Annotated in this window: 52 protein-coding genes and 1 pseudogene (2 of these 53 only partly in view); 19 read left to right on the forward strand and 34 right to left on the reverse strand. The window is 62.3% G+C overall.

Features of this window, described 5'->3' with window-relative positions; all coding sequences use genetic code 11:
• The 6 genes from ABMD26_RS06815 to mreB all read right to left on the reverse strand — a co-directional run.
• On the reverse strand, window positions 1-798 hold the 5' end (the start) of the coding sequence (locus ABMD26_RS06815; RefSeq protein ID WP_354308712.1) for a YhdP family protein. 3,018 nt of this gene lie to the left of the window's left edge; the window shows 798 of its 3,816 coding nt (coding positions 1-798); it begins with the start codon at window positions 796-798; its stop codon lies off the left edge, out of view.
• 64 nt (window positions 799-862) lie between these two features.
• Window positions 863-2,320 (reverse strand): ribonuclease G, encoded by a 1,458-nt coding sequence (gene rng, locus ABMD26_RS06820; RefSeq protein ID WP_134722520.1) that lies wholly within the window; start codon window positions 2,318-2,320, stop codon window positions 863-865.
• Window positions 2,321-2,381: 61 nt separating this feature from the next.
• Window positions 2,382-2,969 carry a Maf family protein gene (locus ABMD26_RS06825; RefSeq protein ID WP_192065130.1) on the reverse strand — a complete coding sequence of 196 codons (588 nt, stop codon included), beginning with the start codon at window positions 2,967-2,969 and terminating at the stop codon, window positions 2,382-2,384.
• 36 nt (window positions 2,970-3,005) lie between these two features.
• Window positions 3,006-3,494, reverse strand: a complete 489-nt coding sequence (gene mreD, locus ABMD26_RS06830) for a rod shape-determining protein MreD (protein WP_049860564.1) — start codon at window positions 3,492-3,494, stop codon at window positions 3,006-3,008.
• Complete coding sequence (gene mreC, locus ABMD26_RS06835; RefSeq protein ID WP_502948333.1) at window positions 3,494-4,507, reverse strand: rod shape-determining protein MreC; 1,014 nt, start codon at window positions 4,505-4,507, stop codon at window positions 3,494-3,496. The genes mreD and mreC overlap by 1 nt, the downstream gene beginning before the upstream one ends.
• A 166-nt stretch (window positions 4,508-4,673) precedes the next feature.
• Window positions 4,674-5,711, reverse strand: coding sequence for a rod shape-determining protein MreB (mreB, locus tag ABMD26_RS06840; protein ID WP_008371426.1), 1,038 nt, complete (start codon window positions 5,709-5,711; stop codon window positions 4,674-4,676).
• Between the two features lie 205 nt (window positions 5,712-5,916).
• Here mreB and gatC point away from each other — a divergent pair, with 205 nt between their 5' ends.
• From gatC to ABMD26_RS06865, 5 genes and pseudogenes are all read left to right on the forward strand, one after another.
• Window positions 5,917-6,204: an Asp-tRNA(Asn)/Glu-tRNA(Gln) amidotransferase subunit GatC gene (gene gatC / locus ABMD26_RS06845; protein ID WP_122741448.1), complete on the forward strand. Its 288-nt coding sequence runs from the start codon at window positions 5,917-5,919 to the stop codon at window positions 6,202-6,204.
• 17 nt (window positions 6,205-6,221) lie between these two features.
• Window positions 6,222-7,673 carry an Asp-tRNA(Asn)/Glu-tRNA(Gln) amidotransferase subunit GatA gene (gene gatA / locus ABMD26_RS06850; protein WP_354308718.1) on the forward strand — a complete coding sequence of 484 codons (1,452 nt, stop codon included), beginning with the start codon at window positions 6,222-6,224 and terminating at the stop codon, window positions 7,671-7,673.
• Between the two features lie 11 nt (window positions 7,674-7,684).
• A complete protein-coding gene (gene gatB / locus ABMD26_RS06855; protein WP_192001296.1) occupies window positions 7,685-9,130 on the forward strand; it encodes an Asp-tRNA(Asn)/Glu-tRNA(Gln) amidotransferase subunit GatB in 1,446 nt (481 codons plus the stop codon).
• Between the two features lie 98 nt (window positions 9,131-9,228).
• A complete protein-coding gene (locus tag ABMD26_RS06860; protein WP_502948334.1) occupies window positions 9,229-9,627 on the forward strand; it encodes a septal ring lytic transglycosylase RlpA family protein in 399 nt (132 codons plus the stop codon).
• A gap of 57 nt (window positions 9,628-9,684) precedes the next feature.
• A pseudogene (locus tag ABMD26_RS06865) lies at window positions 9,685-10,708 on the forward strand (calcium/sodium antiporter); the annotation flags it as partial.
• Between the two features lie 13 nt (window positions 10,709-10,721).
• Here ABMD26_RS06865 and ABMD26_RS06870 read toward each other — a convergent pair.
• The 7 genes from ABMD26_RS06870 to ABMD26_RS06900 all read right to left on the reverse strand — a co-directional run bounded on the left by ABMD26_RS06870 (window position 10,722) and on the right by ABMD26_RS06900 (window position 19,796).
• Window positions 10,722-12,074 carry an amino acid permease gene (locus ABMD26_RS06870; protein WP_049860559.1) on the reverse strand — a complete coding sequence of 451 codons (1,353 nt, stop codon included), beginning with the start codon at window positions 12,072-12,074 and terminating at the stop codon, window positions 10,722-10,724.
• Window positions 12,075-12,119: 45 nt separating this feature from the next.
• Window positions 12,120-13,061 carry an AEC family transporter gene (locus tag ABMD26_RS06875; RefSeq protein WP_049860558.1) on the reverse strand — a complete coding sequence of 314 codons (942 nt, stop codon included), beginning with the start codon at window positions 13,059-13,061 and terminating at the stop codon, window positions 12,120-12,122.
• A gap of 197 nt (window positions 13,062-13,258) precedes the next feature.
• Window positions 13,259-14,170, reverse strand: a complete 912-nt coding sequence (kdgD, locus tag ABMD26_RS06880) for a 5-dehydro-4-deoxyglucarate dehydratase (RefSeq protein ID WP_056845005.1) — start codon at window positions 14,168-14,170, stop codon at window positions 13,259-13,261.
• Window positions 14,171-15,023: 853 nt separating this feature from the next.
• The gene (locus ABMD26_RS06885) at window positions 15,024-15,773 is read right to left on the reverse strand and encodes a FadR/GntR family transcriptional regulator (RefSeq protein ID WP_122741443.1); all 750 of its coding nucleotides are present in this window, start codon (window positions 15,771-15,773) and stop codon (window positions 15,024-15,026) included.
• A gap of 323 nt (window positions 15,774-16,096) precedes the next feature.
• Window positions 16,097-17,500 (reverse strand): hypothetical protein, encoded by a 1,404-nt coding sequence (locus ABMD26_RS06890; protein WP_354308721.1) that lies wholly within the window; start codon window positions 17,498-17,500, stop codon window positions 16,097-16,099.
• 479 nt (window positions 17,501-17,979) lie between these two features.
• Window positions 17,980-18,540: a response regulator transcription factor gene (locus ABMD26_RS06895; RefSeq protein ID WP_122741442.1), complete on the reverse strand. Its 561-nt coding sequence runs from the start codon at window positions 18,538-18,540 to the stop codon at window positions 17,980-17,982.
• Window positions 18,537-19,796 carry an ATP-binding protein gene (locus ABMD26_RS06900; protein WP_134721748.1) on the reverse strand — a complete coding sequence of 420 codons (1,260 nt, stop codon included), beginning with the start codon at window positions 19,794-19,796 and terminating at the stop codon, window positions 18,537-18,539. Before ABMD26_RS06900 ends, ABMD26_RS06895 begins: the two co-directional genes overlap by 4 nt.
• A gap of 200 nt (window positions 19,797-19,996) precedes the next feature.
• Between ABMD26_RS06900 and ABMD26_RS06905 the strand changes: the two genes are divergently transcribed.
• The 13 genes from ABMD26_RS06905 to leuA all read left to right on the forward strand — a co-directional run bounded on the left by ABMD26_RS06905 (window position 19,997) and on the right by leuA (window position 37,598).
• Window positions 19,997-20,707 (forward strand): SIMPL domain-containing protein, encoded by a 711-nt coding sequence (locus ABMD26_RS06905; protein ID WP_049861920.1) that lies wholly within the window; start codon window positions 19,997-19,999, stop codon window positions 20,705-20,707.
• A 102-nt stretch (window positions 20,708-20,809) separates the two neighbouring features.
• Window positions 20,810-22,411, forward strand: coding sequence for an ABC transporter substrate-binding protein (locus ABMD26_RS06910; RefSeq protein ID WP_134721747.1), 1,602 nt, complete (start codon window positions 20,810-20,812; stop codon window positions 22,409-22,411).
• Window positions 22,412-22,667: 256 nt separating this feature from the next.
• Window positions 22,668-24,269 carry an ABC transporter substrate-binding protein gene (locus ABMD26_RS06915; protein ID WP_049861918.1) on the forward strand — a complete coding sequence of 534 codons (1,602 nt, stop codon included), beginning with the start codon at window positions 22,668-22,670 and terminating at the stop codon, window positions 24,267-24,269.
• Between the two features lie 212 nt (window positions 24,270-24,481).
• Window positions 24,482-26,080: an ABC transporter substrate-binding protein gene (locus ABMD26_RS06920; protein WP_134721746.1), complete on the forward strand. Its 1,599-nt coding sequence runs from the start codon at window positions 24,482-24,484 to the stop codon at window positions 26,078-26,080.
• Window positions 26,081-26,242: 162 nt separating this feature from the next.
• The gene (locus tag ABMD26_RS06925) at window positions 26,243-27,622 is read left to right on the forward strand and encodes an OprD family porin (protein WP_056845000.1); all 1,380 of its coding nucleotides are present in this window, start codon (window positions 26,243-26,245) and stop codon (window positions 27,620-27,622) included.
• A 72-nt stretch (window positions 27,623-27,694) separates the two neighbouring features.
• Window positions 27,695-29,290 carry an ABC transporter substrate-binding protein gene (locus ABMD26_RS06930; protein ID WP_134721745.1) on the forward strand — a complete coding sequence of 532 codons (1,596 nt, stop codon included), beginning with the start codon at window positions 27,695-27,697 and terminating at the stop codon, window positions 29,288-29,290.
• Window positions 29,291-29,366: 76 nt separating this feature from the next.
• Entirely contained in the window at window positions 29,367-30,377 is a 1,011-nt protein-coding gene (locus tag ABMD26_RS06935) for an ABC transporter permease subunit (RefSeq protein ID WP_049861915.1), read from the forward strand.
• A gap of 10 nt (window positions 30,378-30,387) precedes the next feature.
• Window positions 30,388-31,299, forward strand: coding sequence for an ABC transporter permease subunit (locus tag ABMD26_RS06940; RefSeq protein WP_049861914.1), 912 nt, complete (start codon window positions 30,388-30,390; stop codon window positions 31,297-31,299).
• A 10-nt stretch (window positions 31,300-31,309) separates the two neighbouring features.
• Entirely contained in the window at window positions 31,310-32,278 is a 969-nt protein-coding gene (locus ABMD26_RS06945) for an ABC transporter ATP-binding protein (RefSeq protein WP_056844999.1), read from the forward strand.
• Complete coding sequence (locus ABMD26_RS06950; RefSeq protein ID WP_049861913.1) at window positions 32,278-33,246, forward strand: peptide ABC transporter ATP-binding protein; 969 nt, start codon at window positions 32,278-32,280, stop codon at window positions 33,244-33,246. Before ABMD26_RS06945 ends, ABMD26_RS06950 begins: the two co-directional genes overlap by 1 nt.
• Before the next feature lie 93 nt (window positions 33,247-33,339).
• Window positions 33,340-34,719 (forward strand): exodeoxyribonuclease VII large subunit, encoded by a 1,380-nt coding sequence (gene xseA, locus ABMD26_RS06955; protein ID WP_134721744.1) that lies wholly within the window; start codon window positions 33,340-33,342, stop codon window positions 34,717-34,719.
• 3 nt (window positions 34,720-34,722) lie between these two features.
• The gene (locus ABMD26_RS06960; RefSeq protein WP_134721743.1) at window positions 34,723-35,544 is read left to right on the forward strand and encodes a peptidoglycan DD-metalloendopeptidase family protein; all 822 of its coding nucleotides are present in this window, start codon (window positions 34,723-34,725) and stop codon (window positions 35,542-35,544) included.
• Between the two features lie 383 nt (window positions 35,545-35,927).
• A complete protein-coding gene (gene leuA / locus ABMD26_RS06965; RefSeq protein ID WP_134721742.1) occupies window positions 35,928-37,598 on the forward strand; it encodes a 2-isopropylmalate synthase in 1,671 nt (556 codons plus the stop codon).
• A 118-nt stretch (window positions 37,599-37,716) separates the two neighbouring features.
• Here the strand turns inward: leuA and ABMD26_RS06970 are convergent, their stop codons facing one another.
• From ABMD26_RS06970 to trmJ, 21 genes are all read right to left on the reverse strand, one after another.
• Window positions 37,717-38,526, reverse strand: coding sequence for an amidohydrolase (locus ABMD26_RS06970; RefSeq protein WP_134721741.1), 810 nt, complete (start codon window positions 38,524-38,526; stop codon window positions 37,717-37,719).
• Entirely contained in the window at window positions 38,514-39,662 is a 1,149-nt protein-coding gene (locus tag ABMD26_RS06975) for a pyridoxal phosphate-dependent aminotransferase (RefSeq protein ID WP_134721740.1), read from the reverse strand. The genes ABMD26_RS06970 and ABMD26_RS06975 overlap by 13 nt, the downstream gene beginning before the upstream one ends.
• 561 nt (window positions 39,663-40,223) lie before the next feature.
• Window positions 40,224-41,687 carry a ribosome biogenesis GTPase Der gene (gene der / locus ABMD26_RS06980; RefSeq protein WP_049861908.1) on the reverse strand — a complete coding sequence of 488 codons (1,464 nt, stop codon included), beginning with the start codon at window positions 41,685-41,687 and terminating at the stop codon, window positions 40,224-40,226.
• Window positions 41,688-41,807: 120 nt separating this feature from the next.
• Window positions 41,808-42,962, reverse strand: coding sequence for an outer membrane protein assembly factor BamB (gene bamB / locus ABMD26_RS06985; RefSeq protein ID WP_049861907.1), 1,155 nt, complete (start codon window positions 42,960-42,962; stop codon window positions 41,808-41,810).
• Window positions 42,955-43,596 (reverse strand): YfgM family protein, encoded by a 642-nt coding sequence (locus tag ABMD26_RS06990; protein ID WP_134721739.1) that lies wholly within the window; start codon window positions 43,594-43,596, stop codon window positions 42,955-42,957. The genes bamB and ABMD26_RS06990 overlap by 8 nt, the downstream gene beginning before the upstream one ends.
• Before the next feature lie 42 nt (window positions 43,597-43,638).
• On the reverse strand, window positions 43,639-44,928 hold the full coding sequence (hisS, locus tag ABMD26_RS06995; RefSeq protein ID WP_049861905.1) for a histidine--tRNA ligase: 1,290 nt from the start codon (window positions 44,926-44,928) through the stop codon (window positions 43,639-43,641).
• Between the two features lie 22 nt (window positions 44,929-44,950).
• Window positions 44,951-46,060, reverse strand: coding sequence for a flavodoxin-dependent (E)-4-hydroxy-3-methylbut-2-enyl-diphosphate synthase (gene ispG / locus ABMD26_RS07000; RefSeq protein ID WP_049861904.1), 1,110 nt, complete (start codon window positions 46,058-46,060; stop codon window positions 44,951-44,953).
• Between the two features lies 1 nt (window position 46,061).
• Window positions 46,062-47,039, reverse strand: a complete 978-nt coding sequence (locus tag ABMD26_RS07005; RefSeq protein ID WP_134721738.1) for a RodZ domain-containing protein — start codon at window positions 47,037-47,039, stop codon at window positions 46,062-46,064.
• A complete protein-coding gene (pilW, locus tag ABMD26_RS07010) occupies window positions 47,036-47,791 on the reverse strand; it encodes a type IV pilus biogenesis/stability protein PilW (RefSeq protein ID WP_049861902.1) in 756 nt (251 codons plus the stop codon). The genes ABMD26_RS07005 and pilW overlap by 4 nt, the downstream gene beginning before the upstream one ends.
• 14 nt (window positions 47,792-47,805) lie before the next feature.
• On the reverse strand, window positions 47,806-48,954 hold the full coding sequence (gene rlmN / locus ABMD26_RS07015) for a dual-specificity RNA methyltransferase RlmN (RefSeq protein WP_056844991.1): 1,149 nt from the start codon (window positions 48,952-48,954) through the stop codon (window positions 47,806-47,808).
• A gap of 28 nt (window positions 48,955-48,982) precedes the next feature.
• On the reverse strand, window positions 48,983-49,408 hold the full coding sequence (gene ndk, locus ABMD26_RS07020; RefSeq protein WP_043186559.1) for a nucleoside-diphosphate kinase: 426 nt from the start codon (window positions 49,406-49,408) through the stop codon (window positions 48,983-48,985).
• An 88-nt stretch (window positions 49,409-49,496) separates the two neighbouring features.
• Entirely contained in the window at window positions 49,497-49,697 is a 201-nt protein-coding gene (gene iscX, locus ABMD26_RS07025) for a Fe-S cluster assembly protein IscX (RefSeq protein ID WP_049861900.1), read from the reverse strand.
• A 13-nt stretch (window positions 49,698-49,710) separates the two neighbouring features.
• Window positions 49,711-50,052 (reverse strand): ISC system 2Fe-2S type ferredoxin, encoded by a 342-nt coding sequence (fdx, locus tag ABMD26_RS07030; protein ID WP_043186555.1) that lies wholly within the window; start codon window positions 50,050-50,052, stop codon window positions 49,711-49,713.
• A 3-nt stretch (window positions 50,053-50,055) separates the two neighbouring features.
• Window positions 50,056-51,918 carry a Fe-S protein assembly chaperone HscA gene (hscA, locus tag ABMD26_RS07035; protein ID WP_354308735.1) on the reverse strand — a complete coding sequence of 621 codons (1,863 nt, stop codon included), beginning with the start codon at window positions 51,916-51,918 and terminating at the stop codon, window positions 50,056-50,058.
• Between the two features lie 46 nt (window positions 51,919-51,964).
• Window positions 51,965-52,486 carry a co-chaperone HscB gene (hscB, locus tag ABMD26_RS07040; protein ID WP_056844989.1) on the reverse strand — a complete coding sequence of 174 codons (522 nt, stop codon included), beginning with the start codon at window positions 52,484-52,486 and terminating at the stop codon, window positions 51,965-51,967.
• 9 nt (window positions 52,487-52,495) lie between these two features.
• On the reverse strand, window positions 52,496-52,819 hold the full coding sequence (gene iscA, locus ABMD26_RS07045) for an iron-sulfur cluster assembly protein IscA (RefSeq protein ID WP_049861896.1): 324 nt from the start codon (window positions 52,817-52,819) through the stop codon (window positions 52,496-52,498).
• A 90-nt stretch (window positions 52,820-52,909) separates the two neighbouring features.
• Window positions 52,910-53,296: a Fe-S cluster assembly scaffold IscU gene (gene iscU / locus ABMD26_RS07050; RefSeq protein WP_043186545.1), complete on the reverse strand. Its 387-nt coding sequence runs from the start codon at window positions 53,294-53,296 to the stop codon at window positions 52,910-52,912.
• Between the two features lie 53 nt (window positions 53,297-53,349).
• Window positions 53,350-54,564, reverse strand: coding sequence for an IscS subfamily cysteine desulfurase (locus tag ABMD26_RS07055; RefSeq protein WP_134721736.1), 1,215 nt, complete (start codon window positions 54,562-54,564; stop codon window positions 53,350-53,352).
• 34 nt (window positions 54,565-54,598) lie between these two features.
• Entirely contained in the window at window positions 54,599-55,096 is a 498-nt protein-coding gene (gene iscR / locus ABMD26_RS07060; RefSeq protein ID WP_056844988.1) for a Fe-S cluster assembly transcriptional regulator IscR, read from the reverse strand.
• A 159-nt stretch (window positions 55,097-55,255) separates the two neighbouring features.
• A complete protein-coding gene (gene cysE, locus ABMD26_RS07065; protein WP_090356422.1) occupies window positions 55,256-56,035 on the reverse strand; it encodes a serine O-acetyltransferase in 780 nt (259 codons plus the stop codon).
• Window positions 56,036-56,788, reverse strand: a complete 753-nt coding sequence (trmJ, locus tag ABMD26_RS07070; protein WP_056844986.1) for a tRNA (cytosine(32)/uridine(32)-2'-O)-methyltransferase TrmJ — start codon at window positions 56,786-56,788, stop codon at window positions 56,036-56,038.
• 134 nt (window positions 56,789-56,922) lie between these two features.
• Here trmJ and suhB point away from each other — a divergent pair, with 134 nt between their 5' ends.
• Window positions 56,923-57,671 carry the 5' portion of a type III secretion system regulator SuhB gene (gene suhB, locus ABMD26_RS07075; RefSeq protein WP_049861891.1) on the forward strand. It continues 67 nt past the right edge of the window, so 749 of the gene's 816 nt are visible here — the first part of the coding sequence; its start codon is at window positions 56,923-56,925; its stop codon lies beyond the right edge, outside the window.

Consider the following 57,671-nt stretch of genomic DNA (forward strand, 5'->3'; position numbering starts at 1 on the left):
ATTGGCGTCTGCCCAGTCCACCCAAACCTCGCCCCCCGCCTTGAGCTGGTCAAGCTTCCAACCCTGGGTGTAGCGGCTTGGCAGCCACTTTGCCCAGTCGCTCTGCGGCAGATTCGCGTAGGCCTGGGCGCGGCCGTCGCGCCAGTGTTCAGCGCGCACCTGGGCCTTGATGTTCAGCGCCAGCGGCTGGCCGTCGGGCAGGTGCAGGCGCAGGTCCAGACGCTGCCGCTCGTCACCGGTGCGCAGACTCAGGCCGACATAGGTGAGGGTCAGTGGATCGTGCTCGTAGGGTTGCAGGGTCAACTGACTGTCGAGCACCGACAACTGCTCGACCTGTTGCATCTGCTGCAACGTGCGCTGCACGTCGAAGGCCTGATCCGGTTGCTGGGGCACGCCCTTGATCGACCACTTGCCCGTGGCGTCCTCGACGGCGCTGAGCTGTACGCCGCCCAGCTCGAGATGGGCAATGCGCACCGCACGCGCCAACAGGCTGCCCCACAGGTCCGGTACCACCTTGACCTGATCGAGGCGCAACGCGTTGCTGCCCTCGCCCACCTGCACATCATGAATCAGCAGCACTGGCGCCAGACGGTTCCAGCGGCCCTCCAGGCTGCCGATGCGCACCGGCATGCCCAGCGCCTCGCTGGCACGCGCCTCGATCTGCGCGTCGTACTCGGCCACCAAGGGAATCAACTGCCGACCCAGGCTGACATAGAGCGCCAGCAACACCAGCAGCACCGCGCACAGTGCCAGGGCCCAACGGATTACGCCCCCGAGCGCAGCACTCACACGGACCATGCAGGCATGCTCCGGCGATGTACCGTGTCAGCCCTAAAGGTCGAGAATCGTTCCACTGGCCGTTTCAGAGCAGCACCACATCATATTGTTCCTGGGAATACATGGACTCGACCTGGAAGCGAATGGTTCGTCCGATGAACGCTTCCAGTTCGGCCACGTTGCCGGATTCTTCGTCGAGCAGACGGTCGACCACTTTCTGATTGGCCAGCACACGATAGCCTTCGGCCTGATAGGCACGGGCCTCGCGCAGGATCTCGCGAAAAATCTCGTAACACACTGTCTCGGGCGTCTTCAGCTTGCCACGGCCCTGGCAGCAAATGCAGGGTTCGCACAGCACCTGCTCGAGGCTTTCCCGGGTGCGCTTGCGGGTCATCTGCACCAGACCCAGCTCGGTGATACCGATGATGTTGGTCTTGGCGTGGTCGCGTTCCAGCTGCTTCTCCAGGGTGCGCAGAACCTGGCGCTGATGCTCCTCATCTTCCATATCGATGAAGTCGATGATGATGATCCCGCCGATGTTGCGCAGGCGCAGTTGCCGGGCAATGGCGGTGGCCGCTTCCAGATTGGTCTTGAAGATGGTTTCTTCGAGGTTGCGGTGACCGACGAAAGCGCCGGTGTTGACGTCGATGGTGGTCATCGCCTCGGCCGGGTCCACCACCAGATAGCCGCCGGACTTGAGCGGCACCTTGCGGTCCAGGGCGCGCTGGATCTCGTCCTCCACACCGTACAGATCGAAGATCGGCCGCTCGCCGGGATAATGCTCCAGACGGTCGGCGATTTCGGGCATCAGCTCGGCAACGAACTGGGTGGTCTTCTGGAAGGTTTCCCGGGAGTCGATGCGGATCTTCTCGATCTTCGGATTGACCAGGTCGCGCAGGGTGCGCAGGGCCAGGCCCAGGTCTTCGTAGATTTCCGTCGGGGCGCCGACGGTCTGGATCTGCGCGTTGATCTGGTCCCACAGACGGCGCAGATAGCGGATGTCCATGAGGATTTCCTCGGCACCGGCGCCGTCGGCAGCGGTGCGCAGGATGAACCCGCCGACTTCCTGGATCCCTTCTTTCTCGACGCAGTCGGCCACCACCTTCTTCAGGCGTTCACGCTCGTTCTCGTCTTCGATCTTCAGGGAAATGCCGACGTGCCGGGTGCGCGGCATGTACACCAGGTAGCGCGAAGGGATCGACAGCTGGGTGGTCAGGCGTGCGCCCTTGGAACCGATCGGGTCCTTGGTGACCTGCACCACCAGGCTTTGTCCTTCATGGACCAGGGCGCTGATGGTTTCCAGGCTCGAGCCTTCGCGCAGGGAGATTTCCGAGGCATGGATGAACGCGGCGCGGTCCAGGCCGATGTCGATGAAGGCGGCCTGCATGCCGGGCAGCACGCGCACGACCTTGCCCTTGTAGATATTGCCGACGATGCCGCGACGCTGGGTGCGCTCGACATGCACCTCTTGCAGGACACCGTTTTCCACCACGGCCACGCGCGATTCCATCGGCGTGATGTTGATCAGAATCTCTTCGCTCATGGCTGGGTCTCGTTCCTGGTGTCTTTATTGTAGTGGCGATGACGCGCCCGCAAGGCCCTTCTCAGGACGCTTGCCAGCAGGCGATGCCGTTGCGTTGCAGCAGCGCCGCGGTTTCGAACAAACCCAGACCGACGACGGCAGAATAACTGCCTTCGAGCTTTTCTACGAATATTGCACCCAGACCCTGAATGCCATAACCGCCCGCCTTGTCCGCCGGCTCGCCGCTGGCCCAATAGGCACGGGCCTCGGCCTCGTCAATGGGGCGGAAGGTGACCCGCGCCGACGCTGTGCAGGTGTCCATGCGGGCACCGTCGAACAGCGCCACGGTGGTGATCACCTCGTGAGTGCTGCCGGACAACAACGCCAGTATCGCCAAGGCATCGGCCTCGTCGCGCGGCTTGCCGAGAATGTGGCCTTGAGCGATGACCGCCGTGTCTGCGCCCAGCACATGACCGCTGCCTGGCTGCGGCAGCGACTCCCAGCCGGCGCGAGCCTTTTCTTCGGCCATGCGTTGTACGTAGGCAAAGCTGCCTTCACCGGCCTGCGGCGTTTCGTCGATGGGTGCCTTGACCACGGTGAACGGGACGCCGATCTGCGTCAGCAGTTCACGCCGTCGCGGCGAGCTGGAAGCCAGGTACAGGGTAGACATGCGAGGCGTCTCCGCGTCGGGCCGCGCACGGGCCCGTCAGTTGATGCCCAGGCGCTTGCGCAAGCCGCGCAGCAGGTAGCTGACCCACGGCCAGAGCAAAGCGCTCATCAGCGCAGGCAGCAGCAGGGCCAGGGTAGGTTGACGGTTGCCGGTCAAGGCGCTCAGCCACAGCTGGACCAACTGCGCCAGGCCGAAGACCACGAGGATGACCAGGCTCTGCTGCCACATCGGGAAGATGCGCATGCGCTGGGCCAGGGACAGGATGAGAAAGGTGATGAGGCTGAGGATGAGCGCATTCTGCCCAAGCAGCGTGCCGAACAGCACGTCCTGCGCCAGCCCCAGGACCCAGGCGGTGGTCATGCCCACCTTGTGCGGTACCGAGAGCGTCCAGTAGGCCAGCAGCAGGGCCAGCCACAGCGGCCGCAATACTTCCATGAACTGCGGCATCGGCGACACGCAGAGCAACAGGCCGACGACGAAGGTCACCCAGATGACCCAGCCATTGCGCGAGCGAGTACCCACCATTATTGCCTCTCCCGTGTTGTAGCCGGCGCGGACCGCGAAGGCGTCGCCGGGGTGGTGTGCGCGGGGGTGGCGGCCGGTGCTGTGCTGTGCGCGGGTGTGGCGGGTGCAGCGGCAGCCGGCGCCGTGGTTGGCGTGGTCGAAGTGCTGGCTTCGGGTGCCGCGCCTTGGCGATCGGCGGCTTCCTGAGCCTGCGCGGCCTCGGTGGCGCGCTGCTCCGGCGACCGGCTGTCGCTGAACACCAGCAACAGGTAGCGGCTACGGTTCAGGGCGGCGGTCGGCACGGCGCGAACGATGGCGAACGGCTGGCCGGAGTCGTGGATGACTTCCTTGACCGTGGCCACCGGGTAGCCGGCCGGGAAACGCTGACCCAGGCCCGAGCTGACCAGCAGGTCGCCTTCCTTGATGTCGGCGGTATCGGCCACATGGCGCAGTTCCAGGCGTTCGGGATTCCCCGTGCCGCTGGCGATAGCGCGCAGGCCGTTGCGGTTGACCTGCACCGGGATGCTGTGGGTGGTGTCGGTGAGCAGCAGCACACGCGAGGTGTAGGGCATCAGTTCGACCACCTGCCCCATCAGGCCGCGTGCATCGAGCACCGGCTGGCCGAGCACCACGCCGTCGCGTTCGCCCTTGTTGATCAGGATGCGATGGGTGAACGGGTTCGGGTCCATGCCAATCAGCTCGGCGACCTCGACCTTTTCGTTCACCAGCGCCGAGGAGTTGAGCAACTCGCGCAGGCGCACGTTCTGTTCGGTCAGCGCCGCCAGCTTTTGCAGGCGACCCTGCAACAACAGGGCTTCGGTCTTGAGCTTCTCGTTTTCGGCCAACAACTCGGTGCGGCTGCCAAACTGGCTGGCAACGCCTTCATAGAGCCGCTGGGGCAGATCGGTGACCCAATAGGCACGCATCAGCACCAGCGACATTTCGCTGCGCACGGGCTTGAGCAGGGTGAAGCGCGCGTCGACCACCATCAGCGCGACCGACAGCACGACCAGCACCAACAGGCGCACGCCCAGTGAGGGGCCCTTGGTGAAAAGCGGTTTAATAAGCCGCTCCTCCCAGGCAAATGTTCATGTGGTCATTCATGTGACGGCAAACCGGCCCGGATCGAAAGTACAGGACGCATACAGGTAGCATCGAAGACGCTACCTGTAAACGACCCCAGGAATCTTTCCCGCGAAGTTACTCGCTGGAGAGCAGATCCATGGTGTGCTTGTCCATCATTTCCAGGGCACGACCGCCACCACGAGCCACGCACGTGAGCGGGTCTTCGGCGACGATCACCGGCAGGCCGGTTTCCTGGGCCAGCAGCTTGTCGAGGTCGCGCAGCAGCGCGCCACCACCGGTCAGCACCAGGCCGCGCTCGGCGATGTCAGAAGCCAGCTCGGGAGGCGACTGCTCCAGTGCGCTCTTGACCGCCTGCACGATCGTGGCCAGAGACTCCTGCAGAGCCTCGAGCACTTCGTTGGAATTCAGGGTGAAGGCACGTGGCACGCCCTCGGCCAGGTTGCGGCCGCGCACGTCGACTTCACGCACTTCGCCGCCCGGGTAGGCGGTGCCGATTTCCTGCTTGATACGCTCGGCGGTGGATTCGCCGATCAGGCTGCCGTAGTTGCGACGCACGTAGGTGACGATGGCTTCGTCGAAGCGGTCGCCGCCCACGCGGACGGACTCGGCGTAGACCACGCCATTGAGCGAGATAAGGGCGATTTCGGTGGTACCACCGCCGATGTCGACGACCATCGAACCGCGTGCTTCCTCGACCGGCAAACCGGCACCGATGGCGGCCGCCATGGGCTCTTCGATCAGGAACACTTCGCGGGCACCGGCGCCGAGCGCCGATTCACGAATGGCACGACGCTCCACCTGGGTGGACTTGCAAGGCACACAGATCAGCACGCGCGGGCTGGGCTGCAGGAAGCTGTTTTCGTGCACCTTGTTGATGAAATATTGCAGCATCTTTTCGCAGACGCTGAAGTCGGCGATGACGCCGTCCTTCATGGGGCGAATGGCGGCGATGTTGCCGGGGGTACGACCGAGCATGCGCTTGGCTTCGGTACCGACCGCAACGACACTTTTCTGATTACCGTGGGTCCGAATGGCCACAACCGATGGCTCATTCAGAACGATACCGCGCTCACGCACGTAAATAAGGGTGTTGGCAGTGCCCAGGTCGATGGAAAGATCGCTGGAAAACATGCCACGCAGTTTCTTGAACATGGGAAAAGGACCCTAGGCAACGCGTGGGTAAAAAAGTGCGGCAAACTCTAACAACGGCGGGGATTTTGGGCAAGGCGCCAATATGTTAAATTGGCTGTTTTTCCGGGCACGCCTGCACTCGATCGCGGCCATATGACCGCAGAAGTGCGATTGTGTTCCCCAAAACCACGGCTCTGCCGTATTTCATTTTCCACCGGAGACCCCCATGGCGCTTGAACGCTGCGACGTGGAAAAGATCGCTCACCTGGCTCGTCTGGGCCTGAATGACGCCGATCTGCCACGCACCATCGAAGCACTGAACAGCATTCTGGGCCTGGTCGACCAGATGCAAGCGGTCGACACCCGCGGCATCGAACCCCTGGCCCACCCACTGGAAGCCAGCCAGCGGCTGCGCGCCGATCAGGTGACCGAACGCAACCAGCGCGACGCCTACCAGGCCGTCGCGCCGGCGGTCGAGAACGGCCTGTACCTGGTTCCGAAAGTCATCGAGTAAAGGGAAAAGAGCCTGCCATGCATCAACTGACACTGGCCGAGATCGCCCGCGGACTCGCCGACAAGAAATTTTCCGCAGAAGAGTTGACCCGCACCCTGCTGGCGCGCATCGCCCAGCTGGACCCGCAGCTCAACAGCTTCATCACCGTCACCCCCGAGCACGCCATCGCCCAGGCGCAGGCCGCCGATGCGCGCCGCGCCAACGGTGAAAGCGGTGCCCTGCTGGGCGTGCCGCTGGCCCACAAGGATCTGTTCTGCACCCAGGGCATCCGCACCAGCTGCGGGTCCAGGATGCTGGACAACTTCGAGGCGCCCTACGACGCCACCGTGGTGGCCAAGCTCAATGCGGCCGGCGCGGTCACTCTGGGCAAGCTGAACATGGACGAATTCGCCATGGGCTCGGCCAACGAGAACAGCCACTACGGCGCGGTGAAGAACCCCTGGAACCTGGCGCACGTGCCCGGTGGCTCGTCGGGCGGTTCGGCTGCGGCCGTGGCCGCGCGTCTGCTGCCAGTGGCCACCGGCACCGACACCGGCGGCTCGATTCGCCAACCCGCCGCCTTCACCAACCTCACCGGCATCAAACCGACCTACGGTCGGGTGTCGCGCTGGGGCATGATCGCCTACGCCTCCAGCCTCGATCAGGCCGGCGTGCTGGCACGCAACGCCGAAGACTGCGCCCTGCTCCTGCAAGGCATGGCGGGCTTCGATCCGCAGGACTCCACCAGCATCGATGAGCCGGTCCCGGACTACAGCGCCACCCTGGGCGACTCTCTGCAGGGTCTGCGCATCGGTGTGCCCAAGGAATACTTCGGTGTCGGCCTCGACCCGCGAATCGCCGAACGGGTGCAGGAAAGCATCCAGGCGCTGGAAAAACTCGGCGCGGTGATCAAGCACATCAGCCTGCCGAACATGCAGCAGGCGATCGCCGCCTACTACGTGATCGCGCCGGCCGAAGCGTCCTCGAACCTGTCGCGCTTCGATGGCGTGCGCTTCGGCTACCGCTGCGAGAACCCCAAGGATCTGACCGATCTGTACAAGCGTTCGCGCGCCGAAGGCTTCGGGGCGGAAGTGCAGCGTCGCATCATGGTCGGTGCCTATGCCCTGTCGGCCGGCTACTACGACGCCTATTACCTGCAGGCGCAGAAGATTCGCCGCCTGATCAAGAACGATTTCATGGCCGCCTTCGAAGACGTCGACATGATCCTCAGCCCGACCACGCCAAACCCGGCCTGGAAACTGGGGGCCAAGAACGCCGATCCGGTGGCCGCCTACCTGGAAGACATCTACACGATCACCGCCAACCTGGCCGGCCTGCCCGGCCTGTCGATGCCGGCCGGTTTCGTCGATGGTCTGCCGGTCGGCGTGCAACTGCTGGCCCCTTACTTCCAGGAAGGCCGCCTGCTCAACGTGGCGCACCAGTACCAGCAAGTCACCGACTGGCACACTCGCGCGCCTGAAGGCTTCTAAGGAGAAACATCATGCAATGGGAAGTCGTGATCGGGCTGGAGATTCATACCCAGCTCGCCACCCAGTCGAAGATTTTCTCCGGCAGTTCCACCACCTTCGGCTCCGAGCCGAACACCCAGGCCAGCCTGGTCGACCTGGGCATGCCCGGCGTGCTGCCGGTACTCAACCAGGAAGCCGTGCGCATGGCCGTGATGTTCGGTCTGGCCATCGATGCCGAGATCGGCCAGCACAACGTGTTCGCGCGCAAGAACTACTTCTACCCCGACCTGCCCAAGGGCTACCAGATCAGCCAGATGGAGCTGCCGATCGTCGGCAAGGGCCACCTGGACATCACCTTGGAAGACGGCACGGTCAAGCGCATCGGCGTGACCCGCGCGCACCTGGAAGAGGACGCCGGCAAGAGCCTGCACGAGGACTTCAGCGGCAGCACCGGTATCGACCTCAACCGAGCTGGCACGCCGCTGCTGGAAATCGTGTCCGAGCCCGACATGCGCAGCGCCAAGGAAGCCGTGGCCTACGTCAAGGCGATCCATGCACTGGTCCGCTACCTGGGCATCTGTGACGGCAACATGGCCGAAGGCTCGCTGCGCTGCGACTGCAACGTCTCGATCCGGCCCAAAGGCCAGGTCGAGTTCGGCACCCGCTGCGAGATCAAGAACGTCAACTCGTTCCGCTTCATCGAACGCGCCATCAACAGCGAGATCGCGCGCCAGATCGAGCTGATCGAGGACGGTGGCAAGGTCGTCCAGCAAACCCGCCTGTACGATCCGAACAAGGATGAGACACGGGCCATGCGCAGCAAGGAGGAAGCCAACGACTACCGTTACTTCCCCGATCCCGACCTGCTGCCAGTGGTGATCGAGGATTCGTTCCTGGAAACCACCCGGGCAACCCTGCCCGAGTTGCCGCCGGCCAAGCGCGAGCGCTTCCAGCGTGAGTTCGGTCTGTCTGCATACGACGCCAGCGTGCTGGCTTCGAGCCGCGAGCAGGCGGACTTCTTCGAGCAGGTCGTGGGCAGCTGCGGTGATGCCAAGCTGGCCGCCAACTGGGTCATGGTCGAGCTGGGCAGCCTGCTGAACAAGCAGGGCGTGGAAATCGAGGAATCGCCGGTCAGCGCGGCGCAACTGGGTGGCATGCTGCAGCGCATCAAGGACAACACCATCTCCGGCAAGATCGCCAAGATGGTCTTCGAAGCCATGGCCAATGGTGAAGGCGATGCCGACCAGATCATCGAGGCGCGCGGCCTGAAGCAGGTCACCGACAGTGGTGCCATCGAGAAGGTCCTGGACGAAGTGTTGGCCGCCAACGCCGAGCAGGTCGAACAGTACCGTGCGGCAGACGAGGCCAAACGCGGCAAGATGTTCGGTTTCTTCGTCGGTCAGGCCATGAAAGCGTCCAAGGGCAAGGCCAACCCGCAGCAGGTCAACGAGCTGCTCAAGAGCAAGCTGGCCGGTTGATGCAACAGCGCACCCCCTGTAGCCGCGGCGCAAGCCGCGTCCGGCCCCGAAGCGGTGAATCCTGTGGACCGTGGATACCGCCGACGCGGCTTGCGCCGCTGCTACGGGGGGTTTGTTCATTTGGGCGTCATGCCGTTTGTGCCGGCGCGATTGCGTTGTTGGCCGGTTGCGCCAGCCAGAACGGCATCATCGACCCCCGCGGTTACGACCGTGACGGGGTCGCCTCCTATTACGGCGCGCGCCACCATGGCGCTCGTACGGCCAGTGGCGAACGCTTCGATCAGTACGGCCTGACTGCGGCCCACCGCCAGCTACCATTCGGCACCCGGGTGGTGGTGACCAACCTGGCCAACCAGCGCAACGTCATCGTGCGGATCAACGACCGTGGTCCTCAGTCACGCGGGCGCTTGATCGATGTGTCCAAAGGCGCAGCTGAAAAACTGGGCATGCTGCGCAGCGGCACCGCTCGCGTGCGCGTGCAAACCTTGCAAGACTGACTCGGAGCCGCCGTCATTTTCAATCTCGCCACCTTGCCCGGACCCACCTTGCTGCAATTGTTCGCAGGGCTGTTGCTGCTGATTGCCGGGCGCCGAATGGCTGGTGCGCGGTGCCGTGCGCCTGGCGGCTGCGCTGAAGGTCAGGCCACTGGTGGTGGGCCTGGGCGTTGTGGCGCTGGGCAGCAGTGCGCCGCAGTTGGCGGTCAGCCTGCAGGCGACGTTCGTCGGTACGCCCGACATCGCCGTGGGCAGCCTGGTGGGCAGCAACATCTTCAGCTTGCTGGTGACCTTGGGGTTATCCGCGCTGATCATTCCGTTGCGGGTGTCCCGACAACTGCTGCGGCTCGATATCCCGTTACTGATCGGCGCCAGTGCGCTGGTATTCGGACTGGCCTTGAACGAGCAACTGGGGCGCCTGGAAGGCGGCATCCTGCTCTTGGGCCTGGTCGGCTACCTGGGCGTGCTGTGGCGCCAGTCGCGGCATCCAGGGCGGGTAGCGACGCCACAGGGCACCGCCCCCTGGCTCAAGTGCCTGGGCATGATGCTCGGCGGTCTGCTGCTGTTGGTCGCCGGAAGCCACTGGTTACTGGAAGCGGCGCTGGAACTGGCCACCGATTTCGGCCTGTCGGATCGGGTGATCGGATTGACCATCGTGGCTGTTGGCACCTCTCTTCCGGAGTTGGCCACCTCGCTCGTGGCCGCGTTGCGCGGTCACCGTGAGATTGCGGTGGGTAACGTGATCGGCAGCAACCTGTTCAACCTGCTCGGTGTGCTTGGCCTGACCGCCGTTCTGGCGCCAGCGCCCTTGAGCGTTTCGCCCAATGCGCTGGATTTCGACCTGCCGGTCATGCTGGGCGTCACGCTGCTGTGCCTGCCCCTGTTCTACTCGGGATACCGCGTCACACGGGTCGAGGGGCTGGTGCTGCTGGGGCTCTACGCTGCCTATGGCCTGCATGTGGTGACCTTCACCACGGGCATGCCGCTGGCGGCGAGACTGGAAGAGCTGATGCTGTTCTACGTGCTGCCGGTGCTGGCGGCAGTGGTGCTCTGGGGCACCCTGCGCGCCTGGCGTCGACAGCACTGAACGACGCAACCTACCCCTGGCGCTTCTTGAACATCCAGGCCACGGCCAGTACCCCGAGCCATACTGGAATCAACAGCACCGAAATGCGGATGCCTGGGGTCATGTACATGATCACCAGAATCGCTGCCAGGAACGCCAGGCATACCCAGTTGGTGATCGGGTAACCCCAGCTCGGAAAGAACGTTGCATGACCATTGGCGCGCATGGCCTTGCGGAATTTCAGGTGGGTGATACTGATGATGCCCCAGTTGATGACCAGCGCAGACACAGCCAGAGCCATCAGCAAGCCAAACGCCTCGCCCGGCATCAGGTAGTTGATGAGCACGCTCAAGCCGGTTGCCAGCGCGGAAATCCCCAGTGCTTTCATGGGCACGCCACGACGGTTGACCTTGAGCAAGGTCTTGGGGGCGTCACCCTGCACCGCCAAGCCGAACAGCATGCGGCTGTTGCAGTAGACGCAGCTGTTGTAGACCGACAGCGCTGCGGTCAGCACCACCACATTGAGTACGGTGGCCACTACGTTGCTGTCCAGCGCGTGGAAGATCATCACGAACGGACTGCCGCCCTCGACCACTTTCTGCCACGGGTACAGCGACAACAGGATGGTCAGGGCGCCCACGTAGAACAGCAGGATGCGGTAGATCACCTGGTTGGTGGCCTTGGGTATGCTGCGCTTGGGATCATCGGCTTCGGCGGCGGTGATGCCGACCAACTCCAGGCCGCCAAAGGAGAACATGATCACCGCCATGGCCAGGGTCAGGCCCCCGATGCCGTTGGGGAAGAAGCCACCGTATTGCCAGAGGTTGGCAACGCTGGCATCAGGCCCGCCATTGCCGGTGGCCAGCATCCAGGCGCCGAAGCCGATCATGCTGACGATGGCCGCCACCTTGATCAACGAGAACCAGAACTCCATCTCGCCATAGATCTTCACCTGGAACATGTTGATCGCGTTGATCAGCACGAAGAACACCGCGGCCGAGGCCCAGGTGGGTACGTCCGGCCACCAGTACTTGATGTAGATGCCCACGGCGGTCAGCTCGGCCATGCCCACCAGCACGTACAGCACCCAGTAGTTCCAGCCGGACATGAACCCGGCCAGGCCACTCCAGTAGCGGTTGGCGAAATGGCTGAAGGTCCCGGTGACCGGTTCCTCGACGACCATCTCACCGAGTTGACGCATGATGAAGAAGGCGATCAGGCCGCCGATGGCGTAGCCCAGGATGACCGAAGGGCCGGCCATGCCGATAGTCTGGGCAATGCCCAGAAACAGGCCGGTGCCGATGGCGCCGCCCAGGGCAATGAGCTGGATATGCCTGTTTTTCAGACCCCGATGCAGACCTTCGGGGGTGGATTGATCATCCATTGCGGTTCCTTAGCGGGTAAATGCTTGCCGGTGGGCAAGCAGCGTCTAGATCCAGCCGCCCCACTGCAACAGGAAAATTCCGATATTGGTGGTGATGGCTGCCGCCAGGGTGGTGATCACGATGATGGCGGCGGCGAGCGAATAGTTGCCGCCGCTGGCCCGCACCATGACATAACCGACCGAGGCCGAAGGAGCGCCAATATACAGGAACAGAATGCCCAGTTCCGCCCCGCGAAAGCCCAACAGCCAGGCGCCGAATGTACCGACGATCGGCAGCAGGATCATTTTCACCGCGCTGGCGCTCAAGGCCACCGAACCACTGCTGCGCAAGGCAGCCAGTGACAGGGTGCCGCCGATGCAGATCAGTGCCAGCGGCAGGCTCATCTGCGCAACGTAATCGGCAGAGGTCAGGATCCAGTTGGGGATGGGCACCTGCAGCCAGGCGAAGGGCACGGCCGTGACCACGCTGATGATCAGCGGGTTGACCAGGATGCTCTTGCAGATGCTCAAGGGGTCGGACTTGATGTTGGGGCTGTAGATCGCCAGCACCACGACGGACAAGGAGTTGTAGAGCACGATCACCAGGCCCGCGAGGATCGAGCCCAAGGAGATACCGTAGTCGCCATACATGCTGCCAGCCAGGGCCAGGCCGATGACGCCGTTGTTGCCGCGGAACGCGCCTTGGGTGAAGACGCCGCGATCGACCTCGGGACAACGCTTGGTGGCGATCCACCAGGCGATGGCGAAGCTGCCCACCGTGGCCACCACGAAATACACCAGCAAGCCGGGCTTGAGCGCCGAGCGCAGGTCGGCGTGGTAGATGCCCAGGAACAGCAAGGACGGCATGCAGACGTTGAACACCAAGGCCGAGGCGGTCTTGATGAAGTTGTCGTTGATCCACTCGATCCGCTTCAGCCCATAGCCCAAAAACAGCATGGCGAACACCGGAGCGGTCACGTTCAGGGTCTGCAGAAATAGGGCGAGCATGCCGGGGGAACCTGTTGCCTGGAGTCAGACGACAATGATAGCGAGGATAGGGGGATGAGGCGGGGAAATTCTGGTAAAGCGTGTGTATGCAGCAGCCCCTTGGCGGGCCCGCCCCGCTCCCACAAAGATCCCCAGCACCTGCAAGATCCCCGTAGGAGCGGTCAGCGGCCGCGAAAGCCGCACCGCGGTTCCGAAGCTTACTGCGGACCCATCTTGTCCATCAGCGCAGCGAGCATTTCATACTCTTCACCGGTCAGGTCGGTCAGCGGGGTGCGCACCGGACCTGCGTCGTAGCCTGCGATCTTGGCGCCAGCCTTGACGATACTGACGGCATAGCCCGACTTGCGGTTGCGGATGTCCAGGTAAGGCAGGAAGAAGTCGTCGATCAACTTGCCTACGGTGACGTGATCGTCAGCGGCGATCGCGTGGTAGAAGTCCATCGCAGTCTTGGGGATGAAGTTGAACACGGCAGACGAATACACCGGCACGCCCAGCGCCTTGTAGGCAGCAGCGTAGACTTCGGCGGTCGGCAGGCCACCCAGATAGCTGAAGCGATCGCCCAGGCGGCGACGGATCGACACCATCAGCTCGATATCGCCCAGGCCGTCCTTGTAGCCGATCAGGTTCGGGCAGGTTTCGGCCAGACGCTCGAGCAACGGTGCGTTCAGACGGCAGACGTTGCGGTTGTAGACGATGACGCCGATGTTGACCGATTTGCAGACGGCTTCGACGTGGGCGGCCACGCCGTCCTGGCTGGCTTCGGTCAGGTAGTGCGGCAGCAGCAACAGACCCTTGGCGCCCAAGCGCTCGGCTTCCTGTGCGTATTCGATGGCCTGGCGGGTGGAACCGCCAACGCCGGCGAGGATAGGCACGCTGGTGGCGCAGGTATCGACCGCGGTCTTGATCACCTGCGAGTATTCGCTGGCAGCGAGGGAGAAGAACTCACCGGTACCGCCGGCGGCGAACAGCGCGCTGGCGCCGTACGGGGCAAGCCATTCCAGACGCTTGATATAGCCTTCGCGGTGGAAGTCGCCTTGGGCAGTGAAGTCGGTTACCGGGAAAGACAGCAAGCCGTGATTGAGGATGGACTTTAGTTCTTGTGGATTCATTGTTTGAACACCCTGGGTCGCATGGAAAATTGAACAACCAAGCAGCCATGGCTGGCTGATGTCGTACGTCATCGTACAACCACTCCAAGTGTTCCTCAATAGCAGGAACGAAGTATTTTCAGATTGTTCACCATGCACCGCCCACAGGATCCCTGTAGCAGCGGCGCGAGCCGCGTCAGGTTTCACCGCGGAGTATCAGACAGATCATCATGTCCGCCGACGCGGCTTGCGCCGCTGCTACAAAGGGGGCGCGGTGTCCCTGTAGCAGCGGCGCGAGCCGCGTCAGGTTTCACCGCGGAGTATCAGACAGATCACCTTGGCCGCCGACGCGGCTTGCGCCGCTGCTACAGAGGGTCGCGGTGTCCCTGTAGCAGCGGCGCGAGCCGCGTCAGGTTTTACCGCGGAGTATCAGACAGATCACCTTGGCCGCCGACGCGGCTTGCGCCGCTGCTACAGAGGGGCGCGGTGTCCCTGTAGCAGCGGCGCGAGCCGCGTCAGGTTTCACCTCGGAGTATCAGACAGATCACCATGTCCGCCGACGCGGCTCGCGCCGCTGCTACAGCGGGGCGCGGTGTCCCTGTAGCAGCGGCGCGAGCCGCGTCAGGTTTCACCGCGGGGTATCAGACAGATCACCATGTCCGCAGACGCGGCTTGCGCCGCTGCTACAGAGGGGCGCGGCGTCCCTGTAGCAGCGGCGCGAGCCGCGTCAGGTTTCACTGCGGAGTATCAGACAGATCACATTGGCCGCCGACGCGGCTTGCGCCGCTGCTACAGGGGGGCGCGGTGCTCCTGTAGCAGCGGCGCGAGCCGCGTCAGGTGCACCACGGGGCGTCAGGCAATCACCTTGGGGCGATCAGACCCTGCCGGCTTCGGCTTCCTGGTGGGCCTGGCGCAGGCGCTCGCGGCTGTTGGTCAGGTGCAGGCGCATGGCGGCGCGTGCCGCATCGGCATCCTGGCGGGCGATGGCGTCGTAGATTTCCTCATGCTCGCGACTGAGTCGGGTCATGTAGTGCTGCTGGTCATCGTGCGCCAGGCGCGCCGAATTCAGCCGGGTACGGGGAATGATGCTGGTGCCCAGGTGCGTCATGATGTCGGTGAAATAGCGGTTACCCGTGGACAAGGCGATCTGCAGGTGGAACTGGAAATCGGATGCCACTGCGTCACTCGCATGGGCCGCGCTTTCGTTCAGCGCATCAAGGGCCGCACGCATGGCCGCCAGCTGTTCATCGGAACGTCGGCTGGCAGCCAGCCCGGCAGACTCCACTTCCAGGCTGATGCGCAACTCGAGCACCGCGAGCACATCGCGCAAGGTGACGATGGTCGCCGGATCGATGCGAAAGCCACTCGGGCTCGGCGTGTCCAGCACGAAGGTGCCGATGCCGTGACGGGTCTCGACCTGTCCCGCCGCCTGCAGCCGGGAAATGGCTTCGCGCACCACCGTTCGGCTGACGCCCTGCTCTTCCATGATGGCCGACTCAGTGGGCAGTTTGTCGCCCCGTTTGAGTTCGCCATCGAGGATGCGCTGGGTCAGCACGGCCACAAGCTCCTGGGCCAGGCTGCGCGGTTTGCGACGGGCGCGTGGGGCGGCGCTCAGATTGTCCATAGTCAACAGTTGTCTCGAAAACGGGCGGTGAGGTGCACATCATAGCCCAAGCTGGTTGTACGATCACGCTATGAGTGGCGCGAGCCGAGCCCATGAAGGAGCGATTGATGAGGGAGAGGCATTTCTGCAGGGGCCCGATGACCTGGGTATCAACCCTGAAGAAAGATGACTCAACCAATCTGGGCGAATGGTGAAAATACGCCAAAGCATGGCGAATCAAAATACCCAAGACTGCCAGAGCGAACTCGCCTCGCTCTTCTCTCCCTCGGGGCGAAGAGAAGAGCGAACTGCATGGGAATAGCCGATGAACGGGCCTGGACACCTTATACTTTCAGACACGCCAGGCACGCAAATCCAGCTCGAGCTCCTTCACGAATGACACCTGCCACATAGATACGATCGCCTACAACGACCATTCGCCCTGGTGCGGAAATGTAACCCGAAGGGTAAATCTGCCAGCCAGCCCCCTCACCTTCCGCGTTGGGCAAACCAAAGCTTTTATCCAAACTGCCATCTGGAAGAAACCGCGCCAATAGCAATCTTTCTTGCGGAGCAAGGAGTTCATTGCAGATTCCAAACGCCAAAACGCGGTCGCCAAAATCCCATAGCTGTACATAAGTGCCTGAGTAAGGGGCCCCAGGCACAACCAGTACATTCCCATTGTTGAAGTCAGGATCAGGCAACCCATTCTGGTCGACAGCGTAAACAGAACAATTCACGGTCGAATTCCTTCCCATTCCCGCAGTCAAGAAACTTCTGCCAAATGCAGGGATAATATCCAACATCAGCTCGTATTGATCGCCGGGCCCAAACTGGAAGCCCTCCCGCCCAAAGCTCGTGTCGATATGGCCTTCCAGGGTTATTCTGACAAATCCGGCAAACGGCACGTAGCCTTCCTTATAGAGCTGTCCCGCCAAGAGCAGTTTCCCGTCCGAAGGATATATCGCCTTTACCTCGGCCCCTAGGGGCATACCCGGTTTCGGAGCACTCAAATCATAGAGTTTCAGTATTCCGTCAGTGCCAAAACGCCAATCGACACGTCCATCATCAAAAAAACTGATGATCGAATGGCCGTATGATGGATCCGGGAAGGCGATGTAGATCCGATCATTATGGCGCAGTCCAGTGAGCCCATATATCCCCGAGTGAACGATGCCCGCGTACGGCGTACCTTTGGCCTTGCTGCCAAGTATTCCTTCAGATGCATCACTCCCCAATTGACTACCCTCGAGACCTGCAAAAATTGCCAGTCCCGTCCCCAGTTCGCCAAACGTTGAATCCAGTTGGCCATCCAGCGTGTAGCGCGCCAAGGCAGGGTACCAATGTCTCTTAGTGCCAGTAGGGATACCTACCTTCCCCAACATCAGCAATTTTGCCGGAGTTTCGCCTTGCGCCTCAATATAAAATATTCGATTAATGAGTGACTTTATATTCACGCCTTCCTGCTTGTGAAACTGCCCACGCAACATACCGTTCTGACTGAAAGAGACATCAAGGTCGCCATTTTGCTTCATGGCATATACAAGATACTCTTCGGTATCATTAGTTTCATTTACACCGAAACCTGCGGCATACAGCGTTCCATCCGGCCCCGCTACGACATCATAAAGCACACTACCTTCATAGTTTGGATCATTCCAGCCAAGAACGACCTTACCGGTTCCATCAGGCCCAAACTCAAGATCGGGCGCCCCCGGGTATAGCACTGCAGATTGTGTATCAGTCATGTTTTGTTGATACCTCCCATTCATGACACCGCTGTCTTTTTGCAGGGCAATTAACCTTATCGCCTGACTCAGGGCGCCATGAACTTTCAGTATCACTCCTTAACGAGATGATTGAAAGGCGGGCAATCAGCAGAACTGAATATCTAAGGAGTACTGTCGCTGCCACCTTGACAAGCGTAGTCAGGCAGACAGCAAACTCAAGGGGATTAAACAATGTATATTTTGATACAGGACACTAACCCGCGAACAGATAATTACATTCCAAACTGCTCACAATCGCTTGACCATGATAGTTGGCGACCGCACTTTCCTTATCATACAGAGCCATCAAAACGCGTGTTCGAGTTCACGGCCTGCGGCCTTGGGATGGATTTACGGGCACGGATCAATCACGCTGACAAAGCAAGTATCTTCTCGAAAAAATGGCCCACACGATGATCAAACCGCTGGGCCATCAGGCACACCAGGTGGCCGCAGATTCAGCGCCTAACCGGACGCTTCTGCAATTTGCGTTGCAGGGTGCGTCGGTGCATGCCCAAGGCCCGCGCCGTGGCGGAAATGTTGCCTTCGTGCTCGGTGAGCACCCGCTGGATGTGCTCCCATTGCAGGCGATCCACCGACATCGGGTTTTCCGGCACCAGGCTATCGAGGTCGGCGTGTTCGGCCGACAGTGCAGCCAGCACGTCGTCGGCGTCGGCCGGCTTGCACAGGTAGTTGCAGGCGCCACGCTTGATCGCCTCCACTGCGGTCGCGATGCTGGAATAGCCGGTGAGGATCACCACACGCATCTCCGGGTCCAGCTCCAGCAGCTTGGGCAGCAGCACCAGGCCCGAATCGCCTTCCATTTTCAGGTCCAGCGCGGCGTAGTCCGGGACGTCGTCCTGGGCCAGCTTCAAGCCTTCCTCGGCGCTGCCCGCGGTACTCACGCGAAAGCCTCGGCGGCTCATGGCGCGGGCCATGACGCGGGTGAAGGTGGCGTCGTCATCCACCAACAACAAATGTGGCAGTTCTTCGCCTTCGACTTGGTGTTCGTCAGTCATCGATCATCTCCTCGGACGCCACGGGGCAGACGCAGCTCGGTGAGCGTGCCGCCCTCTTCATGACTATAGAGTTTTACCGAGCCGCCAGCGCGAGTCACGCTGGCTTTGCTCAAGAACAGGCCGAGGCCAAAGCCTTTGCCCTTTGTGGTGAAGAACGGCTTGCCGATCTGCTCGGCAATCGCCAGGGGAACGCCCGCGCCGTGGTCGCGGATCGAGATGAAAATGTCATCACTGTTCCAGTCGAGCCTGACCTCGAGGTTGTCGGGGCAGGCATCGGCGGCGTTGTTGAGCAGGTTGAGCAGCGCCTGGGTCAGATCCGGCGGCGGCGCCAGGTGGGGCACCTCACCCTGGCCAAGGCGGTGGAAGCGGTAGCTGGATTCGGGACGCATCAGGTGCCAGCGATTCAGGGCTTCGTCGAGCCAAGTGGTCACGGGTTGATCGACCACGGCCATGCGCCGATTGGCCTCGGCGGCGCGCACCAGCTGCTGCAGGGTCTCCTTGCACAGCTTGACCTGATCCTGCAGCACCTGTAGGTCTTCCTGCAGTTCGGGCTGGGGATGGTCCTGGCGCATCTCCTTGAGCAGCACGCTCATGGTGGCCAGTGGCGTACCCAACTCATGAGCCGCACCGGCGGCCTCGGTAGCCACGGCCAGCAGTTGCTGGTCACGCAGACCCTCTTCGCGACGCTGCGCACGCAGTTGTTCCTGCCGGCGCAACTCTTCGGCCATCTTGGCGGCGAAGAAGGTGATCACCGAAGCCGCCAGGGCAAAGCTCAACCACATGCCGTAGATCTGCAGGTTCTCACGACCAATCGGCAAGGCGTCGAGCGGGTAGAAATGCGCCAGCATGAAGGTGTAGCACGCCAGGGCGATACCGGACAGCACCAGGGAATAGACCCAGGGCAGGGTCACGGCGGCGATGGTCAGCGGCACCAGGTAATAGGAAACGAACGGGTTGGCTCCACCCCCGGAGTAGTACAGCAGGACGCTGTGGATGAGCAGGTCGCAGGCCAGTTGCAAGGCGTATTCAAGTTCGGTGACCGGCAACGAGAAGCGCAGGCGCAGCACGGTCAGCGCGCAGAGTATGGCCGACACCGCCAGGGTGGTGCTCAACGCCAGCCACGGCAAGGGCAACAGGTGCGTGAGGTAGGCGAAGCCGACCGAGCCGGCCTGAGCGGCCAGTACCAGCGTGCGGATGAAGGTCAGGCGCCAGAGGTTCTGGCGTGAAGCGGAAAGAGGCATAGGGTGGGCGAGCATTTGCTCTCCAGTGAGCGCTGCAGGCGGATCGGTGCAAGTATAACCAACTCGGCGCGCCGACAGCGGAAACTGCGGCAAATGACCGCGTTGGTCATAAAGACCTTCGGTTTATCGTGAAAGCTGGTAGGTCCATGTGCGCCTCTCAGGAACCGCATCCGGCCTGGTCAGTCTTACGCAGCACCTACAACAAGGAGTTTTCCATGCCCGTCATCACTCGCAGCGCCGCCCTGGTCCTTGGCGCAAGCCTGTTGTCCAGCCTCCCTGCCCTGGCCGACGAGGCCCGCTACAATCAGATTTCCCTGCGTGCCGAGGTCAGCCAGGAAGTGCCTCGCGACCTGATGCTCGTGACCCTCTACAGCGAGGAGCAGAACGCCGACCCGGCCAAGCTCGCCGCCGGTATCAGCGACACGTTGAACAAGGCCCTGGCCCAGGCCCGCGAAGTCAAAGGCGTGATCGTCCGCCAGGGCAGTCGCAACAGCTATCCGATCTACGATGACAAGGGCCAGACCATCACCGGCTGGCGCGAGCGCGCCGAAGTTCGCCTGGAAAGCGCCGACTTCCCGGCCCTGTCCAAACTCACCGGCGAACTGCTGCAGAGCCTGAAGATGGGCGCCATGGACTTTTCCATCGCCGACAAGACCCGCAAGCAGAGCGAAGACGCCCTGCTCAAGGAAGCCGTGGCCGCCTTCAAGGCCCGCGCCCAACTGGCCACCGACGCCCTGGGCGGCAAGAGCTACAAGGTGGTCAACCTCAACCTCAACAGCGCTGGCTACCCTCGCCCCTACGCCTCGGCGCCGATGATGATGAAGGCCGCTCGCGCCGACGCGGCGCCAGTGACCCCGGACGTGGAAGCGGGCACCAGCGAGGTCAGCATCAATGCCGACGGCGTCATCGAAGTCGTGATGCCTTGATACCCTGACACGTTCATCAAGGGCAGAATCTGCTCCCGCAGGACGGATTCTGTCCGCAAACATCACTCCCCGAGTCCCTCCCTTCGTCTATAGAGGCCCCATATGGATATCCCCGCCTTCAAGCCCTTGCTCCTTACCGCTGCGCTGTGCGCCGGGATGCCCATGGCCCAGGCCGCGAGCACGCTGGTGTACTGCTCCGAAGCCAGCCCTGCCGGTTTCGATCCCAGCCAGTACACCAGTGGTACCGATTTCGACGCCTCGGCGGAAACCGTCTTCAATCGCCTGACCCAGTTCAAGCGCGGCGGCACCGAAGTCGAACCGGGGCTGGCCACTTCCTGGGACGTCTCCCCGGACGGCTTGACCTACACCTTTCACCTGCGCGAAGGCGTCAAGTTCCACACCACCGATTACTTCACGCCCACCCGCGATTTCAACGCGGACGACGTGCTGTTCACCTTCCAGCGCCTGCTCGACCCCGAGCATCCCTTCCGCAAGGCCTACCCTTCGGAATCGCCCTATTTCACCGACATGGGCCTGAACACCAACATCAAGTCGGTCAGCAAACAAGACCCGCATACCGTGGTCTTCACCCTGAACACGGTCGACGCCGCCTTCGTGCAGAACCTGGCGATGAGTTTCGCTTCGGTGCAGTCCGCCGAATACGCCGACCAGTTGCTCAAGCAGGGCAAGGCCGCCGACATCAACCAGAAACCCATCGGCACCGGCCCGTTCGTGTTCAAGCGCTACCAGAAGGATTCGCAGATCCGCTACACCGCCAACAAGGCGTACTGGAAACCCGAGGACGTCAAGCTCGACAACCTGATCTTCTCCATCAGTACCGATGCTGCGGTGCGCCTGCAGAAGCTGAAGGCTGGCGAATGCCAGGTCAGCGGCTATCCACGGCCTGCCGACATCGACGTGATGAAACAGGACCCCAACCTACGCGTGCTCAGCCAGCCGGGCTTCAACCTGGGTTTTCTGGCCTACAACGTGACCCATCCGCCGCTCGACCAGCTCAAGGTGCGTCAGGCCCTGGACATGGCGATCGACAAGCCGGCCATCATCAAGGCGGTCTACCAGAGCGCCGGTCAGTTGGCGCAGAACGCCCTGCCCCCTGCGCAATGGTCGTATGACACCCGAATCAAGGACGCGCCCCACGACATTACCAAGGCCCGTGCCCTGCTCAAGGAAGCCGGAATAAAAGAGGGCACGACCATCAATCTGTGGGCCATGACGGTGCAGCGTGCGTCCAACCCCAATGCGCGCATGTCGGCGCAAATGATCCAGAACGACTGGGCCAAGATTGGCATCAAGGCCAACATCGTCAGTTATGAATGGGGCGAGTACATCAAGCGCGCCAAGAATGGCGAGCACGACACCATGATCTACGGCTGGACCGGCGACAATGGCGATCCGGACAACTGGCTCGGCGTGCTCTACAGCTGCGCGGCGGTCAAGGGCAGCAACTACGCCAAATGGTGCGATCCCGCCTACGACAAGCTGATCCAGCAGGCCAAACTGAGCAGCGATCGCGATGAACGCGTGAAGCTGTACCAGCAGGCGCAGGCCATACTCAAGCAACAAGTGCCGATCACACCGATCGCCAACTCCACGGTCTTCCAACCCATGCGCAAGGAAGTCCAGGATTTCCGCATCAGCCCCTTCGGCCTGACGCCCTTCTATGGTGTCAGCCTTTCGCAGTGATACCGAACGCCCCATTGCAGTGCGTCATCGTGGTGCAATGGGGTCGATAAGTGTGCATTGAGTAGGCAAATGTTGTTGAACATGCGTTCAACTACCGAAAAACTTACATCGATGCGACATTCGTGTACGCCCGTCCCACCGTTTCAGGTGCGATACATCGCAAACAGTTGATTTGGGTATGCCGCCTGCATAAGTATCGGCCAGGTCGACTCACAAGGTCGCCCTCATTCTTAAAATGACAACAACTGAGGCCACCATGCTCAAAACCGCGGTCATTCCGTTCATCGTCGGGGCCGGCCTGCTCGCCAGCGCCCCTTTCGCCCATGCTGCGAGCAACCTTGTATTCTGCTCTGAAGGCAGTCCGGCGGGTTTTGACCCGGCGCTGTATACCAGTGGTACGGATTTCGACGCTTCGGCAGAAACCGTCTTCAACCGTCTCAGCCAGTTCGAGCGTGGCGGCACCGCAGTCATCCCGGGTCTGGCTACCAGCTGGGATATCTCCGAAGACGCCCTGACCTACACCTTCCACCTGCGCGAAGGGGTCAAGTTCCACACCACCGACTACTTCAAGCCGTCCCGCGAATTCAACGCCGACGACGTGCTGTTCACCTTCAACCGCATGATCGACAAGAACATGCCGTTCCGCAAAGCCTATCCGACCGAGTTCCCGTACTTCACCGACATGGGCATGGACGAGAACATCACCAACATCGAGAAGCTCGACGATCATACCGTCCGCTTCACCTTGAAGACGGTCGACGCCGCGTTCATCCAGAACATGGCCATGAGCTTCGCTTCGATCCAGTCCGCCGAATACGCCGCCCAGTTGCTCAAGCAGGGCAAGGCCGCCGACATCAACCAGAAGCCGATCGGCACCGGCCCGTTCGTGTTCAATCGCTATCAGAAAGACGCGCAGATTCGCTACAAGGGCAACAAGGATTACTGGAACCCGGCTGACGTGAAGATCGACAACCTGATCTTCGCCATCACCACCGATGCATCCGTGCGCATGCAGAAGCTCAAGAAGAACGAATGCCAGGTCAGCGTCTATCCACGTCCGGCCGATCTCAAGCCGCTCAAGGAAGACAAGAACCTGCAGATGCCCGACCAGGCTGGCTTCAACCTGGGCTACATCGCCTACAACGTCACCCACGAACCACTGGGCAACCTCAAGGTTCGCCAGGCGCTGGACATGGCGGTGAACAAGCAGAGCATCATCGAGGCCGTGTACCAGGGTGCCGGTCAACTGGCCGTCAACGCCATGCCGCCGACCCAATGGTCCTATGACACGAGCATCAAGGACGCCGGCTACAACGTGGAAGAGGCCAAGAAGCTGCTCAAGGAAGCCGGCGTCAAGGAAGGCACCGAGATCACCCTGTGGGCCATGCCGGTGCAGCGTCCCTACAACCCCAACGCCAAGCTGATGGCCGAAATGCTGCAGTCGGACTGGGCCAAGGTGGGTATCAAGGCCAAGATCGTCAGCTACGAGTGGGGTGAATACCTCAAGCGCGCCAAGGCCGGCGAGACCGATGCCATGCTGATCGGCTGGAGCGGCGACAACGGTGATCCGGACAACTGGCTGGGCACCCTGTACGGTTGCGATGCGGTGAACGGCAACAACTTCTCGAAGTGGTGCGACAAGGACTACGACCAGTTGATCAAGACCGCCAAGGCCACGCCCGATCAGGCCAAGCGCACCGAGCTGTACAAACAGGCCCAGGTGCGCCTCAAGCAGCAGGTGCCGATCACCCCGATCGCGCACTCCACGGTCTACCAGCCCATGAGCGCCAAGGTCACCGACTTCAAGATCAGCCCCTTTGGCTTGAACTCGTTCTATGGCGTGGGCGTGAAGGACTGAACCAGGCACCTCCCCTAATGGAAGCGGGCGATGGACCGGCAGGTCCAGCGCCCATTCGCTTGCATTAACGCCAGGATTTTTCCCACAGCTCTACCGGAATACGCCGACATACGCCTTCGCCAAATGGGACTAGCTTCCTTTGGCGACGGCCGCCGTATTCCCGCTAGGGGACTGGCGCCCCACGATCGGAAAACAACAAGACAGGGACTATCATGCGACATACCCAGCTTTGCTCCGCCATGCTTGCTCTGGGCCTGCTCGGCCAGGTCGGCCTCAGCCAGGCCGCCAACAGCCTGGTGTACTGCTCCGAAGGCAGCCCCGCCGGCTTCGACATCGCCCAGTATACGAGCGGCACCGACAACGACGCTGCGCAACCGATCTACAACCGCCTGACCGAATTCGAAAAAGGCGGCACCAGCGTCATTCCCGCGCTGGCTACCAAGTGGGACATCTCCGAAGACGGCCTGACCTACACCTTCCACCTGCGCGAAGGGGTCAAGTTCCACAGCAACGAAGCGTTCAAGCCGACCCGTGACTTCAACGCCGACGACGTGCTGTTCACCTTCAATCGCATGCTCGATCCCAATCAGCCGTTTCGCAAGGCGTATCCGACCGAGTTCCCGTACTTCGTCAGCATGAGCCTGGACAAGAACATCGCCAAGGTCGAGAAAACCGACGACCACACCGTGGTGTTCACCCTCAACGCCGTAGACGCCGCGTTCGTGCAGAACATCGCCATGAACTTCGCGTCCATCCAGTCCGCCGAATACGCCGAGCAGTTGCTCAAGAGCGGCAACATGCGCGACATCAACCAGAAGCCGATCGGCACCGGTCCGTTCGCCTTCCAGCGTTACCAGAAAGACTCGCAGATCCGCTACAAGGCCAACCCGCAGTACTGGGACATGAGCCAGGTAAAGGTCGACCAGCTGATCTTCGCCATCAACACCGACGCTTCGGTGCGCATGCAGAAGCTCAAGAAGAACGAGTGCCAGGTCACCGCCTACCCACGTCCTGCCGACCTTGCAGGCCTCAAGGCCGACCCCAAGCTCAAGGTCATGGAGCAGGCCGGCTACAACCTGGGCTACATCACCTACAACGTGCGCCACAAGCCGTTCGACCAGCTGGAAGTGCGCCAGGCCATGGACATGGCGGTGAACAAGGACGCCATTCTCAAGGCCGTCTACCAGGGTGCCGGGCAGAAGGCCGTCAACGCCATGCCGCCGACCCAGTGGTCCTACGACGAGAGCATCAAGGACGCGCCCTTCGATCCGGAGAAAGCCAAGCAGATGCTGCAGGCCGCCGGCGTCAAGGAAGGCACCGAGATCACCCTGTGGGCCATGCCCGTGCAGCGCCCCTACAACCCCAATGCCAAGCTGATGGCTGAAATGCTGCAGGCCGACTGGGGCAAGATCGGCCTCAAGGTCAAGATCGTCAGCTACGAGTGGGGCGAGTACCTGGACCGCACCAAACGCGGCGAACACGACGTCTCGCTGATTGGCTGGACCGGCGACAACGGGGACCCGGACAACTGGCTGGGCACGCTGTACAGCTGCGACGCCATCGGCAGCAACAACTACTCGATGTGGTGCAACCAGGACTACGACAAGCTGGTCCAGCAGGCCAAGCGGGTCACCGACCGCGAAGAGCGCAGCGTGCTCTATCGTCAGGCCCAGCAGTTGCTCAAGCAACAGGTGCCGATCACCCCGATCGCCCACTCCACCGTCAACCAGCCGGTCAGCGCCAAGGTTGAAGGTTTCAAGGTCAGCCCGTTCGGGCGCAACGACTTTGGCGGCGTGAGTCTGCGCGACTAGATAAACCAGGCCTTCCCCAAACCCATGACCGTGCCATGGGTTTGGGGAGCTTTTGGCAAAAAAGAGCAAGCAAACGTTTGCAACTGTCATCACGGGCCATGGACTGGCCATCAGCCGCACTAGAAGACGCGGCTATAAAACTAAAAAAGTAAGGAGCTTCAGTTGAAAATTACCAAGAGAGCAGTCTTCACCTTGTCGTTGAGCGGGTTCGCGCCCCTGGTCCTGGCTGATGAAGCCAGCCAGGCGTTCATCCCGCTTACCGTCAAGACCAGCAGCGCACAGGATGAGGCCAAAGGCTTCATCGAGGACTCGAGCCTGACCGGCTCGACCCGCAACTGGTTCGCCAAGGAGAAGGGCAAGCGTGGCCTGACCTGGGGCATCAACAAGGGCGATGGCGTGACCGAACGCACCGGCAGCCGCGACACCTGGGTTCAGGGCACCATCGTCAACTACACCTCGGGCTTCACTCAGGGCACCGTGGGGTTCAGCACCGAAGTGGCGGCCTACAACACCGTGGCGCTGGAGCAGGGCAAAGGTCGCGTGGCCGGCGGGGGGAACCGCACACTGACCGATCACGATGGCGACGTGGTCGACCAGTGGACCAAGGCGGGCCTGGCCAACCTCAAGGCGCGGGTGTCCAACACCGTCCTGACCGCCGGGCGTCAATCGATGAACACGCCGGTACTGGCCTTCATCGGCAACCGTGCCCTGCCCTCCAGCTTCGAGGGTGTCAGCCTGCACAGCGCCGAGTTCGACAACCTCGACTTCGACCTGGGCACGTTCAGCCGCGTCTCGCCGCGAACCGAACAGAGCCTGAGCAAGTTCAGGACCGAGTACGGCGACGGCACCACCACCGACCAGGTCAACATCTTCGGCCTCAACTACCAGCCGCTGAAAAGCCTGACCACCAGCCTGTACGCGTCCAACGTCAAGGATGTGTGGAACCAGTACTACTTCGGCGCCTCCCATGAACTGGGCGATGCCTCGGTGCTGGGCCTGACCACCGGTTTCAACTACTACAAGACCAAGGATGCCGGCAGCTCGAAGATGGGCGCCATCGACAACGACACCTACAGCCTGTCGTTGACCGCCACGCACAAGGCGCACAGCCTGACCTTGGCCTTCCAGGAAGTGAACGGCAACGAATACTTCGACTACCTGCACGAAACCAACGCCATTTTCCTGGCCAACTCGCTGTTTTCCGACTACAACGGCCCGAACGAAAAATCGTTCCAGATCGGTTACGGGCTGGACATGGCCGGCTATGGCGTACCAGGCCTCAAGTTCAGCGTCTACACCGCGCGCGGCTGGGGTATCGATGGCACGCACTACAAGGGCGGCGGCTATGATGGCATCCAGGCCCAGGACGGCGAGAAGCATTACGAGTACGGCTTCGGCACCTCGTATGCCGTGCAGGGCGGGCCGTTGAAGGCCAGCACCATCCGCGCGACCTACAGTGCCCACCGCGCAAGCGCCAATCAGGTCGATGGCAGCCTCAACGAGCTGCGCATCGTCACCACCATTCCGTTCCAGATTCTTTGATCGGCAACCGCTGCCCGGGGTTCGACGAATCCCGGGCAGCGGCTACGCTTACGTGCGATTGCGAGGGCAATGATGAAAACGCTATCTCTGAAGGCTGCCGTGGCAGCCGCCCTGCTCGGCCTGACCTTGGGCGCCAGTGCCAAACCGCTGGTGGTCTGCACCGAAGCCAGCCCCGAAGGTTTCGATATCGTTCAATACACCGGCGCGGTCACGAGCGATGCCTCGGCCGAGACGGTGCTCAACCGCCTGGTCGACTTCACGCCGGGCACCACCGACATCCAGCCGGGGCTGGCCAAGAGCTGGGACATCAGTGAAGACGGCAAGACCTATACGTTCCACCTGCGCGAAGGCGTGAAGTTCCACACCACCGACTACTTCAAGCCGACCCGCACCCTGAATGCCGACGACGTGCTGTGGAGCTTCATGCGCCAGTTCGACGCCAAGCATCCCTGGCATGACAAGTCGACCATGGGCTATCCCTATTTCGAATCGATGGCCATGGGTGATCTGATCCACAGCATCGACAAGCTCGACGACATGACCGTGCGTTTCGTGCTCAAGCGTCCCGAAGCGCCGTTCCTGCGCGACATGGCGATGCCCTTCACCTCGATCTACTCAGCCGAATACGCCGACCAGTTGCTCAAGGCCGGCAAGACCGCCGACTTGAACAGCAAGCCGATCGGCACCGGGCCGTTCGTGTTCGTGCGCTACAGCAAGGACGCCCAGGTTCGCTTCAAGGCCAACCCCGATTACTACAAGGGCAAGCCACCGGCCGACCCCCTGATTTTTGCCATCACGGTGGACAACAACGTGCGGGCGCAGAAGCTGCGTGCCAACGAATGCCAGGTGGCGGTCTATCCCAAGCCGGACGACGTACCCGGCATCAAGGCCGATCCTCAGCTCAAGATCGCCGAGATGGACGCCCTGATGACCAGCTACGTGGCCATCAACACCACCCACAAATACCTGAGCGACGTACGCGTGCGCCAGGCCATCCAGATGGCCTTCGACAAGCAGACCTTCGTTCGTACCCTGTTCGGCGAGGGCAACGCGACACCGGGCGTGGGCCCCTATCCCACCACGCTGCTGGGCTACAACCACAGCCTCAAAGACCTGCCCTACGATCCGGACAAGGCCCGCGCCCTGCTCAAGGAAGCCGGCGTTCCGGAAGGCACCTCGTTCACCATCTTCGCGCGCAACGGCAGCAGCCCGACCAACCCCAACTCCAGCCTCGCAGCGCAACTGTTGCAGGCCGACCTGGCCAAGGTTGGCATCAAGCTGGATATCCGCGTGCTGGAATGGGGCGAGTTGATCAAGCGCCTGAAACTGGGCGAACATGACCTGGCTTTCTACGGTTGGGCCGGCGACAACGGCGACCCGGACAACTTCCTCAGCCCGAACCTTACCTGCGAAGCAGCGAAGAACGGCGAAAACGCCGCGCGCTGGTGCAACAAGGAATTCGACGCCCTGGTCAGCCAGGCCCGCGAAACCACTGAACCGGCAGCACGCGCGGCGCTCTACGAACAGGCGCAGGTCATTTTTCTCAAAGAGCAACCCTGGTTGAGCCTGGCGTATCCACGTCTGTTCTCGGCCATGCGCAAGAACGTCGAAGGCTTCCACATAAGCCCGATGACCAATAACAACTTCGCCACCACCCAGGTGAAGTAGAAAAAGACGCCGCGTATCGGCGCCCACCCGGGCGGATGCGCGGCTTGCCTAACCGGCTGATGAGGTACTACGCACGATGTTTAGTTTTATTGCCCGACGTGTGGGATTGCTGATCCCCACTTTCTTCGGCATCACGCTATTGACCTTCGCGTTGATACGCCTGATTCCCGGTGACCCTGTCGAAGTGATGATGGGCGAGCGTCGGGTCGACCCCGAAATGCACGCACAGGCGATGGAACGCCTGGGTCTGAACAAGCCCCTGTATGCTCAGTACCTGGATTACATCGGCAATCTCGCCCAGGGCAACCTGGGTGAGTCGCTGCGTACCCGCGAGAGCGTGTGGACCGAGTTCACTGCGCTGTTTCCGGCCACGCTGGAGCTGTCCATCGCCGCGCTGATCTTCGCCGGCGTGCTCGGCCTGCTGGCGGGGGTGATCGCCGCGCTCAAGCGAGGATCGCTGTTCGACCATGGGGTCATGGGCATTTCCCTGGCCGGCTATTCCATGCCGATCTTCTGGTGGGGCCTGATCCTGATCATGTTCTTTTCGGTGACCCTGGGCTGGACGCCAGTGTCAGGGCGCATCGACCTGCTCTACGACATCCAGCCCAAAACCGGCTTCATGCTCATCGACACGTTGTTCAGCGAAGACGAAGGCGCCTGGTTGGACGCCCTGCAGCACCTGATTCTGCCTGCCATCGTGCTGGGCACCATTCCGCTGGCGGTGATCGCCCGCATGACCCGTTCCTCGATGCTCGAAGTGCTGCGCGAGGACTACGTGCGCACTGCCCGCGCCAAGGGCCTGTCGCCAACCCGCGTGGTGTTCGTGCACGGCCTGCGCAACGCGCTGATTCCCGTGCTCACGGTGTTCGGCCTGCAGGTCGGCACCTTGCTGGCCGGTGCGGTACTGACCGAAACCATCTTCTCGTGGCCGGGCATCGGCAAGTGGCTGATCGAGGCCATCGGCGCCCGTGACTACCCTGTCGTGCAGAACGGCATCCTGTTGATCGCCTGCCTGGTGATCCTGGTCAACTTCGTGGTGGATATCCTCTACGGCCTGGCCAACCCACGCATCCGTCATCAGCGTTGAGACCCTATCCATGACTACGAAAATCGAAACGGTCGCAGTGGATCAGAGCCTGCTCTACCCCTCCCCGTACAAGGAATTCTGGCAGGCATTCGCCAAGAACAAGGGCGCCGTGGCGGGCCTGGTGTTCATGCTGATCATCGTCTTCTGCGCGCTGTTCGCGCCGTGGGTGGCCCCGCACAACCCCAGCGAGCAGTACCGCGACTTCCTCCTCACCCCGCCGGTATGGCTGGAAGGCGGCCAGTGGCAATTCATCCTGGGCACCGACGAGCTGGGCCGTGATTTGCTTTCGCGCTTGATCCAGGGCTCGCGGCTGTCGCTGCTGATCGGCCTGTCGTCGGTGGTGATGTCGCTGATACCGGGCATTCTCATGGGCCTGCTGGCCGGATTCTTCCCGCGCATTCTCGGGCCGTCGATCATGCGCCTGATGGACGTCATGCTGGCGCTGCCATCGCTGCTGCTGGCCGTGGCGATCGTCGCCATCCTCGGCCCTGGCCTGATCAACACCGTGATCGCCATTGCCGTGGTTTCGCTGCCTTCCTACGTGCGCCTGACCCGCGCTGCGGTGATGGGCGAACTGAACCGCGACTACGTGACCGCCGCGCGCCTGGCCGGGGCTACCCTGCCGCGCCTGATGTTCATCACCGTGCTGCCCAACTGCATGGCGCCACTGATCGTGCAGGCCACCTTGAGCTTTTCCTCGGCGATTCTCGACGCTGCCGCCCTGGGTTTCCTGGGCCTGGGCGTACAACCGCCAACGCCGGAATGGGGCACCATGCTGGCTTCGGCGCGTGACTACATCGAACGCGCCTGGTGGGTGGTAAGCCTGCCGGGCCTGACCATTCTGCTCAGCGTGCTGGCAATCAACCTGATGGGCGACGGGCTGCGCGATGCGCTGGACCCCAAACTCAAGAACGCCGCCTGAGGAGCCGATCATGTCACTTTTGAATATCAACAACCTGAACGTACGTTTCGGCGATGCCAAGGCCGTACCGGTCGTGGACGGGCTGGACCTCAGCGTGGACAAGGGCGAAGTGCTGGCCATCGTTGGCGAATCGGGCTCGGGCAAATCGGTGACCATGATGGCCCTGATGGGCCTGATCGATGCACCTGGCATCGTCACCGCCGACTCGCTGGTCTTCGACGGCCACGACATGCTCAAGCTCAACGCCCGGCAACGGCGCAAGGTGGTCGGCAAGGACCTGGCGATGATTTTCCAGGACCCGATGACTGCGCTTAATCCCAGCTACACCGTGGGTTTCCAGATCGAGGAAGTCTTGCGCCAGCACCTGGGCATGTCCGGCAAGGCCGCGCGCCAGCGTGCGCTGGAATTGCTCAAGAAGGTGGAAATCCCGGCAGCCGAAAGCCGCCTGGATGCCTATCCGCACCAGCTTTCCGGGGGCATGAGCCAGCGCGTCGCAATCGCCATGGCGATTGCCGGTGAGCCCAAGCTGCTGATCGCCGACGAACCAACCACCGCACTGGACGTGACCATCCAGGCGCAGATCATGGAATTGCTGCTCAGCCTGCAACAAGAGCAGAACATGGGCCTGATCCTGATCACCCACGACCTGGCCGTGGTGGCCGAAACCGCCCAGCGCGTGTGCGTGATGTACGCCGGTCAGGCAGTGGAAGTGGGCCATGTGCCGCAACTGTTCGACATTCCCGCGCACCCGTATAGCGAAGCGCTGCTGATGGCCATTCCGGAGCACAGCGAAGGCGCCGAGCGCCTGGCCACCCTGCCCGGCATCGTCCCCGGCCGCTACGACCGTCCGCAGGGTTGCCTGCTGTCGCCGCGCTGCCCGTACGTACGGGACAACTGTCGCACCGAACGCCCGGCCCTGGACCCTAAAGCCCAGAGCCTGGCGCGTTGTTTCTACCCACTCAATCAGGAGGTGGCGTGATGAGCGTCGTACTGACCGCCCGCGACCTTACCCGTCATTACGATGTTTCGCGCGGGCTCTTCAAGCCCCATGCCGTGGTGCGTGCCCTCAATGGCGTCTCCTTCGAGCTGGAAGCCGGCAAGACCCTCGCCGTGGTCGGTGAATCGGGCTGCGGCAAGTCGACCCTGGCCCGCGCGCTGACCCTGATCGAAGAACCATCCTCCGGTTCGCTGCAGATCGCCGGCCAGGAAGTGGCGGGCGCCAGCAAGGCCGAGCGCAAGCAACTGCGCAAGGACGTGCAGATGGTGTTCCAGAGCCCCTATGCCTCGCTCAACCCTCGGCAGAAGATCGGCGACCAACTCGGCGAGCCGCTGCTGATCAATACCTCCCTGAGCAAGGCCGAGCGCCGCGAGAAGGTCCAGGCGATGATGCAGCAGGTCGGCCTGCGCCCTGAACACTACCAGCGCTACCCGCACATGTTCTCCGGTGGCCAGCGCCAGCGCATCGCCCTGGCCCGCGCCATGATGTTGCAGCCCAAAGTGCTGGTCGCCGACGAACCCACCTCGGCCCTCGACGTGTCGATCCAGGCGCAGGTGCTGAACCTGTTCATGGACCTGCAGCAGGAATTCAACACGGCTTATGTGTTCATCTCCCACAACCTGGCCGTGGTACGTCACGTGGCCGACCAGGTGCTGGTGATGTACCTGGGCAGGCCGGCGGAAATGGGGCCCAAGGAAGACATCTACACCCGTCCTCTGCACCCCTACACCCAGGCCCTGCTGTCGGCCACGCCGACCATCAAACCGGACCCGCTCAAGCCCAAGATCAAGATCGTCGGCGAGTTACCCAACCCGCTGAATCCACCGTCGGGCTGTGCGTTCCACAAGCGTTGCCCATACGCCACCGAGCGCTGCAGCACCGAAGTACCGGCGTTCCGGCCGGTGGATACGCGGCAGGTGGCGTGTCACTACGCCGAGCAGTTCCTGTAACGCCTGCAGGCCTCTTCGCCAATCGGTGAAGAGGCCTGTACCTCCCCCTTCTCCCCAGTGCATCCGCAGACGAATGTCTCTATGATGCCGAACATGATCAAAGACCCCTTTGCCCGCCTGAACCTCGATCGCGAGGTCATCACCGTCAGCCAGCTCAATGGCCGTGCCCGTGTGTTGCTCGAAGATGTCTTCAGCAATATCTGGGTCGAAGGTGAAATCTCCAACTTGGCGCGTCCGGCGTCCGGGCACGTTTATTTCACGCTCAAGGACAGCGGCGCCCAGGTGCGCTGTGCCCTGTTCCGGCAGAACGCTCAACGTGTGCGCCAGGTGCTCAAGGATGGCGCAGCGGTGAAAGTGCGCGGCAAGGTCTCGCTGTTCGAAGGCCGTGGCGACTATCAGCTGATTCTCGACACCGTGGAGCCTGCCGGTGACGGCGCGCTGCGCATGGCGTTCGACGCGCTCAAGGTAAAGCTCGACGCCGAAGGTCTGTTCAGCAGCGAACGCAAGGTGGCCCTGCCGGCGCACCCGCAACGCATTGGTATCGTCAGTTCGCCGACCGGCGCGGTGATCCGCGACATCATCAGCGTGTTCCGTCGACGTGCCCCGCAGATCCAGCTGACCCTGATCCCGACCGCCGTGCAGGGCCGCGAGGCCACCGCACAGATCGTCCGCGCCCTGCGTCTGGCCGACGCACGTGGCTTCGATGCGATCATCCTGGCCCGTGGCGGCGGCTCGCTGGAGGACCTCTGGTGCTTCAACGAGGAAGCCGTGGCGCGCGCCGTCGATGCGTGCGTGACGCCCATCGTCAGCGCCGTGGGTCACGAGACCGACGTCTCCATCAGTGACTTCGTGGCCGATGTGCGTGCACCGACACCTTCTGCGGCCGCCGAGCTGCTGGCGCCGGATGCCGGCGACCTGCAACGGCGGCTCGACGGCCTGCAGCGACGCCTGGTGTTGCGCATGCACAATCGCCTGGCCCACGAACGCCTGCGCGTGGAGGGGCTGACCCGACGCCTGCGCCACCCCGGCGAGCGCCTGCGCCAGCAGGCACAACGCCTGGATGATCTGGACATGCGCATGCGCCGCGCCTTCGAGCGGCAGATGACTGCGCGTGCGCATCGCCTGGCGCAGTTGCAGACACGCCTGGCCGGGCAACATCCAGACCGTGTGCTGCGCCTGCTCAAGCAGCGCCTGGACGGCCTTGCCGAGCGCTTGCCGCGCGCCATGCGTGACACGCTCAAGGACCGGCGCCAGCAGTTGCAGAGCCAGGTGCAGACCTTGCACGTGGTCAGCCCGCTGGCCACCCTCGGACGCGGCTACAGCATCCTGCTCGACGAGCAGGGTCGGGCCATCCGCAGCGCCGAGCAGACCCAGCGTGGTCAGCGCCTGATCGCAAGATTGGGCGAAGGCGAGCTTGAAGTGCGTGTGGAAGACAATCACCTCACGCCCGTTACCCTTTCTTTACTGGATTGATCCATGCCGCGTTTTCTCGTTGTCGCCCTGCTGTTGTGCCTGTCCTCGTTCGCTCAGGCGGACAGCTACATCACCCGGCTGTTGAACAAGCCGGTGCCCGGCGGCGTGGCGGTGGTGGATCTGGGCAACGCCAGCCAGGCGCCCAAGGCGACCTACGATGGCAAGCCCGTGCTGGTGGTCAATGAGCAAGGTACCTGGCGCGCGATCGTCGGCATACCGTTGACCGCCAAGCCTGGCCAGGCGCAGGTCAGCGTGGCCGGTCGCGCCATCGGTTTCGAGATTGGCAGCAAGAAGTATCCCGAACAGCGGATCACCTTGAAGAATACCCGTCAGGTCAATCCCAACCCGGCGGACATCAAGCGCATCGACGGCGAACTCGCCGAACAGCTGCGCGCCTACCGCAGCTTCAGCCCCGGCACGCCGAGCAATCTGCTGCTGGACAAGCCGGTCAGCGGCCCCTTGTCGAGCAAGTTCGGTGTACGCCGTTTCTTCAATGGCGAGGAGCGCAATCCGCACGCCGGCCTGGATTTCGCGGTACCTGCCGGCACGCCGATCAAGACGCCTGCCAATGGCAAGGTGATTCTGGTGGGCGACTACTTCTTCAACGGCAACACGGTGTTCGTCGACCATGGGCAAGGGTTCATCAGCATGTTCTGCCACATGTCAAAGATCGACGTGAAGGTCGGCCAGGACCTGGTGCGCGGCGCCGTGGTCGGACGTGTAGGCTCCACAGGCCGCGCCACCGGGCCGCACATGCACTGGAACGTCAGCCTGAACGATGCCCGGGTCGATCCGGCAATCTTCATCAACGCCTTCCAGCCTTGATCCACCGGAAATCCTCTCAGCACTGCTTGACCTGTGGGAGCGGGCTCTGCCCGCGAAGGCTGCACTGTCGACCCAGCGCATTGCGCCGCCCCTTAAAGCCACGCAATCTCTGGCATCCCTTTCCAAATCTTCAGCAATAAAATCTCGCCTGTTCCAAGATACCCAACTCTCCTACCATTTTCCCCAACACCCTTGCCATTTTTCACCCCAGTGGTTAGGGTTGAGGTCATGAAAACCGCCCACACCCTCATCCAGCTCCGCCAGCACCGCAGCCTCTGCCTGGTCAGTGCACGACTGCCTGGCTGAAACGCGTCGCCTCGCCCCTCACCTTTTCGAATGACCGGCAGGCCCTTTCCCCAGGCTGCTCACCAAGGATTTTCACCATGTCCATGCTCAAAGTCCCGTCGCAGAAGTACCGCGCGTTCCCGACTATCGACCTCCCCGATCGCACCTGGCCGTCGAAGTCCATCACCGCCGCGCCCATCTGGTGCAGCTCCGACCTGCGCGACGGCAACCAGTCACTGATCGAACCCATGGATGCGGTCAAGAAACTGCGCTTCTGGAAGACCCTGGTCGCCGTGGGCGTGAAGGAAATCGAAGCCTCCTTCCCTTCTGCGTCGCAGACCGATTTCGATTTCGTGCGCACCTTGATCGAAGATGGCCACATCCCGGAAGACACGACCATTCAGGTCCTGACCCAGGCCCGCGAAGACCTCATCGCGCGCACCTTCGAATCGCTCAAGGGCGCCAAGAAAGCCATCGTTCACCTGTACAACGCCACTTCGCCGTCCTTCCGCAAGATCGTCTTCAACCAGGACAAACAGGGCGTCAAGGACATCGCGGTGAATGCCGCCAAGCTGTTCGTCAAATACGCAGCGCAGCAGCCGGAAACCCAGTGGACCTTCCAGTACTCGCCGGAGACGTTCAGCGCCACCGAGCTCGAGTTCGCCAAGGAAGTCTGTGATGCGGTGATCGAAGTGTGGAACCCCACCCCGCAGAACAAGGTGATCCTCAACCTGCCGGCGACCGTGGAAGTGTCCACCCCGAACATCTATGCCGATCAGATCGAATGGTTCGGCCGTCACATCAACCGTCGCGACAGCGTGCTGCTCAGCCTGCACACCCACAACGACCGTGGCACCGGCGTGGCCGCCACCGAACTGGGCCTGATGGCCGGTGCAGATCGCGTGGAAGGCTGCCTGTTCGGTAACGGCGAGCGGACCGGCAACGTCGATCTGGTGACCCTTGGCTTGAACCTGTACACCCAGGGCGTCGATCCCGAGCTGGACTTCTCCGACATCGACGGCATCCGCAAGGTGGTCGAGGAATGCAACCAGTTGCCGGTGCATCCGCGTCATCCGTACGTGGGTGATCTGGTTCATACCGCGTTTTCCGGCTCGCACCAGGACGCCATTCGCAAGGGTTTCACCCAGCAGAAGGAAGGCACGGTGTGGGAAGTGCCCTACCTGCCGATCGACCCGGCCGACATCGGGCGCAGCTACGAGGCGGTCATCCGCGTCAACAGCCAGTCGGGCAAGGGAGGCATCACCTACCTGCTCGAACAGGAATACGGCATCAGCCTGCCGCGTCGCATGCAGATCGAGTTCAGCCAGGTAGTACAGGGCGAGACCGACCGCCTGGGCCTTGAAATGACCGCTCAGCAGATCTATGCGCTGTTGCGCAAGGAGTACCTGCAGGCCAACACGCCCTATGCATTGATCAGCCATCGGTTGCAGGAAGAGAACGGCAACAGTGCGGTCGACGTGGAAGTGCACAGCGACGGTGAAACCCAGCACTGGCGCGGCAAGGGCAACGGCGCCCTGGAAGCGCTGGTCGCCTCCATGCCGGTCGCGGTCGAGATCATGGACTACAACGAGCATGCCATCGGCGCTGGCACCAATGCCAAGGCCGCGGCCTATATCGAGCTGCGTGTGGCCGGTGGACGTCCGGTGCATGGCGTGGGCGTGGATGAAAACATCACCACCGCCAGCTTCAAGGCGCTGTTCAGCGCACTGAATCGCTCGCTGAGCCAGCAGGAAGCCAAAGCTGCCTGAAACGGGTAGCCGCACAGGAACCGGCCCTTCGGGGCCGGTTTTTTTATGCCTGCGCGACCCCGTAGGAGCGGTCATCGGCCGCGAAAAACACCCCGCGGTGTGTCAGGCATGAGCGTTCCTAGCGCAACTCGTATTCGTCCGCGTCCAGGTGGGCCGGGAACTTGCTGCGATAGGCGTACAGGGCCTGGGCATCGAGGCTGGCATGAAACACGCCGTCGGCCTCACCCGCGCACAACAGGGTTTCGCCCTGAAAGTCCAACAACTGGCTGTCACCCGTGTAGGCAAAGCCCTTACCGTCGGTGCCCACCCGATTCACCGCCGCCACGTAGCAGAGGTTCTCGATCGCACGGGCCGGCAGCAGGCGGTTCCAGTGCATGCGCCGCGCGCCCGGCCAGTTGGCCGTGTACAGCAGCAGGTCGGTACCCTCGCCATCTCGGCTCCATACCGGAAAACGCAGGTCGTAACAGATCAACGGACGCACGCGCCAGCCCTTCACGGCGAACACCGCTTGGCGCTCGCCGGGGCTGTAGTGTTCGTGCTCCCCCGCCATGCGAAACAGATGACGCTTGTCGTAGTGCAGCATCCGCCCATCCGGGCAGGCCCACAGCAGGCGATTGCGGTAGCTGCCATCGGCAGCCTGGACGATCACGCTGCCGGTGACCACCGCACCGAGCTTGTTGGCCCACGCCAGCAGCCAGTCGTGTGTCACCCCGTTCTCCGGCTCGCACAGGCTTTCGGACTCCATTGAAAAGCCGGTGGTGAACATCTCGGGCAAGACCACCAGATCGGCGCCCTGGGCTTGTTCCAGCAAGGTATCGAAGTGTTCGAGATTGGCCTCGCGGTCGTGCCAGGCCAACTGGGTCTGGATCAACGCGATCTTTAGCTCTGGGGCCTGCTCGGCCAGGGTTGCTTCCGTCAGATTCGGCATAGTTTGTGGGCTGCCTCGCGCAGCGTCTCCTCACGTTTGGCGAAACACAAGCGAACCAGGCGCTGGTCCGCAACCGGCGTGCGATAGAACACCGAAACCGGAATGCTGGCTACGCCATGCTCACGCGTCAGCCACAGCGCCATGTCGACATCGTTGAGGTCGGGGCGGATCGCCGAATAGTCGACCAGCTGGAAATAGGTGCCGGGCGTAGGCACAAAGGTGAATCGCGAATCGGTCAGCAGATCGCAGAGCAGATCGCGCTTGCCCTGATAGAAACCAGGCAACGCGTCTACGTGGTCGGGGTGTTCAGCCATGTACTCGGCCAGGGCATGCTGCAATGGCGTGACGCCACAGAAACTGACGTACTGATGCACCTTGCGCAGCTCCCGAGTCAGCGCGGGCGGTGCGATCACGTAGCCGGTTTTCCAGCCGGTGACGTGATAGGTCTTGCCGAACGAGCTGACCACGAACGCCCGCTCGTACAGCCGCTCGCAGGCCAGCACGCTGGCATGGGCGATGCCATCGAACACCAGGTGCTCGTAGACCTCGTCGCTGAGGATGTAGATGTCGCGGTCGGCGATCAAGGTCGCCAGGCGGTCGAGTTCGGCGGCAGTGATCAGGGCACCGCTGGGATTGTGCGGCGAGTTGATCACGATCATTCGGGTACGCGCGTTGATCGCTTGGCCCAGTTGCGGCCAGTCGATGCTGAAATCCGCAGCATCCAGTTGCACGTGCACGCACGTGCCGCCCGCCAGTTCGACCGCAGGCTCGTAGCTGTCGTAGCAGGGATCGAACACGATCACTTCATCGCCGTGGCGAATGGTTGCCTGGATCGCGCAGAAAATCGCCTGGGTGGCGCCGGGGGTGATGGTGATTTCGCTTTCGGCATCCACACGACGCCGATACAACCGCTCGACCTTGGCCGCAACCTGTTCGCGCAGGGCGGGCAGACCGGTCATGGGCGAGTATTGGTTATGCCCGGCCAGCACATGCCGCCCGACGGCTTCGAGCAAGGCAGGCGGACCGTCGAAATCCGGGAAACCCTGAGACAGGTTCAAAGCGCCGGTTTGTGCGGCGAGCTGGGACATGGTGGTGAAGATGGTGGTGCCGACATTCGGCAGCTTGCTGCTGATCATGGGCCGCTCCCTGGGAAAACGTTTCCCAGTGTAGCAGGCGGATCGCATGCACCGCCGACGCGGCTTGCGCCGCTGCTACAGGGATTGCGGGGGGCCTGATGGAACGCATGCACCGCCGACGCGGCTTGCGCCGCTGCTACAGGAATTGCGGGGGGCCTGGTGGAACGCATGGGACGCCGACGCGGCTTGCGCCGCTGCTACGGGGATTGCGAGGGGCCTGATGGAACGCATGGAACGCCGACGCGGCTTGCGCCGCTGCTACGGGGATTGCGGGGGGCCTGATGGAACGCATGGAACGCCGACGCGGCTTGCGCCGCTGCTACAGGGATTGCGGGGGGCCTGATGGAACGCATGGAACGCCGACGCGGCTTGCGCCGCTGCTACAGGGATTGCGGGGGGCCTGATGGAACGTATGGAACGCCGACGCGGCTTGCGCCGCTGCTACGGGGATTGCGGGGCCTGATGGAACGCATGGAACGCCGACGCGGCTTGCGCCGCTGATACAGGTTACACATTCCCTGTAGCAGCGGCGCGAGCCGCGTCCGGCTGCGCCGCGGTCTGTCAGCGCTTGTCGCGGCGCTTCTTGTCGGCCTTCTTGTGGTGCGACATCAGGCGGCGTTTCTTGTTGACCTGGCGGTCGGTGAGCGTGTTCTTGTTGCCTTCGTACGGGTTCTCGCCACCCTTGAACTCGATACGGATCGGCGTACCGACCAGCTTGAGCACGCGGCGATACGTGTTTTCCAGATAGCGCACGTACGACTTCGGTACCTTCTCCACCTGGTTGCCGTGGATCACGATCAATGGCGGGTTGGCACCACCCAAGTGAGCGTAGCGCAGCTTGATCCGGCGGCTGTTGACCATCGGCGGCTGGTGCTCCTGCACCGCGTCCTCGAGGATCTGGGTCAGGCGGCTGGTCGGCCAGCGGGTGATCGCCGACTTGAACGATGCCTGCACCGAAGCATACAAGTTGCCCACGCCGGTGCCATGCAGCGCCGAAATGAAGTGGATGTCGGCGAAGTCGACGAAGAACAACCTCCGCTCCAGCTCGACCTTCACATAGTCGCGCTCGCTGGGCTGCATGCCGTCCCACTTGTTCAGCGCGATGACAATGGCGCGCCCGGTTTCCAGGGCGAAGCCCAGCAGGTTCAGGTCATGGTCGACCACGCCTTCGCGTGCATCCATGACGAAGATCACCACGTTGGCGTCCTTGATCGCTTGCAGCGTCTTGACCACCGAGAACTTCTCGACTTCCTCGTGGATCTTGCCGCGCTTGCGCACACCGGCCGTGTCGATCAGCGTGTACTTCTCTTCGTTGCGTTCGAAGGGAATGTAGATGCTGTCGCGAGTCGTACCTGGCTGGTCATAGACGATCACCCGGTCTTCGCCGAGCATGCGATTGACCAGCGTCGACTTGCCGACGTTGGGTCGACCGATGATGGCGATCTTGATGCCGTCCTTCTCGCTCGGGCCCGGAATGCGCACGGCTTCCTCGCCCTCGGCCACCTCGGCGTTGAGGTCGACTTCTTCCTCGTCGCGCGGGAACTCGCTCAAGGCGGCTTCGAGCAGCGCGTTGACACCGCGGCCCTGGGCACCGGCCACGGGGATGGCATCGCCCATGCCCAGTGGGGCGAATTCGGCCTTGGCCATCTCGGGGTCGACGTTGTCGACCTTGTTGGCGACCAAAAGCGAGCGCTTGTTACGCTTGCGCAGGTGCTCGGCAATCATCTGGTCGGCGGCGGTGAAACCCGCGCGCGCATCGACCAGAAACATCACGACATCGGCTTCTTCGATGGCCAGCAGCGACTGCTCGGCCATCTTCTCGTCCATGCCGTGTTCGTCACCGGAAATACCACCGGTGTCGACCAGAATGTAGGAACGCCCTTGCCAGCGCGCCTCACCGTATTGGCGATCACGGGTAAGACCAGACAGGTCGCCGACGATGGCGTCACGGCTTTTGGTCAGGCGGTTGAACATGGTGGATTTACCGACGTTGGGTCGGCCCACCAGGGCGATTACGGGAACCATGCGGCTCTCCACTGCGTTGATTCAGAAAATACAAAGGCCGCTGCAGGCAGCGGCCGGAGTTCGAGGCGCTTCAAACGAAGCGGCTTCCAGTCACCCGCGGGTGTCTGGAAGCATAGTCAATCACTGCTTGACGGTCAGGGCTTCCAGCTTGCCACTGTTGCCGTAAATATAAAGCATGTCGCCAACGACCAGCGGGCGAGCCCGTACACCGTCACTGTCGACCCGAGTACGGCTGACGAAACGACCGTCGACCTGACTCAGCAGGTGGACGTAACCTTCCAGGTCGCCCACCGCGATGTAGCTGGAAAACACTTCGGGGGCCGACAGCTGGCGACGCGCCAGTTGGTCGTTGCTCCACAGGGCGGTAGTGGAACGCTCGTCGACGCCCTCCACGGTGCCCGAGGCCAGGCTGGTGTAGACGTTGCCGAAGCCCTGCGCGACACCTGCGTAGCTGGAAGCATCGCGCTGCCACAGCACACGCCCGCTTTCCAGGTCCAGGCCGGCCATGCGGCCCTGGTAGGTGGTCACATACAGCGTGCCGCCGGACAACAGCAGGCCGCCGTCGATGTCGACCACGCGATCCAGTTCGGAACGGCCCTGAGGCACGGCGACCCGAGCTTCCCAGACCGGCACGCCGTTGGAGATGTCCAGAGCCACGACCTTGCCAGTCGACAGACCGGCGATCGCCAGCTGGTTGGTCACCAGAGGGGCGCCGGTACCGCGCAGGGTCAACACCGCTGGAGTGCTGTCGTAGATCCAGCGCTGATCACCGGTGCTGGCATCCAGACCGATCAGGCGATCGTCCTGGGTCTGCACCACCACGACGTTGCCGTTGTTGGCCGGTGGTGCCAGCACTTCGCTGTTCACGCGTTTTTTCCAGCGTTGCTCACCGGTGTCGGCATCGAGTGCGATCACGTCGCCGCGCAAGGTACCCAGGGTCACCAAGCCGTAGCTCACGCCCACGGCACCGGAAACCGGCTGGTCCAGGTCTTTTTTCCACAGCACGTCGCCGGTCATGCGGTTCATCGCGACCACCTCGCCCGTCACATCGGCGGCGTAGATGCGATCGTTCTCGATCGCCGGCACGAGCATGTTGTAGGTCTTGCCCTGGCCGTCGCCGATACCGCGGCTCCAGACCTTCTGCAAGGACACTTCTTCCTTGAAGTCGGTGAGTTCGGCCGGGGGCAGTTCCTTCTTGCTGTTGCTGCTGCAACCCACGGCCATCAAGGCCAGGGCCAGCAATGCTGCATGTTTCCAACGGATCACGTCACGCATCCCCTTTGGCCAGGTCGTCGAGCTTGATTTGAAGGCCACCCACCGCCGCTTCATCGGACAGCGCAGCCTTGGCTTTTTGATAGGCGGCATAGGCGTCGTTGCTGCGGCCCAGTTGCACCAGCAGGTCACCCTTGAGTTCTTCGCGGGCTGCCAGGAAGGCCTTGTCGGCATCGCCGTCGAGCAGCTTCAAGGCGTCTTCGGCCTTGTTCTGCGCGGCCAGGACCTGCGCCAGGCGCTGACGCGCCACTTCGCCCAAGGTGGTGTCGACCGGCTTGTCGACCACCGTCTTGAGTTCGGCGGCGGCATCATCGAGCTTGCCGGCATCGACGGCGGCCTTGGCCAGGAACAGGCTGGCGTACTGCGCATAGGCAGTGCCGCCGAACTCGTTCTTGAGCTTGCCGGCCAGGTCTGCCACCTGGGCGGTATCGGGCTTGCCGGTCGGGGTCAGGCTGGCTTCCAGCAACTGCTGGTACAGGTTGGAAGCGCTCTGCGACTGGTTGCTCTGATAGCGGGTCCAGGCTTGCCAGCCGAACACGACCACCAGGGCCAGCAGGCCACCGGTGACCAGGGGCTTGCCGTTACGCTGCCACCAGTCCTTGAGTTCGCCCATTTGTTCGTCTTCGGTACTCGACACCCCAATGCTCCTATTCGCGCAAATGCTTGATGCTTGCTTGATTCAGCCCTGCACAACGCAGGTCGCCAGATGGTCGGCCAACGCCGACCAGGCAATGTTCTGTTGTTCGCCCTGGCCGCGCAGGGGTTTGAAACCTACCACTTGTTGGGCCAGTTCGTCGTCCCCCAGGATCAAGGCGTACAAGGCACCGCTCTTGTCGGCCTTCTTGAACTGGCTCTTGAAACTGCCGGCACCGGCGTTGACCATCAGGCGCAGGCCCGGCACCTGGTCGCGCAGCCGCTCGGCCAGGGTCAGACCTGCCAACTCGGCCTGTTCGCCGAAAGCGCAGAGGTAGACGTCAACCTGCCGGGCAATGGATTCAGGCACCTGTTCCAGGGTTTCGAGCAACAGGATCAGACGCTCGATGCCCATGGCAAAACCCACGCCCGGCGTCGGCTTGCCACCCATCTGCTCGACGAGACCGTCATAGCGGCCGCCGGCACAGACGGTGCCCTGAGCGCCCAGTTTGTCGGTGACCCATTCGAAAACGGTCTTGCTGTAGTAGTCCAGGCCCCGCACCAGCTTGGGATTGATCACGTAGGGAATGCCGGCGGCATCCAGACGCGCCTTCAAGCCCTCGAAATGCACGCGTGACTCTTCGTCGAGATAATCGGCCAGCTTCGGCGCGTTGACCAATACCGCCTGGGTTTCCGGGTGCTTGGTATCGAGCACGCGCAACGGGTTGGTCTTCAGGCGGCGCTGGCTGTCTTCGTCGATCTGGTCCAGGTGCGCGGTGAGAAATTCCACCAACGCCTCGCGGTAGCGACCGCGGGCTTCGCTGGTGCCCAGGCTGTTGAGCTCCAGGGTGACCGCGTCGCGAATGCCCAGCAGTTTCCACAGGCGCCAAGTCAGCACGATCAGCTCGGCGTCGATGTCGGGACCGTCGAGGTTGAACACTTCCAGGCCAATCTGGTGGAACTGGCGATAGCGCCCCTTCTGCGGCCGTTCGTGGCGAAACATCGGGCCCATGTACCAGAGCTTCTGCACCTGGCCACCACCGCTCAGACCATGTTCGAGCACCGCGCGGACACAGGCTGCGGTGCCTTCGGGGCGCAGCGTGAGGGAATCGCCGTTGCGATCCTCGAAGGTGTACATCTCCTTTTCGACGATATCGGTGACTTCGCCGATGGAGCGCTTGAACAGGTCGGTGAACTCGACGATGGGCATGCGGATCTGGCGGTAGCCGTAACCGTCCAGCAAACCGGCCACAGTGCCTTCGAAGTAACGCCACAGCGGCGTCTGCTCCGGCAGGATGTCGTTCATGCCACGAATGGCTTGCAGAGTCTTGCTCACAAAATATCCTTAGAAATCCCTGTTAGCCGCGGACGATCAACGCCGCGTCGGCTTCGACCTTTTCCGCTGCCTTCTGCCGGATCAGCTTCTCGAGCTCATCCACCAGGTTGTCGTTGGTCAGTTTCTGCGACGGTTTGCCGTCGATGTAGATCAGGTTCGGCGTGCCACCGGTGAGGCCGACATGGGCTTCCTTGGCTTCGCCCGGACCGTTGACCACACAACCGATGACCGCGACGTCCAGCGGCACCAGCAGGTCTTCGAGACGGCCTTCGAGTTCGTTCATGGTCTTGACCACGTCGAAGTTCTGCCGCGAGCAGCTGGGGCAGGCGATGAAGTTGATGCCGCGCGAACGCAGGCGCAACGACTTGAGGATGTCGTAGCCGACCTTGACCTCTTCCACCGGATCGGCCGCCAAGGAAATGCGGATGGTGTCGCCGATGCCGTCGGCCAGCAGCATGCCCAGGCCGACCGCCGACTTGACCGTACCCGAGCGCAGGCCCCCGGCTTCGGTGATGCCCAGGTGCAGCGGCTGGACGATCTGCTTGGCCAGCAGACGATAGGCGTCGACGGCCATGAACACGTCGGATGCTTTCACGCTGACCTTGAAGTCGTGGAAATCCAGGCGCACCAGATGCTCGACATGACGCAGCGCCGACTCGACCAGCGCTTCCGGGGTCGGTTCGCCGTACTTCTTCTGCAGGTCCTTTTCCAGGGAGCCTGCGTTGACGCCGATACGGATCGGGATGCCACGATCGCGCGCGGCATCGACAACGGCGCGCACGCGGTCTTCGCGACCGATGTTGCCGGGGTTGATGCGCAGGCAGTCCACACCCAGCTCGGCCACCCGCAGGGCGATCTTGTAGTCGAAGTGGATGTCGGCCACCAGCGGCACGCTGACGCGCTGCTTGATGCGCCCGAAGGCCTCGGCGGCATCCATGTCGGGCACGGACACGCGCACGATGTCGGCGCCGGCATCGACAAGGCGCTGAATCTGCCCGACGGTGGCATCGACATCATTGGTGTCGGTGTTGGTCATGCTCTGTACGGCAATGGGCGCATCGCCCCCAACCGGTACCGAGCCGACCCATATTTTGCGCGATTCGCGGCGCTTGATCGGAGATTCACCGTGCATGTTATTGCCCCAGCTTCATGCGAGCAGTATTGCCCTTGGTAAAGGGTGCGACATCCACCGCTTGACCGTTGTAAGTCACCTGGGCGGCATTGGCCACGCCCAGGCGTATGGAAAGCGGCGGCTTGCCGCTGACCTGAAGATTTTCGCCACTGCGCTTGAGGCCGCTGTACAGCACCTTGCCGGTGGCATCGGTAACCTGGGTCCAGCAATCGGCGACGAAATTCATGCCGACCTGGCCCTGCCCGGCCACGGGCGCCTCGACTGGCGCAGGCGTTGCGACAGGGGCCGGTGCGGCAGGTGTTGTCGCAGTATTGGGTACAGGTGCGGGAACAGGCGTGGCAACGGTTGCAGATGGCTGGGTAGTCGTGGTCGCCGGTGTGCCGGTAGTGGCCGGGTCAACCGGGGTTTGGCCCTGCCCCAGGCTCAACGCGGTGGGTTCGCCTTCGCGAGCAGCCACCACGGCCTGGTCTTCAGGCTCGTCCAGTGGATGAATCTGGGTCGTGCCGTCGGCGCTTTCGACTTCGACGTGCTCCAGCGCAACGTTGGTAGGATCGGTGCCACGGGCAGTGGTCTTGTCCTGCCACCAGAGAAAGCCACCACCCACCAGGGCCAGCACCAGCATCAGGCTGACGATGCGCAGCAGGTTGTGAGCCAGGCGCGAAGGTTCTTCGATGCGGCCCAGGCCATGCACGTTGCTACCCTGCGCATTGGTGCCGGTGTACTGGTCGAACGCCTGCACCAGCACGGCCTGATCCAGGCCGAGCAATTTGGCATAGGCACGGATGTAGCCGCGGGAAAAAGTGTGGCCGGGCAGCTTGTCGAACGCCCCCGCTTCCAGGTTGGCCAAAGAAGCCGGGGTGAGGTTCAGCCGCGCGGCCACCTCGGGCAACGACCACGCTTTGCCTTCACGGGCCTGACGCAAGGTATCGCCGGGGTTAACACGAGAGCCTGCTGCTACTTCGGGATGCGCCGCTTTCATCTTTGCTCCGACAGGTATTGCTGATATTCCGGCGTACCGGGATAAAGCCGTTTGAGTTGCAGGCCATAACTGGCGGCCTTGTTCTTGTCTTCGTAGACTTTCGCCAGACGCGTGCCAAGCAGCAGGCTGCGCGCGGTTTGCTCGCTCAACTGGGTGAACCGGTCGTAATACTCCTTGGCCGGCACGTATTGCATGTCCTGGTACGACATTTCGGCCATTTCCAACAGCGCCCGGGGCTGCTGACGGTTGAGCCGCAGCGCTTTCTCCAGATTCTGCCGTGCCACCTCGCGCTGGCCCAGAGCTGCCGCTGTCATGCCCAGGTTTTCGAAGACCCGCGAGCGCTCTGGATAGAGCGTGTCGGCGGCGGCCTTCTCGAACAGTTCGTAGGCTTCCTTGTAGCGTTTCTGTTCATACAGGAAGCTGCCGTAGTTGTTCAGGATACGGGCATCGCTGCGTGCGTTCAAAGCCTTGCGAAAGTGCTGTTCGGCAAGCTCAGGTTCCATTTCCGCCTGGAACACCAGGGCCAGTGCCGCATTGGCGTCGGCGTCGGAACCGTTGAGCTCCAGGGCCTTCTTCAAGGGAATCTTGGCCCGCTCGGTACTGCCTTCCTGCAGGTATCCCAGACCCAGTTGCACGTAGGCCTGACGCGCCTCGTCCCGACCCTTGCTGGTGTCCATCGGATTGACCTTGCCCGTGGTGACGCAACCGGTCAGCAAGGCGAAGACGATCAGCAGCGCGGCGCGCAGGGTCATGGAGTTCCTCTCGTTCAGTTCCGATTCGCGGCAGTTTGCGGCATATCGGCCTCAGCGCCTAATTGGCGTACGGCGATGTAGCGTTCACTGCGACGCGTGCGGTCCATGACCTGCCCCACCAACTGACCACAGGCGGCGTCGATATCCTCGCCACGGGTGGTGCGCACGGTCACGTTGAAGCCGGCCTGGTGCAGGTGATCCTGGAAACGGCGGATGGCGTTGTTGCTCGGCCGCTCGTAACCGGAATGAGGGAACGGGTTGAACGGGATCAGGTTGATCTTGCACGGCACGTTCTTGAGCAGTTCGACCATTTCGATGGCATGGTCGAGCTGATCGTTGACGTCCTTGAGCAGGGTGTACTCGATGGTCAGCACACGCTTCTCGCCCAGTTGCGACATGTAGCGCTGGCACGACTCGAGCAGCATCTTGAGCGGGTACTTCTTGTTGATCGGTACCAACTGGTTGCGCAGCGCGTCGTTGGGCGCATGCAGCGACAGGGCCAGGGACACGTCGATGTGATCGGCGAGCACGTCGATCATCGGCACGACACCCGAGGTCGACAGGGTAACCCGGCGTTTGGAGATGCCATAGCCCAGGTCATCCATCATCAGGCGCATGGCCGAGATGACGTTGTCGAAGTTCAGCAGCGGCTCGCCCATGCCCATCATCACCACGTTGGTGATGGCACGGTCGACGGTCGCCGGGACGCTGCCGAAGGATTTGTTGGCAATCCACACCTGGCCGATGACTTCGGCGGCGGTGAGGTTGCTGTTGAAGCCTTGTTTGCCGGTGGAGCAGAAACTGCAATCCAGGGCACAGCCCGCCTGGGACGAAACACACAAGGTGCCGCGCTTGCCCTGGGGGATGTAGACGGTCTCGACGCAGCTGCCGGACGCCACGCGCACCACCCATTTGCGGGTGCCGTCGGTGGAAATGTCCTCGCTGACCACTTCGGGGCCGCGGATCTCGGCACAGGCCTTGAGCTTTTCGCGCAGGGCCTTGCCGACGTTGGTCATGGCATCGAAATCGTCCACGCCAAAATGGTGAATCCACTTCATGACCTGACCGGCACGAAAGCGCTTCTCCCCGATCGAGTCGAAGAACTGTTCCATTTCCGGTTGAGTCAGCCCCAACAGGTTCGTCTTGCCAGTCATATCAGTCATGGATTCACCTTCACTCGTGAGCCGTAGCTTAGCGAGTGGTTACTTCGGTAGTAGCGAAGAAGTATGCGATTTCGCGAGCAGCAGCGGCTTCGGAGTCCGAACCGTGAACGGCGTTGGCGTCGATCGACTCGGCGAAGTCGGCGCGGATGGTACCGGCAGCGGCTTCTTTAGGGTTGGTGGCACCCATCAGCTCGCGGTTCAGGGCGATGGCGTTTTCGCCTTCCAGAACCTGAACGACAACCGGGCCGGAAGTCATGAAGGCAACCAGTTCACCGAAGAAGCCACGAGCGCTGTGCTCGGCGTAGAAGCCTTCGGCCTCGGCCTTGGACAGTTGCTTGAGTTTCGAGGCAACGACGCGCAGACCGGCTTTTTCGAAACGAGTGGTGATCTCGCCGATGACGTTCTTGGCGACAGCGTCGGGCTTGATGATGGAGAAAGTACGTTGAACAGCCATGTGAAACTCCAGAAACGGTGATTGAAGCGAAAAATTAAACCCGCGAATTATACGCGGGTTCCGGGGTATTGCCTAACCTGCAAATCGATCAGTCTTTTTCGGCGGCCCAGAGGGTCTGCACCGCTTCGAGCACCTTCTCGCCGACGCGACCGGAGGTGTCGTCGAAATCCGGCAGCGCCTTGATCATCTGCTGCAGGCGGGTGAAACCGATCGAATACGGGTCCAGATCCGGGTGCTGCTCTTCCAGCTCCTCGGCAATGCGCTGTACATCATTCCAACCATAGCTCATGACAATCCCTCGGTCAGTGCGGCGCTTCGGCGGCGTGATTGAGCGAGTACTTGGGAATCTCGACGGTGATGTCCTCGGTGCCGACCTTGGCCTGGCAGCTCAGACGCGAAGTCGGCTCCAGCCCCCAGGCGCGATCAAGGAAGTCTTCTTCCAGCTCGTCGGCTTCTTCGAGCGTGTTGAAACCGGCGCGGATCACGCAGTGGCAGGTGGTGCAGGCGCAGACGCCGCCGCAGGCACTCTCGATCTCGATGTGATGATCGTGGGCGACGTCGAGCAGCGACCTGCCGGTTTCAGCCTCGACCACCATACCGTCCGGGCAATGCTCGGCGTGGGGCAGAAATGTCACCTTCGGCATCAGTTATTCCTCAATTTCATTCAGGTTGCGCCCTGACAGGGCGTCTTTCACGGCATTGTTCATGCGACGCGCGGCGAACGCATCGGTCACCTGCGACAGCAGCTTGGTCTGCTGTTCGATGGCCGGACCGTCACTGCCTTTGACCAGCGTGCGCAACTCGTCCATCTGCAGGCCGATCACCATGCGCTCCTCGTCGTCGAGCAGGCGCTCGCCGTCGGCGTCCAGCGCGGCCTGTACGGCCTCGATCAGACGCTCACCGTCGACCTGGTGTTCACGCAACTGGCGAGCGACCTTGTCGTCACCGGCGTACTGGAAGGAATCGGTGAGCATCCGGGCGATCTCGCCGTCGGTCAGACCGTAGGACGGCTTGACCTGAATGCTCGCCTCGACACCCGAACCCAGCTCGCGGGCGGACACACTGAGCAGACCATCGGCATCGACCTGGAAGGTGACGCGGATCTTCGCCGCACCAGCCACCATGGCAGGAATGCCACGCAGCTCGAAACGGGCCAGGGACCGGCAGTCGCTGATCAGCTCGCGCTCACCCTGCAGCACATGCACCAGCAAGGCCGACTGGCCGTCTTTATAAGTGGTGAAATCCTGGGCACGAGCGACGGGAATGGTGGTATTGCGCGGTATCACCTTCTCCATCAGCCCGCCCATGGTTTCCAGCCCCAGGGACAAGGGAATGACGTCGAGCAGCAACAGTTCGCCGCCGTCACGCTTGTTGCCGGCCAGCGTATCGGCCTGGATGGCGGCACCGATAGCCACGACCTGATCCGGGTCGATGTCGGTCAGGGGCTGGCGCCCGAACAGCTCGCCCACCGATTCACGCACACGCGGAACGCGAGTGGAACCGCCGACCATGACCACGGCGAGAATCTCGTCGATCTCGATGTTCGCGTCACGCACGGCGCGTCGGCAGGCCTTGAGGCTGCGCGCGACCATGGGCTCGATCAGGGCCTGGAAAGCATCACGGGTAAGTTCCGCGCTCCAGCTGCCGTAGGTGATGGTGGTGCTGTGCGCCTGGCTCAACGCCTCCTTGGCAGCGCAGGCCGCCTGGAGCAATTGGCGCTGCGCACCAGGGTCGAGGTTGGCGGATACACCGGCCTGCTCGACGATCCAACCGGCGACGGCATGGTCAAAGTCATCGCCGCCCAGCGCGCTGTCGCCGCCGGTGGCCAGCACTTCGAACACACCGCCGGTGAGGCGCAGGATGGAAATGTCGAATGTCCCGCCACCCAGGTCGTAGATCGCCACCAACCCTTCGGCATGTTGATCCAGGCCATAGGCCACGGCCGCGGCGGTGGGCTCGTTGAGCAGGCGCAAGACGTTCAGACCGGCCAAACGCGCAGCGTCCTTGGTGGCCTGACGCTGGGCATCGTCGAAATAGGCAGGCACGGTGATTACCGCCCCCACCAGCTCGCCACCCAGGGTGTCTTCGGCACGCTGACGCAGGGCCTTGAGGATGTCGGCGGACACTTCCACCGGACTCTTCGGGCCCTGCGCGGTTTCGATGAACGGCATGTGCGACTCGCCACCGACGAAGCGGTAGGGCAATTGCTCGCCCAGTTGCTTGACGTCGGTCAGGCCGCGGCCCATCAGGCGCTTGACCGAGAGCACGGTGTTGAGCGGATCGCTGGCAGCGGCGGCCTTGGCAGCCGCTCCCACTTCGATGCGGTCGGCATGATAGCGCACGGCGGACGGCAGGATGACCTGCCCGTCTGCGTCCGCCAGGGGTTCGGAGAGACCGCTGCGCAGCGCAGCGACCAGCGAATTGGTAGTGCCCAGGTCGATCCCCACGGCCAGACGACGCTGGTGTGGTTGAGGACTCTGGCCAGGTTCGGCGATCTGCAGTAGGGCCATGCTTATCAGGTCAGGAATTCAGGCGTGCGGCCGTAGCGACACTGGGTTAATCGTCGAGGCGCTCTTCGAGCTGGCGCACTTCATAGGAAAGCTTGTCGAGGAACTGCATGCGCCGCATCAGGCGTTCGGCCTGTTCGCGTTGCGCAGCGTCATCCCAACAGGCAGCGAAGCTGTCTTCGAGTTCAGCCTGCGCGGTCTTGACCCGGCGCTTGAACGTTGCCACGCCCGCCAGGTCGGCACTGTCTTGCAGGTCTTCGAGTTCTTCGCGCCACTGCATCTGCTGCAGAAGAAAGTCCGGATCGTGGACCGTGACTTCCTGCGGTACTTCCTGACCACTGATGGACAGCAAGTAGCGCGCACGCTTGGGCGCCGCCTTCAAGGTCTGGTAGGCGTCGTTCAGGCCCGCAGACTTTTCGAGAGCCTGACGCTGCTCACGCTCGGAGGCATCGGCAAAGCGATCGGGATGGACCTCGCGGGCCAACTCGCGATAGCGCGTGGCCAGTTGATCGAGGTCCAGGCGAAAGCCGGGCTTGAGGTCGAACAGGGCGAAATGACAAGGAGTACCCACGGATGCGCCTCAGATATTGAAGCTTTCGCCGCAGCCACATTCGCCGCGCACGTTGGGGTTGTTGAACTTGAAGCCTTCGTTCAACCCTTCCTTGACGAAATCGAGTTCGGTGCCGTCCAGGTAGACCAGGCTCTTGGGATCGATGATCACCTTGACGCCGTGGTTCTCGAAGACCTTGTCTTCGCTACCGGCTTCATCGACGAACTCCAGCACGTAGGCCAGGCCCGAGCAACCGGTGGTGCGTACGCCCAAGCGAATGCCGTCACCCTTGCCACGCCCCTGGAGGGAACGACGAACATGGTTGGCGGCGGCTTCTGTCATGCTGATAGCCATCGTGACTCCTTACCTGCAAACGGTTTCGCGCGAGCGGTCACCCGCACCGCGCTGTATCGAACCTTCGACTGCGTCCAGCTTCGCTCTGACTCAGAGCAGACCTTTCTTCTGCTTGTAGTCGCGTACGGCCGCCTTGATGGCGTCCTCGGCGAGCACCGAGCAATGGATCTTCACCGGCGGCAAAGCCAGTTCTTCGGCCAGCTGGGTATTCTTGATGGTTTCGGCTTCGTCCAGGGTCTTGCCCTTCATCCACTCGGTGGCGAGGGAGCTGGAAGCGATGGCCGAACCGCAGCCGTAGGTCTTGAACTTGGCATCTTCGATGATGCCCTGCTCGTTGACACGGATCTGCAGACGCATCACATCGCCGCACGCCGGAGCGCCGACCATGCCGGTGCCGACGTCGGCATCTTCGGCGTCCATCTTGCCCACGTTACGTGGGTTTTCGTAGTGGTCGATGACCTTTTCACTGTAAGCCATGGTATTGATCCTTACTGAAACTCATCAGGTAAGCCGCTCTTGTCGGCAGCTACTTAGTGCGCCGCCCACTCGATCTTCGAGATATCGACACCGTCTTTGTACATGTCCCACAACGGCGACAGAGCGCGCAGCTTGGTAACGGCCTCGCAGACTTTCTGCGCGGCGTAATCGACTTCTTCTTCGGTGGTGAAGCGACCGAAGGTGAAACGGATGGAGCTGTGGGCCAACTCGTCGTTGCGGCCCAGGGCGCGCAGTACATACGAGGGCTCGAGCGAGGCCGAGGTGCACGCCGAACCGGAAGACACTGCCAGGTCCTTGAGGGCCATGATCAGCGACTCGCCTTCGACATAGTTGAAGGACAGGTTCAGGTTGTGCGGCACACGGGCCGTCAGGCTGCCGTTGACGTACAGCTCTTCGAGGTTCTCGACCTGCTGGTAGAAGCGATCGCTCAGCGCCTTGATGCGCAGGTTTTCGCTGGCCATGGTTTCCTTGGCGATGCGGAAGGCTTCGCCCATGCCGACGATCTGGTGCGTGGCCAGGGTGCCCGAACGCATGCCGCGCTCGTGACCGCCGCCGTGCATGGCCGCTTCGAGGCGAACACGCGGCTTGCGGCTGACGTACAGCGCGCCGATACCCTTGGGACCGTAGGTCTTGTGCGCCGAGAACGACATCAGGTCGACCTTCAGTGCCGACAGGTCGATCTCGACCTTGCCGGTGGACTGGGCGGCATCGACGTGGAACAGCACGCCGCGCGAGCGAGTCAGCTCGCCGATGGCAGCGATGTCGTTGATCACGCCGATTTCGTTGTTCACATGGATGACCGAGACCAGGATGGTGTCGTCACGCATGACCGCTTCGATCATGGCCGGAGTGACCAGACCGTCGGTGCCGGGCTCCAGATAGGTGACGTCGAAACCTTCACGCTCGAGCTGGCGGGTGGTATCCAGGACCGCCTTGTGCTCGATCTTGGTGGTGATGATGTGCTTGCCCTTGGTCTGGTAGAAGTGCGCCACACCTTTGATCGCGAGGTTGTCGGACTCGGTGGCACCGCTGGTCCAGACAATCTCGCGCGGGTCGGCACCGACCAGATCAGCCACTTGGCGACGGGCGTTCTCGACGGCTTCTTCAGCCTTCCAGCCGAACACGTGCGAACGGGAAGCCGGGTTACCGAAGTTCCCGTCCATCTGCAGGCATTCGATCATCTTCTGTGCAACGCGAGGATCCACTGGCGTGGTCGCGGAGTAATCGAGGTAAATCGGCAACTTCATTGGTATCTCCTATCAGGCGGCTAACCTGGCTTTCTCATTCGACGGCAGACGTTTCGATCTTGTCCAGGCGCTGCATGCGGCCGTTGCTGTTGCAACGACGCAGATCCTGGCGCTGAGCGACTTCTTGCACCTCACGACGAGTGACAAGGTCGGACAGACTGATACCGCTCAAAAATTCGTGAATCTGCTGGCTGAGGTCACACCACAGATGGTGGGTCAGGCAGGTGTCACCGGCGTGGCAATCACCCAGGCCCTGGCACTTGGTGGCATCGACCGATTCGTTGACCGCGTCGATGACCTGTGCAACCTGGATGCCTTCCATTTCACGGGACAGCTGATAACCACCGCCGGGACCACGCACGCTGGACACCAGGTTGCCCCGGCGCAGCTTGGCGAACAGTTGCTCCAGGTAGGACAGGGATATGCCCTGGCGCTCGGAGATGTCGGCCAATGAGACCGGGCCACGCTGCGCGTGCAATGCCAGGTCGAGCATGGCAGTGACGGCGTATCGGCCTTTCGTTGTCAGTCGCATGGCTAGTACCACGGGTTCTCGGAATAGGTTCGATCATCCTATTTCCGAGTAAATTTGTCAACTATAAGTCCTACTGAATTACTAGGACTTGGGTGCAAAAACGGCGGCGCAATGGTAGCAGACTAATGATGCCGATTGGGGCCTGTGTGACGGCCCGGATCAGGACTGCGCCTTGCGCTCCGCGCCTTGCACGCATTCGAAGTCTTCGTCGCGCAGGGGCGGCAGGTCCTTGGCGCAGTAGTCGCTGCCCAGGCGGTTCAGCGCGCCACACATCCCTTCCAGACGCCCGTCCACCGCATGCAGGTGATCGAGCAGCTGGCCGATGGCCCGCGCTACTGGGTCCGGCATGTCCTCGCCGCCGACGCCATAGGCATCGAAACCGATCTTCTCGGCCATGGCCTTGCGCCGCGCGTCCAGCTGGTCATCGCTCTTGACGATGATCTTGCCGGGTATCCCGACCACGGTCGCGCCGGGCGGCACTTCCTTGGTCACCACCGCGTTGGAGCCGACCTTGGCCCCGGCACCCACCGTGAACGGCCCGAGCACCTTGGCGCCCGCCCCCACCACCACGCCATCGGCCAGGGTCGGATGGCGCTTGCCCTTGTTCCAGCTGGTACCACCCAAGGTCACGCCCTGGTAGATCGTCACGTCGTCACCGATCTCGGCCGTCTCGCCGATCACGATGCCCATACCGTGGTCGATGAAGAACCGTCGCCCCACCGTCGCACCGGGATGGATCTCGATGCCCGTCATCCAGCGACCGAAGTTGGACACCACCCGCGCCAGCCATTTCAGCTCGCGCTTCCACAAGGCATGGGCGGCTCGATGCAGCCAGATGGCGTGCATGCCCGGGTAGCAGGTCAACACCTCGAACGCATTGCGCGCGGCCGGATCGCGATGAAAAACACTCTGGATATCTTCCCGCAGACGTTCGAACATTTATTGATCCTTGCGCTTATGCGGCTCGCCCCGAGCGACCTTCTGGGTCTCGGTGAGAATGCCGCGCAAAATACTCATTTCCGACTTGTTCACGGCGCTGCGCCCGAACAGGCGGCGCAGGCGAGCCATCAGGTGCCGTGGCTTTTCCGGGTCGAGAAAGGCGATGTCGACCAGGGTGTCCTGCAGATGGCCATAGAAGCGCTCCATCTCGTCGCTGGTGGCCAGCTCCTCGGTCTTGTCCAGCGTTGGCGCCGGACGCTTTCCCGCCAGCCAGGCCATGCGCACTTCATACCCGAGCACCTGCACCGCCGCCGCCAGATTCAACGAACTGAAATCCGGATTGGACGGGATGTGCACATGGAAATGACAGCGCTGCAGCTCATCGTTGGTCAAGCCCGCGTGCTCGCGGCCGAACACCAGCGCGATCTCCTTGCCCTGCCCGGCCTCCTCGATGACCTTCTCGCCACACTCGCGGGGATCCACCAGCGGCCACGGCAGGCTGCGGTCGCGGGCGCTGGTGCCCAGCACCACGGTGCAGCCCACCAGCGCCTCTTCCAGGGTGGCGACCACCTGGGCGTTTTCCAGCACGTCGCTGGCGCCCGATGCGCGGGCGTCGGCTTCGGGCGAAGGGAACTCGCGGGGCTCGACCAGGACCAGCCGCGACAACCCCATGTTTTTCATGGCGCGCGCCGCGCCACCGATGTTGCCGGGATGGCTGGTATTGACCAGGACGACTCGGATGTTATCCAGCACGGCTAGGGCTCTGTGTCGGGGAAAGGGCGGCAAATATTACAGAAGGCCTATAACTAAGGCTATGTCCCTCTTCTTGTCCACGACTTTTCTGCTAGAATGCGCGGCTTTCTTTAACGACCTTAGGTGAAACGTCCATGCAGCCCATGCTGAATATCGCGCTGCGCGCCGCCCGCAGCGCCAGTGAATTGATCTTCCGCTCCATCGAGCGCCTGGATACCATCAAGGTCGACGAGAAAGATGCCAAGGACTACGTGTCCGAAGTCGATCGCGCTGCCGAACAGAAAATCATCGACGCCCTGCGCAAGGCCTACCCGACCCACGGCATCCGTGGCGAAGAGACCGGTTTCCATGCCGGCAGCGGTGAGGGCGAAGACTACCTCTGGATCATCGACCCACTGGACGGCACCACCAACTTCCTGCGCGGCGTACCGCACTTCGCCGTCAGCATCGCGTGCAAGTACCGTGGTCGGCTGGAACACGCCGTCGTGCTAGATCCTGTCCGCCAGGAAGAATTCACCGCCAGCCGTGGCCGTGGCGCCCAGCTCAATGGCCGTCGCCTGCGCGTCAGCGGTCGCACCAGCCTGGACGGCGCCCTGCTGGGCACCGGCTTTCCGTTCCGCGACAACCAGATGGACAACCTGGACAACTACCTGGGCATGTTCCGCAGCCTGGTCGGCCAGACCGCCGGTATTCGCCGCGCCGGCGCCGCCAGCCTGGATCTGGCCTACGTTGCCGCTGGCCGCTTCGATGCGTTCTGGGAGTCGGGCCTGTCGGAATGGGACATGGCCGCAGGCGTCCTGCTGATTCAGGAAGCGGGCGGTCTGGTGAGCGATTTCACCGGCGGTCACAACTTCCTGGAAAACGGCCACATCGTTGCCGGTAA

This window comes from Pseudomonas sp. PvP001 (assembly GCF_040546375.1).
Lineage (GTDB): Bacteria > Pseudomonadota > Gammaproteobacteria > Pseudomonadales > Pseudomonadaceae > Aquipseudomonas > Aquipseudomonas coleopterorum.

Coding starts and splice junctions, on each gene's coding strand:
- gatA (WP_354308718.1), top strand. CDS start 6,222: ATGCATCAACTGACACTGGCCGAGATCGCCCGCGGACTCGCCGACAAG.
- ABMD26_RS06920 (WP_134721746.1), top strand. CDS start 24,482: ATGCGACATACCCAGCTTTGCTCCGCCATGCTTGCTCTGGGCCTGCTC.
- ABMD26_RS06935 (WP_049861915.1), top strand. CDS start 29,367: ATGTTTAGTTTTATTGCCCGACGTGTGGGATTGCTGATCCCCACTTTC.
- rlmN (WP_056844991.1), bottom strand. CDS start 48,954: ATGACTGATATGACTGGCAAGACGAACCTGTTGGGGCTGACTCAACCG.
- iscU (WP_043186545.1), bottom strand. CDS start 53,296: ATGGCTTACAGTGAAAAGGTCATCGACCACTACGAAAACCCACGTAAC.
- bamB (WP_049861907.1), bottom strand. CDS start 42,962: ATGCGTGACGTGATCCGTTGGAAACATGCAGCATTGCTGGCCCTGGCC.
- ABMD26_RS07005 (WP_134721738.1), bottom strand. CDS start 47,039: ATGAAAGCGGCGCATCCCGAAGTAGCAGCAGGCTCTCGTGTTAACCCC.
- ABMD26_RS06950 (WP_049861913.1), top strand. CDS start 32,278: ATGAGCGTCGTACTGACCGCCCGCGACCTTACCCGTCATTACGATGTT.
- ABMD26_RS06915 (WP_049861918.1), top strand. CDS start 22,668: ATGCTCAAAACCGCGGTCATTCCGTTCATCGTCGGGGCCGGCCTGCTC.
- kdgD (WP_056845005.1), bottom strand. CDS start 14,170: ATGAATCCACAAGAACTAAAGTCCATCCTCAATCACGGCTTGCTGTCT.
- ABMD26_RS06975 (WP_134721740.1), bottom strand. CDS start 39,662: ATGATCAGCAGCAAGCTGCCGAATGTCGGCACCACCATCTTCACCACC.
- gatC (WP_122741448.1), top strand. CDS start 5,917: ATGGCGCTTGAACGCTGCGACGTGGAAAAGATCGCTCACCTGGCTCGT.
- rng (WP_134722520.1), bottom strand. CDS start 2,320: ATGAGCGAAGAGATTCTGATCAACATCACGCCGATGGAATCGCGCGTG.
- ABMD26_RS06940 (WP_049861914.1), top strand. CDS start 30,388: ATGACTACGAAAATCGAAACGGTCGCAGTGGATCAGAGCCTGCTCTAC.
- ABMD26_RS06895 (WP_122741442.1), bottom strand. CDS start 18,540: ATGACTGACGAACACCAAGTCGAAGGCGAAGAACTGCCACATTTGTTG.
- fdx (WP_043186555.1), bottom strand. CDS start 50,052: ATGCCGAAGGTGACATTTCTGCCCCACGCCGAGCATTGCCCGGACGGT.
- ABMD26_RS06945 (WP_056844999.1), top strand. CDS start 31,310: ATGTCACTTTTGAATATCAACAACCTGAACGTACGTTTCGGCGATGCC.
- xseA (WP_134721744.1), top strand. CDS start 33,340: ATGATCAAAGACCCCTTTGCCCGCCTGAACCTCGATCGCGAGGTCATC.
- ABMD26_RS06890 (WP_354308721.1), bottom strand. CDS start 17,500: ATGACTGATACACAATCTGCAGTGCTATACCCGGGGGCGCCCGATCTT.
- ABMD26_RS07055 (WP_134721736.1), bottom strand. CDS start 54,564: ATGAAGTTGCCGATTTACCTCGATTACTCCGCGACCACGCCAGTGGAT.
- iscX (WP_049861900.1), bottom strand. CDS start 49,697: ATGAGCTATGGTTGGAATGATGTACAGCGCATTGCCGAGGAGCTGGAA.
- ABMD26_RS06960 (WP_134721743.1), top strand. CDS start 34,723: ATGCCGCGTTTTCTCGTTGTCGCCCTGCTGTTGTGCCTGTCCTCGTTC.
- der (WP_049861908.1), bottom strand. CDS start 41,687: ATGGTTCCCGTAATCGCCCTGGTGGGCCGACCCAACGTCGGTAAATCC.
- ABMD26_RS06930 (WP_134721745.1), top strand. CDS start 27,695: ATGAAAACGCTATCTCTGAAGGCTGCCGTGGCAGCCGCCCTGCTCGGC.
- ndk (WP_043186559.1), bottom strand. CDS start 49,408: ATGGCTGTTCAACGTACTTTCTCCATCATCAAGCCCGACGCTGTCGCC.
- ABMD26_RS06885 (WP_122741443.1), bottom strand. CDS start 15,773: ATGGACAATCTGAGCGCCGCCCCACGCGCCCGTCGCAAACCGCGCAGC.
- ABMD26_RS06875 (WP_049860558.1), bottom strand. CDS start 13,061: ATGCTCGCCCTATTTCTGCAGACCCTGAACGTGACCGCTCCGGTGTTC.
- cysE (WP_090356422.1), bottom strand. CDS start 56,035: ATGTTCGAACGTCTGCGGGAAGATATCCAGAGTGTTTTTCATCGCGAT.
- ABMD26_RS06870 (WP_049860559.1), bottom strand. CDS start 12,074: ATGGATGATCAATCCACCCCCGAAGGTCTGCATCGGGGTCTGAAAAAC.
- iscR (WP_056844988.1), bottom strand. CDS start 55,096: ATGCGACTGACAACGAAAGGCCGATACGCCGTCACTGCCATGCTCGAC.
- ABMD26_RS06905 (WP_049861920.1), top strand. CDS start 19,997: ATGCCCGTCATCACTCGCAGCGCCGCCCTGGTCCTTGGCGCAAGCCTG.
- ABMD26_RS06825 (WP_192065130.1), bottom strand. CDS start 2,969: ATGTCTACCCTGTACCTGGCTTCCAGCTCGCCGCGACGGCGTGAACTG.
- gatB (WP_192001296.1), top strand. CDS start 7,685: ATGCAATGGGAAGTCGTGATCGGGCTGGAGATTCATACCCAGCTCGCC.
- mreD (WP_049860564.1), bottom strand. CDS start 3,494: ATGGTGGGTACTCGCTCGCGCAATGGCTGGGTCATCTGGGTGACCTTC.
- ABMD26_RS06900 (WP_134721748.1), bottom strand. CDS start 19,796: ATGCTCGCCCACCCTATGCCTCTTTCCGCTTCACGCCAGAACCTCTGG.
- pilW (WP_049861902.1), bottom strand. CDS start 47,791: ATGACCCTGCGCGCCGCGCTGCTGATCGTCTTCGCCTTGCTGACCGGT.
- ispG (WP_049861904.1), bottom strand. CDS start 46,060: ATGCACGGTGAATCTCCGATCAAGCGCCGCGAATCGCGCAAAATATGG.
- mreB (WP_008371426.1), bottom strand. CDS start 5,711: ATGTTCAAGAAACTGCGTGGCATGTTTTCCAGCGATCTTTCCATCGAC.
- leuA (WP_134721742.1), top strand. CDS start 35,928: ATGTCCATGCTCAAAGTCCCGTCGCAGAAGTACCGCGCGTTCCCGACT.
- ABMD26_RS06910 (WP_134721747.1), top strand. CDS start 20,810: ATGGATATCCCCGCCTTCAAGCCCTTGCTCCTTACCGCTGCGCTGTGC.
- ABMD26_RS06970 (WP_134721741.1), bottom strand. CDS start 38,526: ATGCCGAATCTGACGGAAGCAACCCTGGCCGAGCAGGCCCCAGAGCTA.
- hscA (WP_354308735.1), bottom strand. CDS start 51,918: ATGGCCCTACTGCAGATCGCCGAACCTGGCCAGAGTCCTCAACCACAC.
- iscA (WP_049861896.1), bottom strand. CDS start 52,819: ATGGCTATCAGCATGACAGAAGCCGCCGCCAACCATGTTCGTCGTTCC.